50 protein-coding genes, 1 tRNA gene and 4 pseudogenes (1 of these 55 running past the window's edge) are annotated in these 56,936 nt (G+C 73.9%); 33 read left to right on the forward strand and 22 right to left on the reverse strand.

Features of this window, described 5'->3' with window-relative positions; genetic code table 11:
* The first annotated feature begins 59 nt into the window (after positions 1-59).
* The 3 genes from VE546_RS09930 to VE546_RS09940 all read left to right on the forward strand — a co-directional run bounded on the left by VE546_RS09930 (position 60) and on the right by VE546_RS09940 (position 2,148).
* Positions 60-133, forward strand: a tRNA-Ala gene (locus VE546_RS09930).
* A gap of 499 nt (positions 134-632) precedes the next feature.
* The gene (locus VE546_RS09935; RefSeq protein WP_324920772.1) at positions 633-1,472 is read left to right on the forward strand and encodes a DUF4397 domain-containing protein; all 840 of its coding nucleotides are present in this window, start codon (positions 633-635) and stop codon (positions 1,470-1,472) included.
* A gap of 4 nt (positions 1,473-1,476) precedes the next feature.
* On the forward strand, positions 1,477-2,148 hold the full coding sequence (locus tag VE546_RS09940) for a class F sortase (RefSeq protein WP_324920773.1): 672 nt from the start codon (positions 1,477-1,479) through the stop codon (positions 2,146-2,148).
* Positions 2,149-2,186: 38 nt separating this feature from the next.
* On the opposite strand, the gene VE546_RS09945 is transcribed toward VE546_RS09940, so the two are convergent.
* From VE546_RS09945 to VE546_RS09955, 3 genes are all read right to left on the reverse strand, one after another.
* On the reverse strand, positions 2,187-2,948 hold the full coding sequence (locus VE546_RS09945; protein ID WP_324920775.1) for a class I SAM-dependent methyltransferase: 762 nt from the start codon (positions 2,946-2,948) through the stop codon (positions 2,187-2,189).
* 77 nt (positions 2,949-3,025) lie between these two features.
* The gene (locus VE546_RS09950; protein WP_324920776.1) at positions 3,026-3,949 is read right to left on the reverse strand and encodes an arylamine N-acetyltransferase family protein; all 924 of its coding nucleotides are present in this window, start codon (positions 3,947-3,949) and stop codon (positions 3,026-3,028) included.
* Between the two features lie 117 nt (positions 3,950-4,066).
* Complete coding sequence (locus VE546_RS09955) at positions 4,067-4,546, reverse strand: GNAT family N-acetyltransferase (RefSeq protein ID WP_324920778.1); 480 nt, start codon at positions 4,544-4,546, stop codon at positions 4,067-4,069.
* A gap of 22 nt (positions 4,547-4,568) precedes the next feature.
* On the opposite strand from VE546_RS09955, the gene VE546_RS09960 reads away from it, so the two are divergent.
* Positions 4,569-5,366 (forward strand): exodeoxyribonuclease III, encoded by a 798-nt coding sequence (locus VE546_RS09960; RefSeq protein ID WP_324920779.1) that lies wholly within the window; start codon positions 4,569-4,571, stop codon positions 5,364-5,366.
* 17 nt (positions 5,367-5,383) lie between these two features.
* Here VE546_RS09960 and VE546_RS09965 read toward each other — a convergent pair whose 3' ends face one another.
* Together VE546_RS09965 and VE546_RS09970 are read right to left on the reverse strand one after the other, a co-directional pair.
* A complete protein-coding gene (locus tag VE546_RS09965; RefSeq protein WP_324920781.1) occupies positions 5,384-6,580 on the reverse strand; it encodes an FUSC family protein in 1,197 nt (398 codons plus the stop codon).
* A gap of 70 nt (positions 6,581-6,650) precedes the next feature.
* Entirely contained in the window at positions 6,651-7,523 is an 873-nt protein-coding gene (locus VE546_RS09970; protein ID WP_324920783.1) for a MerR family transcriptional regulator, read from the reverse strand.
* Between the two features lie 178 nt (positions 7,524-7,701).
* Between VE546_RS09970 and VE546_RS09975 the strand changes: the two genes are divergently transcribed.
* Genes VE546_RS09975 through VE546_RS09985 form a run of 3 tightly spaced genes read left to right on the forward strand, consistent with a single transcriptional unit; the run spans position 7,702 to position 11,129 of the window.
* Positions 7,702-9,243: an NAD(P)/FAD-dependent oxidoreductase gene (locus VE546_RS09975; RefSeq protein WP_324920785.1), complete on the forward strand. Its 1,542-nt coding sequence runs from the start codon at positions 7,702-7,704 to the stop codon at positions 9,241-9,243.
* Positions 9,240-10,241, forward strand: a complete 1,002-nt coding sequence (locus tag VE546_RS09980) for an alpha/beta hydrolase (RefSeq protein ID WP_324920786.1) — start codon at positions 9,240-9,242, stop codon at positions 10,239-10,241. Before VE546_RS09975 ends, VE546_RS09980 begins: the two co-directional genes overlap by 4 nt.
* Positions 10,242-11,129 (forward strand): SDR family oxidoreductase, encoded by an 888-nt coding sequence (locus tag VE546_RS09985; RefSeq protein ID WP_324920788.1) that lies wholly within the window; start codon positions 10,242-10,244, stop codon positions 11,127-11,129.
* Positions 11,130-11,237: 108 nt separating this feature from the next.
* On the opposite strand, the gene VE546_RS09990 is transcribed toward VE546_RS09985, so the two are convergent.
* Positions 11,238-11,447, reverse strand: a complete 210-nt coding sequence (locus tag VE546_RS09990; protein ID WP_324920789.1) for a hypothetical protein — start codon at positions 11,445-11,447, stop codon at positions 11,238-11,240.
* 86 nt (positions 11,448-11,533) lie between these two features.
* A complete protein-coding gene (locus VE546_RS09995) occupies positions 11,534-15,040 on the reverse strand; it encodes a S41 family peptidase (RefSeq protein ID WP_414720440.1) in 3,507 nt (1,168 codons plus the stop codon).
* Positions 15,041-15,247: 207 nt separating this feature from the next.
* Between VE546_RS09995 and VE546_RS10000 the strand changes: the two genes are divergently transcribed.
* Entirely contained in the window at positions 15,248-17,470 is a 2,223-nt protein-coding gene (locus VE546_RS10000; protein WP_324920792.1) for an MMPL family transporter, read from the forward strand.
* Positions 17,471-17,652: 182 nt separating this feature from the next.
* On the opposite strand, the gene VE546_RS10005 is transcribed toward VE546_RS10000, so the two are convergent.
* Positions 17,653-18,066 (reverse strand): SsgA family sporulation/cell division regulator, encoded by a 414-nt coding sequence (locus VE546_RS10005; protein WP_324920794.1) that lies wholly within the window; start codon positions 18,064-18,066, stop codon positions 17,653-17,655.
* 365 nt (positions 18,067-18,431) lie between these two features.
* Here VE546_RS10005 and VE546_RS10010 point away from each other — a divergent pair, with 365 nt between their 5' ends.
* From VE546_RS10010 to VE546_RS10035, 6 genes and pseudogenes are all read left to right on the forward strand, one after another.
* Positions 18,432-19,553, forward strand: coding sequence for an energy-coupling factor ABC transporter permease (locus tag VE546_RS10010; RefSeq protein WP_324920795.1), 1,122 nt, complete (start codon positions 18,432-18,434; stop codon positions 19,551-19,553).
* Position 19,554: 1 nt separating this feature from the next.
* The gene (gene cbiQ, locus VE546_RS10015; protein ID WP_324920796.1) at positions 19,555-20,316 is read left to right on the forward strand and encodes a cobalt ECF transporter T component CbiQ; all 762 of its coding nucleotides are present in this window, start codon (positions 19,555-19,557) and stop codon (positions 20,314-20,316) included.
* Positions 20,304-21,095, forward strand: a complete 792-nt coding sequence (locus tag VE546_RS10020) for an ABC transporter ATP-binding protein (RefSeq protein ID WP_324920798.1) — start codon at positions 20,304-20,306, stop codon at positions 21,093-21,095. The genes cbiQ and VE546_RS10020 overlap by 13 nt, the downstream gene beginning before the upstream one ends.
* A gap of 51 nt (positions 21,096-21,146) precedes the next feature.
* Entirely contained in the window at positions 21,147-22,325 is a 1,179-nt protein-coding gene (locus tag VE546_RS10025) for a serine hydrolase domain-containing protein (protein ID WP_324920799.1), read from the forward strand.
* Between the two features lie 21 nt (positions 22,326-22,346).
* Positions 22,347-23,180, forward strand: a complete 834-nt coding sequence (locus tag VE546_RS10030) for an SDR family NAD(P)-dependent oxidoreductase (protein WP_324920801.1) — start codon at positions 22,347-22,349, stop codon at positions 23,178-23,180.
* A gap of 11 nt (positions 23,181-23,191) precedes the next feature.
* Positions 23,192-23,440: pseudogene (locus VE546_RS10035) on the forward strand (lytic polysaccharide monooxygenase); the annotation flags it as partial.
* A gap of 100 nt (positions 23,441-23,540) precedes the next feature.
* Here the strand turns inward: VE546_RS10035 and VE546_RS10040 are convergent.
* From VE546_RS10040 to rsmI, 7 genes and pseudogenes are all read right to left on the reverse strand, one after another.
* On the reverse strand, positions 23,541-24,935 hold the full coding sequence (locus tag VE546_RS10040) for an acyltransferase (protein WP_324920803.1): 1,395 nt from the start codon (positions 24,933-24,935) through the stop codon (positions 23,541-23,543).
* A gap of 126 nt (positions 24,936-25,061) precedes the next feature.
* Complete coding sequence (locus VE546_RS10045; RefSeq protein WP_324920805.1) at positions 25,062-26,048, reverse strand: 4-(cytidine 5'-diphospho)-2-C-methyl-D-erythritol kinase; 987 nt, start codon at positions 26,046-26,048, stop codon at positions 25,062-25,064.
* Positions 26,045-26,932: a 16S rRNA (adenine(1518)-N(6)/adenine(1519)-N(6))-dimethyltransferase RsmA gene (rsmA, locus tag VE546_RS10050; RefSeq protein ID WP_324920807.1), complete on the reverse strand. Its 888-nt coding sequence runs from the start codon at positions 26,930-26,932 to the stop codon at positions 26,045-26,047. Before rsmA ends, VE546_RS10045 begins: the two co-directional genes overlap by 4 nt.
* Positions 26,929-28,416, reverse strand: coding sequence for a ubiquitin-like domain-containing protein (locus VE546_RS10055; RefSeq protein WP_324920809.1), 1,488 nt, complete (start codon positions 28,414-28,416; stop codon positions 26,929-26,931). The genes rsmA and VE546_RS10055 overlap by 4 nt, the downstream gene beginning before the upstream one ends.
* Before the next feature lie 125 nt (positions 28,417-28,541).
* Complete coding sequence (locus tag VE546_RS10060) at positions 28,542-29,372, reverse strand: TatD family hydrolase (protein WP_324920811.1); 831 nt, start codon at positions 29,370-29,372, stop codon at positions 28,542-28,544.
* Positions 29,373-29,455: 83 nt separating this feature from the next.
* Positions 29,456-29,719, reverse strand: a pseudogene (locus VE546_RS10065) (hypothetical protein); the annotation flags it as partial.
* A gap of 104 nt (positions 29,720-29,823) precedes the next feature.
* On the reverse strand, positions 29,824-30,675 hold the full coding sequence (rsmI, locus tag VE546_RS10070) for a 16S rRNA (cytidine(1402)-2'-O)-methyltransferase (protein ID WP_324920813.1): 852 nt from the start codon (positions 30,673-30,675) through the stop codon (positions 29,824-29,826).
* Between the two features lie 116 nt (positions 30,676-30,791).
* Between rsmI and VE546_RS10075 the strand changes: the two genes are divergently transcribed.
* A complete protein-coding gene (locus VE546_RS10075) occupies positions 30,792-32,564 on the forward strand; it encodes a dolichyl-phosphate-mannose--protein mannosyltransferase (RefSeq protein ID WP_324920815.1) in 1,773 nt (590 codons plus the stop codon).
* Between the two features lie 156 nt (positions 32,565-32,720).
* Here VE546_RS10075 and VE546_RS10080 read toward each other — a convergent pair whose 3' ends face one another.
* Positions 32,721-33,125 carry a hypothetical protein gene (locus VE546_RS10080; RefSeq protein WP_324920816.1) on the reverse strand — a complete coding sequence of 135 codons (405 nt, stop codon included), beginning with the start codon at positions 33,123-33,125 and terminating at the stop codon, positions 32,721-32,723.
* 372 nt (positions 33,126-33,497) lie between these two features.
* Positions 33,498-33,911 (reverse strand): hypothetical protein, encoded by a 414-nt coding sequence (locus tag VE546_RS10085; protein ID WP_324920818.1) that lies wholly within the window; start codon positions 33,909-33,911, stop codon positions 33,498-33,500.
* Between the two features lie 576 nt (positions 33,912-34,487).
* On the opposite strand from VE546_RS10085, the gene VE546_RS10090 reads away from it, so the two are divergent.
* The 11 genes and pseudogenes from VE546_RS10090 (at position 34,488) to VE546_RS10140 (ending at position 44,955) form a co-directional block, all read left to right on the forward strand.
* Positions 34,488-36,131, forward strand: coding sequence for a penicillin-binding transpeptidase domain-containing protein (locus VE546_RS10090; RefSeq protein ID WP_324920819.1), 1,644 nt, complete (start codon positions 34,488-34,490; stop codon positions 36,129-36,131).
* Between the two features lie 105 nt (positions 36,132-36,236).
* Entirely contained in the window at positions 36,237-36,752 is a 516-nt protein-coding gene (locus tag VE546_RS10095; RefSeq protein ID WP_324920821.1) for a YbaK/EbsC family protein, read from the forward strand.
* Positions 36,742-36,969, forward strand: a complete 228-nt coding sequence (locus VE546_RS10100) for a hypothetical protein (protein ID WP_324920822.1) — start codon at positions 36,742-36,744, stop codon at positions 36,967-36,969. Before VE546_RS10095 ends, VE546_RS10100 begins: the two co-directional genes overlap by 11 nt.
* Before the next feature lie 182 nt (positions 36,970-37,151).
* Positions 37,152-37,529: pseudogene (locus VE546_RS10105) on the forward strand (MerR family transcriptional regulator); the annotation flags it as partial.
* A gap of 49 nt (positions 37,530-37,578) precedes the next feature.
* On the forward strand, positions 37,579-37,923 hold the full coding sequence (trxA, locus tag VE546_RS10110) for a thioredoxin (protein ID WP_324920824.1): 345 nt from the start codon (positions 37,579-37,581) through the stop codon (positions 37,921-37,923).
* Positions 37,924-38,164: 241 nt separating this feature from the next.
* Positions 38,165-38,806, forward strand: coding sequence for a hypothetical protein (locus VE546_RS10115; protein WP_324920825.1), 642 nt, complete (start codon positions 38,165-38,167; stop codon positions 38,804-38,806).
* 142 nt (positions 38,807-38,948) lie between these two features.
* Entirely contained in the window at positions 38,949-40,775 is a 1,827-nt protein-coding gene (locus tag VE546_RS10120; protein WP_324920826.1) for an ABC-F family ATP-binding cassette domain-containing protein, read from the forward strand.
* A 291-nt stretch (positions 40,776-41,066) separates the two neighbouring features.
* On the forward strand, positions 41,067-42,812 hold the full coding sequence (locus tag VE546_RS10125) for a PQQ-binding-like beta-propeller repeat protein (RefSeq protein WP_324920828.1): 1,746 nt from the start codon (positions 41,067-41,069) through the stop codon (positions 42,810-42,812).
* Between the two features lie 260 nt (positions 42,813-43,072).
* A pseudogene (locus VE546_RS10130) lies at positions 43,073-43,503 on the forward strand (transposase family protein); the annotation flags it as partial.
* Positions 43,504-43,653: 150 nt separating this feature from the next.
* Positions 43,654-44,025 carry a hypothetical protein gene (locus VE546_RS10135; protein ID WP_324920830.1) on the forward strand — a complete coding sequence of 124 codons (372 nt, stop codon included), beginning with the start codon at positions 43,654-43,656 and terminating at the stop codon, positions 44,023-44,025.
* A gap of 198 nt (positions 44,026-44,223) precedes the next feature.
* Positions 44,224-44,955, forward strand: coding sequence for a response regulator transcription factor (locus VE546_RS10140; protein WP_324920831.1), 732 nt, complete (start codon positions 44,224-44,226; stop codon positions 44,953-44,955).
* A 59-nt stretch (positions 44,956-45,014) separates the two neighbouring features.
* Here the strand turns inward: VE546_RS10140 and VE546_RS10145 are convergent, their stop codons facing one another.
* Both VE546_RS10145 and VE546_RS10150 read right to left on the reverse strand, forming a co-directional pair.
* Positions 45,015-45,296 (reverse strand): hypothetical protein, encoded by a 282-nt coding sequence (locus tag VE546_RS10145; RefSeq protein ID WP_324920870.1) that lies wholly within the window; start codon positions 45,294-45,296, stop codon positions 45,015-45,017.
* A gap of 122 nt (positions 45,297-45,418) precedes the next feature.
* Entirely contained in the window at positions 45,419-47,089 is a 1,671-nt protein-coding gene (locus tag VE546_RS10150) for a sodium:solute symporter family protein (protein ID WP_324920832.1), read from the reverse strand.
* A gap of 118 nt (positions 47,090-47,207) precedes the next feature.
* Between VE546_RS10150 and galT the strand changes: the two genes are divergently transcribed.
* From galT to VE546_RS10170, 4 genes are all read left to right on the forward strand, one after another.
* Entirely contained in the window at positions 47,208-48,323 is a 1,116-nt protein-coding gene (galT, locus tag VE546_RS10155) for a galactose-1-phosphate uridylyltransferase (protein WP_324920833.1), read from the forward strand.
* Positions 48,320-49,318 carry a UDP-glucose 4-epimerase GalE gene (galE, locus tag VE546_RS10160; protein ID WP_324920835.1) on the forward strand — a complete coding sequence of 333 codons (999 nt, stop codon included), beginning with the start codon at positions 48,320-48,322 and terminating at the stop codon, positions 49,316-49,318. Before galT ends, galE begins: the two co-directional genes overlap by 4 nt.
* On the forward strand, positions 49,315-50,535 hold the full coding sequence (galK, locus tag VE546_RS10165) for a galactokinase (RefSeq protein WP_324920836.1): 1,221 nt from the start codon (positions 49,315-49,317) through the stop codon (positions 50,533-50,535). The genes galE and galK overlap by 4 nt, the downstream gene beginning before the upstream one ends.
* A 369-nt stretch (positions 50,536-50,904) precedes the next feature.
* Positions 50,905-51,642 (forward strand): response regulator transcription factor, encoded by a 738-nt coding sequence (locus tag VE546_RS10170; RefSeq protein ID WP_324920837.1) that lies wholly within the window; start codon positions 50,905-50,907, stop codon positions 51,640-51,642.
* A 46-nt stretch (positions 51,643-51,688) separates the two neighbouring features.
* Here the strand turns inward: VE546_RS10170 and VE546_RS10175 are convergent, their stop codons facing one another.
* Positions 51,689-52,186, reverse strand: coding sequence for a MarR family transcriptional regulator (locus VE546_RS10175; RefSeq protein WP_324920839.1), 498 nt, complete (start codon positions 52,184-52,186; stop codon positions 51,689-51,691).
* A 72-nt stretch (positions 52,187-52,258) separates the two neighbouring features.
* Between VE546_RS10175 and VE546_RS10180 the strand changes: the two genes are divergently transcribed.
* Together VE546_RS10180 and VE546_RS10185 are read left to right on the forward strand one after the other, a co-directional pair.
* The gene (locus VE546_RS10180) at positions 52,259-53,110 is read left to right on the forward strand and encodes a trans-aconitate 2-methyltransferase (protein ID WP_324920840.1); all 852 of its coding nucleotides are present in this window, start codon (positions 52,259-52,261) and stop codon (positions 53,108-53,110) included.
* A gap of 34 nt (positions 53,111-53,144) precedes the next feature.
* Positions 53,145-53,519, forward strand: coding sequence for a VOC family protein (locus tag VE546_RS10185; protein ID WP_324920842.1), 375 nt, complete (start codon positions 53,145-53,147; stop codon positions 53,517-53,519).
* Between the two features lie 27 nt (positions 53,520-53,546).
* Here the strand turns inward: VE546_RS10185 and VE546_RS10190 are convergent, their stop codons facing one another.
* A complete protein-coding gene (locus VE546_RS10190; RefSeq protein ID WP_324920843.1) occupies positions 53,547-54,218 on the reverse strand; it encodes a TetR/AcrR family transcriptional regulator in 672 nt (223 codons plus the stop codon).
* 7 nt (positions 54,219-54,225) lie between these two features.
* Entirely contained in the window at positions 54,226-55,239 is a 1,014-nt protein-coding gene (locus VE546_RS10195) for an acyl-CoA desaturase (RefSeq protein ID WP_324920845.1), read from the reverse strand.
* 305 nt (positions 55,240-55,544) lie between these two features.
* Here VE546_RS10195 and ppc point away from each other — a divergent pair, with 305 nt between their 5' ends.
* On the forward strand, positions 55,545-56,936 hold the 5' portion of the coding sequence (gene ppc, locus VE546_RS10200; RefSeq protein WP_324920872.1) for a phosphoenolpyruvate carboxylase. It continues 1,347 nt past the right edge of the window; the window shows 1,392 of its 2,739 coding nt (coding positions 1-1,392); its start codon is at positions 55,545-55,547; its stop codon lies off the right edge, out of view.

A 56,936-nucleotide genomic window follows, 5' to 3' on the forward strand; every position in this document is an offset into this window, starting at 1 on the left:
CAGCGCGGAACGGATTTCCGCGCGGGCCGGTGGGGATGCTAGGGTTTCACCCGTCGCAAGGGCCTGTAGCGCAGTCCGGTAGCGCACCTCGTTCGCATCGAGGGGGTCAGGGGTTCAAATCCCCTCAGGTCCACCGCACACGACGGCTCGCGGGTCACCCCGCGAGCCGTTCGCATGCTCCCGGTCCGACGGTCGCCGTCGGGCCGGGAGCATGGCGTTTCGGCCCCGCGCGGGCGGGGGTCGCCCCCGAGGGGTGCATGCCGCCCATGCGGATGCGGAGCCGTCCTGCTCCCGCCGGGCGTGGTCCCCCGTGCGCGGGGAGCGACAAGTGGCAAATCCCCCTATATGAACACATACTGGCGCAAGTGCCGCTCCGGGCGCATCGCCCGGGATGCGGGCGTCGCGCCGCCCCGTGGCGACCGGGGTGGACGCAGCGGGCCCTGACCAGGGAGCCCGCCCGAACCGGCACGCCCTCGCCGGTGACCGCGCGACAGCACGGCAGTCGTCGAACGCCGGAGAAGGGCCGGCGGAGAAGCGGAGAACGGTCGCGCGGTGCGGCCGGGAGGGCAGGCCGTCCGGAAGAGGGGTGAAGCCCCGCGTCCGAGCGGGGCCCCCACGAAGGGAGTTCCCCGATGAACTCACGCAGCAGGACCATCGTCACCGCCACCGCCGCCACCTGCGTCCTGGCCCTCGCGGTGGCCGCACCCGCCGCGGCGGGAGCCCCGGCACAGGACGGGGGCAAGGCGTCGGTGTCCGTCTTCCACGGCGTTCCCGGCCTCACCGTCGACGTGTACGCCAATGACAAGGAGTTGCTCCCCGACTTCGCACCCGGCACCCTGACCGCTCCCCAGGCCCTGGACCCGGGCACCTACGACATCGAGGTCTTCCCGGACGGTCAGGGGCCCGGCGGCGAACCCGCCATCCGCAAGAGCGTCCAGGTCCCGGCCGGGGCGAACGCCACGCTCGCCGCCCACCTCGACGCGCAGGGAAACCCCACGCTCACCGCGTTCGTCAACGACGTCTCCCGCGTCCCCGCAGGTCAGGCGCGGCTGACCGTCCGTCATGTGGCCGCGGCCCCCGCGGTGGACGTCCGCGCGAACGGCCAGGCCGTCTTCGAGGGCCTGGAGAACCCGAACGAGGACACGGCCGAGGTGCCCGCCGGCACGGTGAGCGCCGACGTCGTCCTGGCCGGGACCTCCACCGTGGCGATCGGTCCCGCCGACCTGAACCTCGCCGAGGGCACGACCAACATCGTCTACGCCTGGGGCAGTGCCGAGGACGAGAACCTCGCCCTGAAGGTGCAGACGATCCGCGGCACGCCCGCCGCCCCCGGCGGGGTGGACGCCGGCGGGAGCGGCGCGATGGCCGCGGACAACGAGTCCGCCACGGCCTGGCTCGCCTGGGGTACGGCGGGCGCCGTCGCGGTCGCCGGTCTGCTGGCGGCACGCCGCCGGTACTCCCGGAACGGCTGACGGCATGCGCGCCTCCGCACGGGGAGGCGCCCCCTCCGCGGTGGCCTCCGCGGTCGCCGCGTCCGTGGCCGCGGTCCTGGCGGCGTCGCTCGCCTGGACGCTGTGGTCCCCCGGGGCCGCCGCCCCTCCGGAGTTCGGCGACCGGCCGCGGGCCCAGGCGCCCGCGGCCGGGCCGCCGGACGGCCGGGGCTCCTCCTCCGTCCGGCGGGAGGGGCCGCCGGGCGCCACCGCGGAGCCGCTGCGCCTGCGCATCCCCCGCGTGTCCCTCGACGCCCGGATCGAGGCCGTCGGGGTCACGGACGACGGCATGGTGGAGGTCCCCGCCGACGCCGGTGAGGCGGGCTGGTACCGCCACGGCCCGCCGCCGGGCGCGCCGGCCGGCTCGGCGGTCCTCGTCGGCCACGTGGACTCCCGCACCGGCGACCTGGGCGCCTTCGCGAAGCTGTACCGGGTCCGCGCGGGCGACGCCGTCACCGTGGCGCGCGAGGGGGCGCCTCCCGCGCGGTACGAGGTGACGGCCCGTGAGGTGGTGGACAAGGAGGAGCTGCCTCCCGAGGTGTTCCGGCGTGCCGGACGGCCGGTCCTGACCCTGGTCACCTGCGCGCCCCCGTACGACCGCGCACGCGGCGGCTACCAGCGGAACCTGGTGGTGTACGCCGTTCCGGTGCGCGGGTGAGGGGCGCGGTCCAGGAGGCGGGGGTCGGGAGGCGCGGTTCAGGAGGCGGGGATCAACGTGAGGTAGGCCATGCCGAGGACGCCCCGGTAGTGCAGCCACGCGGCGCGGTGCCGGTCGGCGCGCTCGCGGGTTCCGGCCGCCAGGGGGTGGTCGCCGTGGGCCGCGAGCCACTCCTCCACGTCGGCCAGGTAGCCCGACTCGAACTCCTCCCACTCGTCCTCGCCCGCCGTCTCGATCCACTCGGGCCGGAACCCGGCGTCGACGGCGGCGCCGACGAGGCCCGCGAGGTCGTGGTGCTCGCCGGCGGAGGCCCCCGGCCACATGCCGGCGAGTTCGGCCGGGGTGGGGGTGCGCTGCCAGAAGCCCTCGCCGAACAGCACGCGCCCGCCGGGACCGACCAGCCGGCGGAGCTCCCGGAGGGCCTCGGCGACGTGCCCGGGCGGCTCGGCGTTGCCGAGCGCCTGCCCGGCGCCGAGGCACAGGACGAGGTCGGCGGGCCCGCGCGTGGTCCCCGTGGCGGACTCCTCGGCGAACTCCATCCGGTCGGCGAGCCCCCGGGCCCCGGCGGCGCGGCGGCCCCGGGCCAGGTCCTCGGCATTGAGGTCGAGCCCGACGCCCGTGGCGCCGGGCACGGCCGCGAGGACGCGGAGCGCCAGCTCGCCCCAGCCGCAGCCGATGTCCAGGACGGTGGCGGGGGCCGTACGGGCGAGCCGCCGGACGATGCGGGCGGCCCTGGCCTCGGAGAGGGGCCCGTGGAAGGTGAGCCGGGTGAGGCGGGGCGGCCGGTCCGTGTCGGTCATCCGGGAACGGTAGTCCCGCGGGCGGCGGCGGGGACACCGGATATCGGGTGCGGGCCGCCGGCGGCCCGCACCCCGCCTCACCCGGCGGGCACCCCGGCCGGCCCGCCGGGCGCGGGAAGGCGTTCCAGCGCCGCGACGAGCGCCGCGCCGTCGTCCGGGGGCAGCGTGATGCCGAAGACGTCCTCCAGCACCCCGGGCGTCTCGCGCGGCTCCAGCCGCCGCACCCGGCGCGAGCCGTCCGCGCGGGCGGTGGTCGCCAGCTCGGTGCCGACCAGGACGTGGCGGACGTCCGGGCCGGTGCGCTGGAAGATCGGGCGCCGGACGAACGGGGAGCGGGGGTGGGTGGAGACGTAGTGGTTGGCCACCGCCCAGTCCACGGCGTACTGCGGGTCCAGGGTGAAGGTGTGCAGGTCGAGCCAGCCGTCGCCGTCCTCGCGCCGCTCGCGGAGCACCCACTCCCCGGAGTCGAGGGTGGCGCCGAGGGGGACGGGGCGCCGCTCCAGCCGGAAGGTCCAGCCGCTGTCGGTGGTCCCGGCGCCGTCGGCCAGCTCGATCGGTTCCAGCGGGCCGGTGCCGAAGCCGACGTCGCAGAGCCACACCCGCCCGGTGTCCGCCGTCTCGGCGGTCTCCACCCGCAGCACGGCGTGGGTCGCGGGGCGGACGCGGTCCGAGCCCAGGCCGACCCGCGAGGACAGCCCGGTGACGCCGAAGCCCAGCCGTTCCAGGGCCGCGGCGAAGAGCCGGGCGTGCTCGAAGCAGTAGCCGCCGCCCGCCCGGCGCACGAGCCTGTCCTGGACGGCGGGCACGTCGATCGGGACCGGCTGTCCGAGGACGGCCCGCAGGTTCTCGAAGGGGATGGTCGTCACGTGCGCGCGGTGCAGGGCGCGCAGGGTCTCCGGGGTGGGGGAGCGGTCCCCGGTGTGGCCGATCCGGGCCAGATAGGCGTCCAGATCCAGCAGCTCACCGTCCCACCGACGGTCCGTGTGGCCGTTCCGTTCCATGGTCGTACGCCTTCCCGTTTCCGGTGGCCGGCCGACGGAAACGACGCTAGGACCTCAAGCGGGATTGAGGTCAAGGGGGACTGGGAGCGGCGGGCGCGGCGGGGCGCGGCCCGGGGATCAGCGCAGCGGCTTGGCGTAGCAGCGGCTGTTGGGCTCGTGGCGGTACACCCCGAACTTCTCGGCCGGCGCGTAGCCGCTCGACTCGTACAGCGCCATCGCCTCCGGCTGCATGGTGCCGGTCTCCAGCACCATCCGTATCCGGCCCGCCCGGCGCGCGTCGTCCTCCAGCAGGGCCAGGATGCGGCGGGCCAGGCCCTGGCCCCGGACCTCGCGGATCACGAACATCCGCTTCAGCTCGGCGTCGCCGTCGCGGTAGTTCTCCTCGTTCCTCTCCATCGCCCGCCAGCCGCCGGTGGCGACGGGGCGGTCCCGCTCGTCGTACGCCACGAGGAACAGGCCGTTCGGCGGCCGGAACATCTCCGGCGCCAGCGGGGTGACGTCGCCCTCCCCGCCGTACCGCTCGGCGTACTCCTGCTGCACCAGCTCGGTGAGCTTCACGGCGTCGGGGTGGTCGAAGGGGGTGGGCACGATGCGCATGTCCGCATCGTAGGGTGCCAGGGTGCTGACGATCTCGACGGTCAACGTGAACGGACTGCGGGCCGCGGCGAGGAAGGGCTACGCCGAGTGGCTGGCCTCGACCGACGCGGACGTGGTGTGCCTGCAGGAGGTGCGCGCCGAGCCGGAGCAGCTCCCGGCCGCGGTGCGCGAGCCGGAGGGCTGGCATGCGCTGTACGCCCCCGCGTCCGCCCGGGGGCGGGCGGGTGTGGCGGTGCTCACCCGGCGTGCGCCGGAGCGGGTGCAGGTGGGGTTCGGGGTGGCCGAGTTCGCGGACTCCGGCCGCTACCTGGAGGTCGACCTGCCGGGGCTGACCGTCGCCAGCCTCTACCTGCCCTCGGGCGAGGTCGGCACCGAGCGGCAGGAGGAGAAGGAGCGCTTCATGGCGGCCTTCCTGCCCTACCTCGCCTCCCTGCGCGAACGCGCGGCCGCCGGCGGTCGGGAGGTCCTGGTCTGCGGCGACTGGAACATCGCCCACCGGGAGGCGGACCTGAAGAACTGGCGGGCCAACCGGAAGAACTCCGGCTTCCTGCCCGAGGAGCGCGCCTGGCTGGACCGCGTCTTCGACGAGGCGGGCTACGCGGACGTCGTCCGCCGCCTGCACCCGGACCAGGAGGGGCCGTACACCTGGTGGTCCTACCGGGGCCGGGCCTTCGACAACGACGCGGGCTGGCGCATCGACTACCACGTGGCCACCGAACCGCTGGCGGCCCGCGCGGTGAAGGCGTACGTGGAGCGCGCGGCCGACCACGCCGGGCGGTGGAGCGACCACGCGCCCGTGACGGTCGTCTACGGGCCCTGACGGCGCCTGACCGGGCGTCAGTCGTCGGTCGGGTCGCCGTCCGGGAGGAGCGAGGCGGTGAGGCGGCGGGCCTCGGCCAGCAACTGGCCGAACACCGCCAGCTCCTCGGGGACGTCGCCGGTGTGCCGGGGGAGTTCGGCGCGGAGCCGGTCCTGGGTGGCGCGGGCCTCGCCGACGGCCTCGCGCAGCTCCGCGCGGGCCGCCTCGGGGTCGTCGCCGGTGACGGTGCGCCCGTAGGCGTCCAGGGCGGCGGCGACCTGGCGGAGGAAACCGGCGTACGGGCGGGTGACGCCGTGGCCGGGCCGGGGGAGTCCGTCGCCGTCGTCGGCGGACTCCAGCAGGGTGCGGGTCAGGCCGGTGAGGTGGTCGGCGATGTGCTCCAGGGTGGCCACGGACTCGTCGTACGCCGCGGCCCGCCGCGCCGTCTCGGCGCGGCGCCGGCGTTCGGGGTTCAGCCGCAGGCTCTCGTGGCTCCACTCGATCGCGGACCGCACGCCGCGGATCAGCCGCGGCAGGCGGCGGGCCCGGTCGTGCCAGGCGAGGATGCGGTCGTACGACCAGGGCCGGTCCAGGCCGTCGGCGATCTCGGCGACGATCTCCCGCGCCTCGCCGATCACGCCGTCCACCGCCTCGCGGGTGCTGCGCAGGTAGACGGGCGGCAGGACCAGCGCGTTGACGGCGATGCCGACGGCCGTGCCCAGCAGCGTCGCCAGGATGCGGGAGACGGTGGAGCCGAGCGTCGTCTCGCCCGGGATCAGGGTGAACAGGGCGGCGGTCGAGGCGTAGATGCCCTGGTCGCCGAAGCGCGGCCAGTTGCTCAGCAGGGTGGTGACGGGCAGGACGAGGACCATCATCAGCAGCGGGTGGCCCAGGGGGATGACCAGGGCCGCGGCGAGCACGGTGCCCACGGTGATCGCCAGGGTCTGGCGGAGCCCCTGCCGCACCGAGCGGTAGACGGTCGCCTGCACCAGGACCACGGCCACCCACGGCGCCATCAGGGCGAAGGCGTCGGGCAGCAGCCAGGAGGCGGCGAACCAGGCGACGACGGCGGCGAGCGCGGCCTTGAGGGACTGGACGGCCAGGTCGCGTTCCCGGCCCGGCCTCCGCCAGGCGCGGCGTGCGGCGCGGGTCATCCAGGCCGCCTCCGACCGTACGGCCCGTACGGGCGCGGCGATCCTCCGGGTCCGCGGCGGCGCGGATCGTATGTGTGGCATGCGGGTACCCCTGCCACGCGGGCGGCGGGTCATGCGTGGCGGGCCCGGCCGGGCGGCGGGTGCGGCGGGGTCAGGAGCCGGAGTCGTCGCCGAAGTCGCCGTTCCCGGGCCCGGGTGCGTCCTCCGGGCGCGGCCAGGACTCCAGTTCGGCGCGGATGCGGCGGTCCATGGCCAGGGCCAGTTCGGCGTCGGCGACCTGCTTGGACAGCGGGCGCAGCCGGTCCATGACCCCGGTGAGGCGCCGGAGTTCGGCGGGGGACAGCTCGCGGACGTCCGCGAACAGGTGGTCGCGGACGAGACGGGTGAACAGGTCGGCGATGGCGTCGGCGTGTTCGCGGACCACGCGCCCGGCTTCCAGCACCGCCGCCAGCGGTATCCCCTCGCGCACCAGCGCGGTGGAGGCGTCGAACAGCCGGCGGCTGACGTGGACCACCTCGTCGCCGTCGACGGCGACGTAGCCGAGCTCCAGGGCGGTGGCGAGGTTCTCGGAGGTGACCTCGCCGGGGAAGTGGGCGGCCAGTTCCTCGGCGGTGAGGCGGACGGGGGTCTCCTCCGACCAGGGCGAGACCAGGGTGCTCTCCAGGCCGAGCAGTTCGGCGGCGCCGCCCGCGTCCTGGCCCTTCTCGAAGGCGGCGATCAGGTCGGCGATGCCGCCGAGGGTGTGGCCGCGGGCCAGCAGGGCGGAGATCGTCCGCAGCCGGGCGAGGTGGTGCTCGTTGTACCAGGCGATGCGGCCCTCGCGGCGCGGCGGCGGGAGGAGTTTGCGCTCGCGGTAGAAGCGCAGGGTGCGCACGGTGATGCCCGCCGCCTCCGCGAGCTCGGCCGTGCGGTACTCGGCGGGCGCCCGGTCGCCGTCCCCGCCGGCGGTCCGGACGCCGCCGTCGTCCCCCGCCGTGCCGGCTGCCCGGTCCGCTGGTGCTGTGTCCGCTGCTGTGTCCGCCACACCCGGAAGCCTAAGCGGCACGGGCCGCGCCCCGGACGGCCGGGAAGGGGTGCAACCAGCGGTAACTTTCCCCGTCGCGCCCCCTACCCATGGGTACGGTCCTGCTCTACCCTCCCAATCATGCCAGTGATTACTGGCATGATTCGTGCCTGAACCAGAGCGGGAGTCGGGAGGCGGCATGGCCCAGCACGAACACGTACGGGTGGCGGTGATCGGATCGGGGTTCGGGGGACTGGGCGCCGCCGTACGGCTGCGCCGCGCGGGCATCACGGACTTCGTGGTCCTGGAGCGCCGCGACTCCGTGGGCGGCACCTGGCGGGACAACAGCTACCCGGGCTGCGCCTGCGACGTGCCCTCCCACCTGTACTCGTTCTCGTTCGCGCCCAACCCCGACTGGCCGCGGAACTTCTCCGGGCAGCGGCACATCCGCGCGTACCTGGAGCGGGTCGCCGACACCTTCGGGCTGCGCCCGCACCTCCGCCTCGGCTCCGAGGTGCTCCGGGCGCGCTGGGACGGCGAGGAGCTGCGCTGGGAGGTCGAGACCAGCGGCGGGACCCTGACCGCCGACATGCTCGTCTCGGCCACCGGCCCGCTCTCCGACCCGAAGATCCCCGACATCCCCGGCCTGGACGGCTTCCCGGGCAAGGTCTTCCACTCCGCGCGGTGGGACCACGACTACGACCTGCGCGGCAAGCGCGTCGCCGTGATCGGCACCGGGGCCTCCGCCATCCAGATCATCCCGGAGATCCAGCCGGTCGTCGGCAGGCTCACCGTCTTCCAGCGCACCCCGGCGTGGGTCATGCCGCGCATGGACCGGGAGATCACCGGGGTCGAGCGCTGGCTGCACGCCAAGGTGCCCCCCACCCGGGCCCTGCGCCGTCAGATGCTGTGGCTGGTCAGGGAGTTGCAGGTCGGCGCCTTCACCCGGCACCCCGCGCAACTGGGCCTGGTGGAGAAGCTCGCCAGGCACCACATGACCAAGGTCGTCAAGGACCCGGTGCTGCGCGCCAAGCTCACCCCCGACTACCGCATCGGCTGCAAGCGCATCCTGCTGTCCAACACCTACTACCCGGCCCTCGTCCGGCCCAATGTGGACGTCGTCGCCTCCGGCCTGCGCGAGGTGCGCGGCAGCACCCTGGTGGCCGCCGACGGCACCGAGGCCGAGGTGGACGCGGTGATCTTCGGCACCGGCTTCCACGTCACCGACATGCCGATCGCCCACCGGATCACGGGCGCGAACGGCACCACGCTGGCCGAGGCGTGGAAGGACGGGATGGAGGCCCTGCGCGGCTCCACGGCCGCGGGCTTCCCCAACTTCATGACGATCATCGGGCCCAACACCGGGCTCGGCAACAGCTCGATGATCCTGATCATCGAGGCCCAGCTCAACTACCTGGTCGACTACCTCCGGCAGCTCGACACGCTCAGCACCGCCACGGCCGGCCGGGCCGCCCTCGACGCCCGCCCGGAGGCGGTGCGCTCCTGGAACCGGCGCATCCAGGAGCGCATGCGGCGCACGGTGTGGACCACCGGCGGCTGCGACAGTTGGTACCTGGACGCGAACGGCCGCAACACCACCGTCTGGCCGGGCACGACCGGCGAGTTCCGCAGGGTGACCCGGCGGGTCGACCTCGCCGAGTACCAGGTGCTGCGCGCCCCGGCCCGTACGGCGGGGCGGCGGGCGGCGCGCGCGGCGGAGGCGGCGGAGGCGGCCCGGTGAGCCGGGCCCGCCCCGGGCGCCCGGCCCCCGGGCCGTACGCCCCGCCCGCCGCCCGCCGCGAACTGACCGTGACCTCCGCCGACGGCTCCCGGCTGCACGTCGAGGAGCACGGTCGCCAGGACGGGCCCACCGTCGTCCTGGTGCACGGCTGGACCTGCTCGACGGCCTTCTGGGCCCCCGTCGTCCGCCGCCTGGCGGGCGACCACCGGGTGATCGTCTACGACCAGCGCGGCCACGGCCGTTCGCCCGCCCCGGGGCCCGGCGGCTACAGCACCGGCGCCCTCGCCGACGACCTGTGCGCCGTCCTGGAGGCCGCCGGCTCCCGGGCGGTCGTCGCCGGGCACTCCATGGGCGGCATGACCGTGATGGCCGCCGCCGGACGGCCGCACCTGCGCGAGCGCGTCGCCGCCGCGCTGCTGTGCAGCACCGGCAGTTCCCGGCTGCTGCACGAGTCCACGGTGGTGCCGCTGCGGGCCGGGAGGCTGCGCCACCGCGTCCACCGGGCCGTCCTCGGCTCCAGCCTCCCCCTCGGTCCCGTGACGCCGCTGGGCCTGCGCGTCCTGCGCCACGGGACGATGGGGCCCGCCGCCACCCGGGAGCAGGTGGAGGCGTGCGCCCGCATCGTGCACGCCTGCCCGCGCAAGGTGCGCGCCGCCTGGGCGCGGGAGGTCCTGGCGGTGCTGGACCTGGACGCCCACCTCGCCGCGCTGGACCTGCCGGTCGCCGTCGTCGTCGGCGAGAAGGACCGGCTCACCCCGCCGGTGCACGCGCGGCGGCTGGCCGGGGCGCTGCCGCACTGCACCGGCCTCACCGAGCTGCCCGGAGTCGGCCACATGACGCCCGTCGAGGCGCCGGGGACCATCGCCGGCGCCGTGGCCGCGCTGGTGCGCGACCACCTGGCGGGCGGGGCGCGGCCCGGGGCACCGTCCGTCGAGTCGTCCGCCGGTCCGTCCGGCGAGTCGTCCGTCGAGCTGTCCGTCGAGAAGGAGATGTCGTAGATGGGACGCAGGAGCCTGCGGGGCCAGGTCGCGGTGGTGACGGGCGGCGCCCGGGGTGTGGGCGAACTGCTCGCCCGCAAGCTCGCGGCGCGCGGCGCGCGGATCGCGCTGGTCGGGCTGGAACCGGAGGAACTGGAGAAGGTCTGCGGGACGCTGCCGACGGACTGCGCCCACTGGCACGCCGACGTCACCGACCGCGCCGCGATGGCCCGGGTGGCGCGCGAGGTGAGGGAGCGCTTCGGCGCGGTGGACGTCGTCGTCGCCAACGCCGGGGTGGCCACCGGCGGCCCGTTCGCGGACTGTGACGAGACCTCCTGGCGGCGGGTGGTCGAGGTCAACCTGATCGGCAGCGCCACCACCGCCCGCGCCTTCCTGCCCGCGCTGATCGAGTCGCGCGGCTACCTGCTCCAGATCGCCTCGCTCGCCGCGATCACCCCGGCCCCGCTGATGACGGCGTACTGCGCTTCCAAGGCGGGCGTGGAGGCCTTCGCGCACAGCCTGCGCGCGGAGGTCGGCCACCAGGGCGTACGGGTGGGTGTCGGCTATCTGAGCTGGACGGACACCGACATGGTGCGCGGCGCCGACCAGGACGAGGTGCTGCGCGAGCTGCGCGGCCGGCTGCCCTGGCCGGCCGGCAGGACGTACCCGCTGGGCCCGGCCGTGGACCGGCTCGTCGCGGGGATCGAGCGCCGCTCGTTCCACGTCTACGGGCAGGGGTGGCTGCGCGGCATGCAGCCGGTCCGCGGTGTCCTGCCCGGGATCATCGGCCGGGTCGGGCAGCGCGAGATGCGGCGCTTCGCACCGCGCCTGGCCGCCGCGGGCGGCGTCCGCACCGGGCTGGTCGGCGCGGGGGGCGCGGCGGACGAGAAGGCGCGCGCCGAGGGCTGAGCGCGGGAGCGGGCGCGGAGGGCCGGACGCCGGGACACGGCACCGGGCCCGGAGGGCAGTGCCCTCCGGGCCCGGCGTGGGTGGTGTGGTTGTTCTCCGGACAGGGCTCTATGCGTCCGGCCGGTCCTCCTCGTCCCACTCCGGAGGACTGTCCTGGCGGGGGTGGACCTTCCAGTCCTCCTCCTCGCGGTCGCGGCCGGGCCGCCGGCGGGAACGGACGCCTCCCTCGCGGGAGCCGCCCGGCGCGTTCTCGCCGTGGTCGCGTGTGATTTCACTCTCGTCACTGAAGTCGTCCGCGTGCCTGTCCGACCTGCCCATGAGTACTCCCTGGGGTGTCGATGCGGTCGGTCCCCTTCAGCCTGGCACGGACCGGCGGTCCCCGCACATCGGACGGGGCGTGCGGGTCACGGCCGGGGCGGCAGCGGCGGGCGGCGGCGGTCCGGCACGTCGTCGTAGCCGGGCGGCTCGGCCGCCGGGTGCCGTTCCAGCAGGTCCAGCGCGGTGCGTACGGCCGTCTCCAGCATCGGGTGGCGTTCGGCGGCCCAGTCCCGCGGGGTCCGCAGGACCTCGATGTCGGGTTCCACGCCGTGGTTCTCCACGGACCACTTGTACTCGGCGAACCACGCCGCGTTCATCGGCACCGTGATGACCGTGCCGTCGCCGAGCCGGTGCCGTCCGGTCATCCCGACCACCCCGCCCCAGGTGCGGGTGCCGACCACCGGGCCGATCCCCAGCAGCCGGAACGCCGCGGTGATCATGTCGCCGTCGGAGGAGGTGGCCTCGTCGGCCAGGGCCACGACCGGGCCGCGCGGGGCGTTGGAGGCGTAGCTGACGGCCTGGGCGTCGCGCACCAGGTCCCAGCCGAGGACGGTCCGGGTCAGCGCCTCGACCACCAGCTCGCTGATGTGGCCGCCCGCGTTGCCGCGCACGTCCACGATCAGCGCGGGCCGGGACACCTCCATCCGCAGGTCGCGGTTGAACTGGGCCCAGCCCGAACCGCCCATGTCCGGGATGTGCAGGTAGCCGCACTTCCCCCGGCTCAGCTCCCGTACGACCGCCCGCCGCCGGCGCACCCAGTCCTGGTAGCGCAGCGGGCGCTCGTCGACGAGCGGCACGACGGCGACGCGGCGGGGGCGCTCCGGCCCGGAGCCGTCCCCGGAACCGCCGGTGTCCCGGGCGTCCTGGGTGAGGAAGGTCAGTTCGACGGTGGTGCCGCCCGCGGCGGCCAGCAGCGGCGACGGGCCGGCCACCGGGTCCACCGGGCGGCCGTCGACGTGGGTGAGCACCGCACCGTCGCGGATGCCGGAGCCGGCCAGCGGCGAACGGGCCCGGGAGTCGGAGGAGTCGCCGGGCAGGATGCGCTCCACCCGCCACCGGCCGTCCCCGTCGCGGACGAAGTCGGCGCCCAGCAGCCCGATCGGCCGCTGGTAGTGGGCCGGTCCCTCGTTGCGCCGGGCGGCCGTCACGTACGCGTGCGAGGTGCCCAGCTCGCCCACCGCCTCGCGGAGCAGGTCGGCGAACTCGTCCGGGGAGGCGACCCGCTCCACCAGCGGGCGGTACTGGTCGAGGACCGCGTCCCAGTCGACGCCGCACATGCCCGGCTCCCAGAAGTACGCCCGCATGATCCGCCCCGCCTCGTCGTACGCCTGCCGCCACTCCGCGCAGGGATCGACGTCGTGATGGATGCGGCGCAGGTCCAGGTGCGTGGTGGAGTCGCCGTCGGCGTGCTCGGTGGCCGGGACCGCCCGCAGGTCGCCGTCGTCGTTGACCACCAGCCGGGTGCCGTCGCCGCTGACCGCGAACCAGTCGAGGTCGCTGGTCAGCTCGGTCCGCTTGGCCTTGACCAGGTCGAAGTGCTCCAGCGTCGGACGGCCGGAGGTGTCGGCCGGGTTGGCGAAGGTCTCGCCGAGTGCCCCGGAGATCGGCCAGCGCAGCCAGACCAGTCCGCCGCCGCTGACCGGATGGAGGGAGGAGTACTTCGAGGCCGCCACGGGGAACGGCGTGACCCGGCTGCCCAGCCCCTCGGCCTCCACCAGCACCGTGCCCTCCTCCCCGCCGGAGGAGTCCGGGTCCAGCCCGCCGGCCGCCGGGCGGCCCTCGGGGGAGAGCGCGAAGGGCGAGGGCGTCGCCGAGGACAGCGGCACCAGGTACGGGCGGCAGCCCAGCGGGAAGGACAGGTCGCCGGTGTGCACGTCGTAGACCGGGTCGAAGCCGCGCCAGGAGAGGAAGGCGAGGTAGCGGCCGTCGCGGGTGAAGACGGGCTGCTCGTCCTCGAAGCGGCCGTCGGTGACGTCCAGGATCGTCCGGTCGGACAGGCGGGCGATCCTGATGTGGCTGAGCGCGCCGCCGGTGCCGGGATGGGCCCAGGCCAGCCACTGGGAGTCGGGGGAGAAGGCGAGGTGGCGCACCGGGCCGTTCTCGGACCGGACCAGCTCGGTGACCTCGGCGTCCATGGCACTCACGGCGTCCGCGGCGTCCCCGGTGCCTGAGCCGCCGCCGGTGTCCTGGGCGTCCTGGACGTCCCCGGTCTCCGGCGCGCGGTCGTCCGGCCCGCCGTCGGTGCTGTCGTCCGTGCCGCCGCCCGGTTCCGCGTCCGTCCCGCCGGTCCGCGCCTCCCCGGTGCCGGCGCCGGTGCCCACCAGCAGCAGCCGGCCGTCGTGCGAGGCGACGGCGAGCGTCCCGCCGTCCGGGGAGGCGGCCAGCTCGTGCACCCGCCCCAGCCGCCCGGCCGCCAGGCGCCGCGGGTCGCGGCCCCCGCTGACCCGCGGCAGGTGGGCGATCTCCACGGCGTCCTCGCCCTCGGCGTCGGTGACGTAGGCGATCTGCCCCGAGGAGCCGAGCATCTCCGGCAGCCGCACCCGTACGCCCGGGGTGTCGGCGATCACCCGCGCGGGACCGTCGCGGTGCGTGAGCCAGTACAGGCTGCCGCGCACGCCCACCGCGCTGGCCCGCCCGGTGGTGTCCACGGCCAGGGAGTTCACGTGGCCCGCGGCCGGCACCTGGTAGGAGCGGCGCCCGGCGCGCGGTCCGCCCAGCCGTACGGACAGGCGGCGCGGCCGTCCGTCGCGGGAGAAGTCGTCCACCAGCCACAGCTCGCCCGCGCACTGGTACACCACGCGTTCGCCGTCGGTGGAGGCGTGGCGGGCGTAGAAGTCGGCGTGGTCGGTGTGGCGGCGCAGGTCGCCGCCGTCGGGCAGGCAGGAGTAGAGGTTGCCGATCCCCTCGTGGTCGGAGAGGAACGCGATCCGGCCGCCGACGAACATCGGGCAGTCCAGGTGCCCGTACAGCTCCGGGATCAGGCGCTCGCCGTCCAGCCACAGCCGTCCCATCGCCCCGCCGCGGTAGCGCTTCCAGTCGGCGGGCTCGTGGAACGGCTTGCCGGTCAGCAGCAGCGTCCGCCGCTCGCCCGCCAGGTCGGCGACGGCGAGGTGCGCCACCGGACCCCAGGGCAGCCGGTCGCCGGGGCTGCCGTCGGTGGGCAGCCGGTGGGCCCAGGTGAGGTGGGACAGGGGCTGGCCGTGCGAGGCCACGGCCAGGATGTCCCCCTCGGGGGTCCAGCCGCAGACCTGGGTGTCGACGGCCCCCCAGTAGGTCAGCCGCCGCGACGGGCCGCCCTCTATGGGGACGAGGTAGACCTCCGGGTCCAGGCTGCGCCAGTTCGTGTACGCGATGTGGCGGCCGTCGGGGGAGAAGCGGGGGTGCCCGATCCGGGTGCGGTCCACGGTCAGCCGCCAGGCGCGCGGCGGGTCGGCGTCCCCGGGCGCTACGGGGGCGATCCACAGGTCGTCCTCGGCCGTGAAGCACAGCAGTTCGCCGTGGAGGTGCGGGAACCGGAGGTAGCCGCCCGAGGCGGTCGGCGGGGACGGTACGGACGGGCCTGAGGGCCCGGAGGATGCGGTCACCTCTCCCATGGTCGCCAGGTGATCCACCGGGGGCAACTCTTCCGGCCCACCCCGTGGGTTGAGTGCATCGGCAGTGACCTGGCTCTCACTTCCGGGGTGCGCTCATCCCGTCGAATGCGAGACGGCGTCTTATGGCATGGACTGTCAAATATTTCTGTCATCCCGCGTCCGTACGCCACCGGACGCCGTACCGAACTGAGACCGGAGGCCTCACCCGTGGCCACTTTCCTCTACAGACTCGGCCGGTTCTCCTTCCGGCGCCGCCGCATCGTCGCCCTGGTCTGGGTGGCGCTGCTGGTGGCCGCCGGGATCGCCGCGTCCACCGCCTCCAGCCCTCCCGACGACGACTTCGCCCTCCCCGGCACGGAGGCACAGAAGGCCTTCGACCTGATGGAGGAGCGCTTCCCCGCCGCCAACGCCGGCGGCGCCACCGCGCGCGTGGTCTTCCGCGCGCCGAGCGGCGAGAAGATCACCGCCACCGAGAACAAGGCGGCCGTGGAGAAGGTCGTCGGCGAGCTGAGCGGCCCGCAGACCGCCGCCGTCGCCAACCCCTTCACCGCCAAGACCATCAGCCGCAGCGGCACCATCGCCTACGCGAGCGTCCAGTACAAGGTGCCGGTCCAGGACATCACCGACGCCACCCGCGAGGACCTGGAGAAGGCCGCCGACCTGGGGCGGGACGCGGGCCTGACGGTCGAGATGGGCGGTGACGTCCTGTTCACCGAGCCCGACATGGGCCATGGCGAGATCATCGGCATAGCCGTCGCCGCGGTCGTGCTCCTGGTGACCTTCGGCTCGCTGGTCGCCGCCGGGTCGCCGCTGATCACCGCGCTGATGGGCGTCATGATCGGCGTGTCGTCGATCGCGGCGCTGGGCGCCACGCTGGGTCTGTCCGCCACCACCTCCACCCTGGCGACGATGATCGGCCTGGCGGTGGGCATCGACTACGCGCTGTTCATCGCCTCCCGCTACCGCGCCGAGCTGATCGAGGGCCGCGACCGCGAGGAGGCGGCCGGGCGGGCCGTGGGCACCGCCGGCTCGGCGGTGGTCTTCGCCGGACTCACCGTGGTCATCGCCCTCGCCGGGCTGGCGGTGGTCAACATCCCGATCCTGACCAAGATGGGCCTGGCCGCCGCCGCCACGGTCGTCATCGCCGTCCTGGTCGCCATCACCCTCGTCCCGGCGGCGCTCGGCTTCATCGGCAAGCGGATCTTCGGCCGCCGCGTCCGCAAGGCCAACCCGGAGACCGGGGTGCCGCACCCCGACGCCGGCGCCGCCGGCATGGGCGTCCGCTGGGCCCGGTTCGTGCTGCGCCGCCCGCTGGCGGTGCTGCTGGCCGCCGTCGTGGGGCTGGGCGTCGTCGCGCTCCCGGTCGCGGACATGAACCTGGGCCTGCCCGACGAGGGCAACCAGCCGACGAGCAGCACCCAGCGCCGGGCGTACGACCTGATGGCCGAGGGCTTCGGCCCCGGCTTCAACGGCCCGCTGCTGCTGATCCTGGACGCCCGCGGCAGCGACGACCCCCAGGCCGCCGCGAAGGCCGTCGGCGACTCCGTCGCCACGCTCGACGGGGTGGTCACGGTGGCCCCGGCGGCGTTCAACGAGGCCGGGGACACGGCGACCATCACGGTCGTCCCCGACTCGCGGCCCAGCAGCACCTCGACCGAGGCGCTGGTGGAGGACATCCGCGACCGGGCGGACGAGTACCGGAAGCAGACCGGTGCCGTGGTGCTCGTCTCCGGCGCGACCGCCATCAACATCGACTTCTCGCAGGTGATGGACGACGCGCTGGTGCCCTACCTGACGCTGGTCGTCGGCCTCGCCTTCGTCCTGCTGCTGATGGTCTTCCGCTCGGTGCTCGTCCCGCTGAAGGCGGCGCTCGGCTTCCTGCTGTCGGTCCTGGCGGCGCTGGGGGCGGTCGTGGCGGTCTTCCAGTGGGGCTGGCTGGCCGGGCTGATCGGCGTGGAGCAGACCGGGCCGATCATGAGCATGATGCCGATCTTCATGATCGGCGTCGTCTTCGGCCTCGCGATGGACTACGAGGTCTTCCTGGTCACCCGGATGCGCGAGGCCCACGTCCACGGCGAGAAGCCGGGCCAGACCATCGTCACCGGCTTCAAGCTGGGTGCGCGCGTGGTCACCGCGGCGGCGATCATCATGATCAGCGTCTTCGCGGGCTTCATCGGGGCGTCCGACTCGATGATCAAGATGATGGGCTTCGGCCTGGCCGTCGCGATCCTCTTCGACGCCTTCGTGGTGCGCATGGCCGTCGTCCCGGCCGTCCTGGCGCTCCTCGGCGAGCGGGCGTGGTGGCTGCCGCGCTGGCTGGACCGGGTGCTGCCGAACGTGGACGTGGAGGGCGAGAGGCTCCAGCGGCACCTCGGCGGTGGCACGCCCCCCGAGCAGGGGGAGCGGGACGCGGAGCTGAGCCGCGTCTGACGCGGACCGCGGTCCGCGGACGGGACCGGGCCGCCGGCCCCTCGGGGCGGGTGGTTCGGTCCCCGGCGTTTTCAGGTGTCTCCCGGTGTTCCCGGCGTCCTGCCGGCGTTTCGGTCCCCGGCGTTCCGGCGCGCGGCGTACGCCCGCGGCCCCTGCCGGGCCCGTGCGCCCGCGCCGGGCGGTCAGACGCCCCTGAGCAGGGCGGTCAGGCGGTTGTCGAGGTCCAGCTCCAGGTGCTCGGTGCCACCGGGCACCAGCTCGTACGTGCCGCGCAGGAAGCGCCGCAGGCCGCCGGTGCCGAACTCGATCACCGCCACCCCCTCCGGCGCGCGCAGCTCGACCACGGTCCGCTCCGTGCCGTCCGGCCGGATGTGCACGTCGCCGTGGCCCACCGCGGAGTGCAGGCCGTCCTCCAGCAGCTCGCGGGAGAACACCCAGGTGACCTCGTGCCCGTCGAGCGAGACGTCGGGTGGGAAGACGATCCGCACGGCGAAGGGGTCGTGCCGGTCGTAGCGCAGTGCGACGGGGATCTCCCGGGTGACCGAGGGAACGGTGACCAGCCGGGCCTGGACGGTGTGGTCGATGACTGCGGGCATGGTGGTGCTCCTTTTCGAGGGGGCCTGTTTTCCTACGACCCCGCCTGGACGTTTTCATGACAACGAATCGCGAACAATCCATGGGGAATCTGCGGCGGTTCTGTGAGGGTCCGGCATTCGTTCCGAGTGCCCCGGATGGGGTGAACACCGCCATCGGCCGGAAAACCGGACGGAAGACCGCCGTGCGGAGGGCCGGAGGTTCGGCGCACCGGCCGTGACGGGGCGCGGCGGACCGAGGCGGACGACCACGAGCGATGCGGGCGCTCTTGCAAAAGCATCGCAATAAGCCCCTACCATCGGGGGAGAACCGTCCCCGCGCCACCCCCCGGAAGCCGCAGCAGCCGTCCGTAGAAGCGGAGCCAGCCATGCATGTCCCCGACGGATTCCTCAACGCCCCGGTGTCGGTGGCCACCGGCGTCGTCGCCGCGGCCGCCGTCGCGGCCGGCCTGCGCGGCGCCCGCCGCGAACTGGCCGGCCCGGACGGGACGCCCGGCGGGGAGCGGACGGCACCACTGGCCGGCCTGGTGGCGGCCTTCGTCTTCGCCGTGCAGATGATCAATTTCCCGGTGGGGGCCGGCACCAGCGGCCACCTGATGGGCGGGGCGCTCGCGGCGGTGCTCGTCGGCCCGTACACGGGTGTGCTCTGCCTCTCGGTGGTCCTGCTGACGCAGGCCCTCCTCTTCGCCGACGGCGGCCTCACGGCGCTGGGCACCAACATCACGCTGCTGGGCGTGGTCACCGTCGTGACCGCCTACGCCGTCTTCCGCGGCCTGGTGCGCGTCCTGCCGCGCGGCCGGAGGGCGGTCACCACCGCCGCCTTCGCGGCCGCGCTGGTCTCCGTGCCGGCCGCGGCCGTCGTCTTCACCGGCCTGTACGCCCTCGGCGGCACCGCCGAGGTCTCCCTGGGCAAGGTCCTCACCGCGATGGTCGGCGTCCACGTCCTGATCGGCGTCGGCGAGGCGGTCATCACCGCCGCCACGGTCGGCGCGGTCGTCGCCGTCCGCCCGGACCTGGTGTACGCCGCCCGCGGCCTGGCCCGGCCCCTCGTGCTGCGCACCGCTCCGGGGGCCGCCCCCGAGCCCGCACCCGCCGCCCCCGTACCCGCCGCCGCGCGGCCCGTCTCCTCCACCCGGAAGGTCTGGGCGGGAGGACTGGCCGCCACCCTGCTGTGCGCCGGGGTCGTCAGCTTCTACGCCTCCTCCGCCCCCGACGGCCTGGAGAAGGTCGCCGGCGACCACGGCATCGCCGCGAAGGAGGAGGAGCACCGCCTCGCCGACTCGCCGCTCGCCGACTACGGCGTGGCGGACATCGCCGACGAGCGGCTGTCCGGCGGGCTCGCCGGGGTCATCGGCGTCGGGGCGACCCTGGCCGTCGGCTCCGGGGTGTTCGTGGCCGTCCGGCGGCGCCGGGCCGCCGATGCCGACACTGCTGCCGCCGACGCCGGGACCCGTACGGACACCGGGGCCCCGGCCGGGAGGACCACCTGAGATGGGCGCCGGACACGCCCACCGGCTCTACCGCCGCGGGGACTCGCCCGTCCACCGGCTCCCCGCGCACTGCAAGATCATCGCGGCCCTCGCCTTCGTCCTCGCCGTGGTCTCCACCCCGCGCGAGGCGGTGTGGGCCTTCGGGCTCTACGCGCTGCTGCTCGCCGCGGTCGCCGTCGCCGCCCGCGTCCCGCCCGGCCACCTGCTCGCCCGCATGCTGGTCGAGGTCCCCTTCGTCGCCTTCGCGGTCCTGCTGCCCTTCGTCGCGGAGGGGCCGCGCGTCCACGCGCTGGGGACGGAGCTCAGCGAGCCCGGACTGTGGGGCGCCTGGAACGTCCTGGCCAAGGGCACCCTCGGCGTCGCCGCCTCCGTGCTCCTGGCCTCCACCACCGAACTGCGCGACCTCCTCCTCGGCCTCCAGCGGCTGCGCATGCCGCCGCTGCTGGTGGAGATCGCGTCCTTCATGCTCCGCTACGCCGACGTGATCACCGACGAGATGCGCCGCATGCGCATCGCCCGCGCCTCGCGCGGCTTCACCGCGCGCGGCCCGCGGCAGTGGGGCGTGCTCGCCAAGTCCGCCGGGGCGCTGTTCATCCGCTCCTACGAGCGCGGCGAACGCGTGCACCTGGCCATGGTCAGCCGCGGCTACACCGGCTCGATGCCGGTCCTCGACGAGGCCGCCGCCACCCGCGCGCAGTGGTCGTCCGCCGCCGCCCTCCCGCTCGCCGCGCTCGCCGTCTGTCTGCTGGGATGGACCCTGTGACCCCTGCCGAACCCGCCACCGAGCCCGTGCCCCCCTCCCTGGAGGTCCGCGGCCTGGCCTACGCCTACCCCGACGGCCACCAGGCCCTGTACGGCGTGAACCTCACCGTGGCGCGCGGCGAGCGGGTCGCGCTGCTCGGACCCAACGGCGCGGGCAAGACCACCCTCGTCCTCCACCTCAACGGCATCCTCACCGCGGGCGCGGGCAGCGTCACCGTGGCCGGCCTGCCGGTGAACCGGGCCAACCTCGCCGAGATCCGCCGCCGCGTCGGCATCGTCTTCCAGGACCCCGACGACCAGCTCTTCATGCCCACCGTCCGCGAGGACGTCGCCTTCGGCCCCGCCTCCGCCGGACTGCGCGGCGCCGAACTGGAGGAGCGGGTGCGGGAAGCCCTCGCCCGGGTCGGGATGGAGGCGTACGCCGACCGCCCGCCGCACCACCTCTCCTTCGGCCAGCGGCGCCGCGTCGCGGTGGCGACCGTCCTGGCCATGCGGCCGGAGATCCTGGTCCTGGACGAGCCGTCCTCCAACCTCGACCCCGCCTCCCGCCGCGAACTGGCCGACGTCCTGCGCTCGTTGGACGTCACCGTCCTGATGGTCACCCACGACCTGCCGTACGCCCTGGAACTGTGCCCCCGCTCGGTCGTCCTCAGCGACGGCGTGATCGCCGCCGACGGCCCCACCCAGGACCTGCTGGGCGACGCGGAACTGATGCGCGCCCACCGCCTGGAGCTCCCCTTCGGTTTCGACCCCAGGTCCGTGACGCTGCCGCGCGCGTAGCACCATGGACGGTGCACGCATCGACCATCGACCGGCGGGAGCACGAGCACAGTGGTGGACGTCCAGGGCACGGTGGCGGACGGCTACGAGCCGGTCCGCGACGCCTTCCGCGCCAATCTCACCGAACGCGGCGACCGCGGCGCGGCGGTGGCCGTCTACCGGGACGGGCGCAAGGTCGTCGATCTGTGGGGCGGCCTCGCCGACCCCCACGGGCAGACCCCCTGGGCCGAGGACACCGCCCAGGTCGTGCGGTCGGTGACCAAGGGGCCGGCCGCCGCCGTGCTGCACCTGCTGCACCAGCGCGGACGGCTGGACCTGGACGCCCCGGTGGGCACGTACTGGCCGGAGTTCAAGGCGGCGGGCAAGGAGCGCGTACCGGTGCGCCACCTGCTCACCCACCGCGCCGGGCTGCCCGCCCTGGACACCCCCCTCACCCCCGGTCAGGCCCTCGACGGCACCTCCGGGCCGCGCGCCCTCGCCGCCCAGGCGCCCGCCTGGGAGCCGGGCACCGCGCACGGCTACCACGCGCAGACCTACGGCTGGCTGCTGGGCGAGCTGGTGCTGCGGGTCACCGGGCGCACCCTGGGCCGCTGGTTCGCCGAGGAGATAGCCCGGCCGTACGGCCTCGACCTGTGGATCGGGCTGCCCGCGGAGCAGGCCCACCGGGTGGGCCGGATCGCCGAGGTCCAGGCCCCGCCCGTGCCGCTCTCCCGCGGCCTGCGCGTCCGCCCCAAGCGGGAGGTCGCCGAGGCGTGGAGCGACCCGGGCTCCCTCACCCGCCGGGCCTTCGGCGCCGTCGAACCGCCGCCCGACGAGAACGACCCCGCCTACCTGGCCGCCGGGCTCCCCGGTTCCGGGGGCGTGGCCACCGCCCGTTCCCTGGCCCGCTTCTACGCGGCGCTGCTGGGCGACCTCGACGACGGCGCCCGCCGCCTGTACGCCCCCGCCACCCTCACCCAGGCCCGCACCGAGGAGTCGGCCGGGCCGGACCGGGTGCTGGTGGTGGGCACCCGCTTCGGGCTCGGCTACATGCTCCACGGACCCTCCTGCCCGATGCTCGGCCCGGGGTCCTTCGGCCACCCCGGGCGCGGCGGCTCCCTCGCCTTCGCCGATCCGGAGACGGGAGTGGCCTTCGCCTACGTCACCAACTCCCTCCAGAAGTCGGTCACCTCCGACCCCCGCGCCCAGGCCCTCGTACGCGCCCTGCGCCGGACGGTGACGGAAACCTGATCACGGCCCTACCCTGGCCCGATGCAGCGAGATGAGGGGCGTTCCGGGGAACGCCGCCCGGGGACGGGCCGGTTCGGGGAGTACGGGGTGCTGGTCACCGGCGCCGGACGCGGCATCGGCGCGGCGATCTGCCGCCGGCTGGCCGCCGAGGGGGCGCGGGTGCTCGTCACCGACGTCGACGGGGAGCGGGCCCGGCGGACGGCACAGGCCGTGCGGGAGGCCGGCGGCCGGGCCGAGGCCGCCGTCTGCGACGTGGGCGAACGGGCCTCGGTGGAGGCGGCCGTGGCGCTTGCCGTGGACCTCTTCGGCGGGCTGGACGTCCTGGTGAACAACGCCTACGCCCACCACCCGGACGTCCCGCTCTTCGAGGACTCGTCGGAGGAGGACTGGGCGCGCGACCTGGACATCACCCTCACCGGCGCCTTCCGCTGCGCCCGCGCCGCCCTGCCCCACCTCGCCGCCGCCCCCGATCGGCGCGGGGCGATCGTCAACATCGGCTCGGTCAACGGCGAGCGGGACTTCGGCGGCCACGCCTACAGCGCGGCCAAGGCGGGCCTCGCCTCCCTCACCCGCACCCTGGCCGGGCACGCCGCGCCCCGGGGGGTACGGGTCAACCTGGTCGCGCCGGGCACGGTCGCCACGTCCGTGTGGGAGGGGAAGGAGACCGCCCTGGAGCGCGCGGCCCGGGAGTATCCGCTGGGCCGGGTCGGCCGCCCCGACGACATCGCCGCGGCCGTCGCCTTCCTCGCCTCCGCCGACGCCTCCTGGATCACCGGCGTCACCCTGCCCGTGGACGGCGGCCTGCTGACCGGCAACCTCGCCCTGCGCCGCGCCCTGGGGGAGGCGGACGGCTGACGCCCGGCCACCAGGCCGGCCACGGCGCCGACTTCCTCCGCGTCTACGTCACCAAGCAGGGCTTCGACGCCACCCGCCAGGCGCTGCGCTGGAGCGACCTGGAGCTGGTGAAGACCACCGGCCGCTACGCCCCCGCCCAGAACATCTCGTTCGACGTCAGCGCCCCCGGTCGCAGCGGCCACCACATCGTCTTCACGATCCGGCAGGCCTCCCACATGGACCAGGCGTACTTCCTGTGCAGCGACGTGAACTTCCGCTGATCCGGCGGTAGTCACGCACCGGGCACCCGTCCCGCACACCGGCCCCGCCGGATGCCGGGCATCCGGCGGGGTCCCGCCGTTCCGGGGCGCACGGCCGGCGTCACCCCGCGCGGCGGCCGGCCCGCTCCACCAGCAGCCAGCCCGCCGCCGCCATGGCCACCGCCGCCGGGGCGGTGACGTGGACGACCACCAGCAGCGCGGTACGGCCCTCCAGCAGGCCGCCGAAGCCGACCGCCGACAGGCCCAGCACCCCCAGCAGGCACAGCGTGACGCCCAGCGCGGCGACCGGGGTGGCGGTCGGGGCGGGAGTGCGGGACGTGGTGGTATCCGGGGCGGGGGAGGGGCGCTCGAAGCGGCGGAAGGCCGCCACCAGCAGTGTGGTGAGGGCGCCCGCGGCGGCGACGCGGAGCGGGGCCTGGAGCCACCACGCGGCACCGGCCGGAGCGGGCAGGGGGACGTCGAGGGACAGCAGCAGCCCGTGGACGCCGAGCATCGCGGTGAGGTGCCACAGGAACGCCGTCATGGCCACCCCGTTCGCGGCGACCACCGCGCGCCACACCCGGGGCCGCTCCAGCAGCCGCGCTGCGGGCCCGCGCAGCAGCTCCACCGCGCCGACCAGCCACACCCCGTGGCAGAGCAGGGCCAGCGTGGGCGGGGCCATGTTGCTGACCGGCTCGTCCGGCATCCCCACCATCGACAGCGGATACGGCCCCAGCGCCACCAGCGCGGCGGCCGACGCCAGGCCGGCCGCGGCCAGCACCGCGGGTATGCGGGGGTCCGCCCGGAGGCGGCCGTCGGCGCGCAGGAAACCGAGCTGGTGGACCGCCAGCCACACGAAGGCGAAGTTGAGGAAGGCCACGTAGGGCACGCCGGCGGCGAAGCGCAGCAGGTCCACCATCGCCGCGGCCCAGGCGAGCGCGGCGAACACCCCCCAGCCGTACCGCTCGTGGAGGCGCAGCAGCGGCGGGGTGAGGGCCACCATCGCCAGGTAGATCCCGATGAACCACAGCGGCTGGGCCACCAGCCGGGCCGCCGTGTCCGTCAGCGGGCCGCCGGCGCCCAGGACCTGGACGGTGAGGGCGCCGGCGCCCCACACCGCGGTGAAGACCATGGCCGGACGGAGCAGCCGCTGGAGGCGGGCGCGCAGGAACGCCGGGTAGAGCGGTGCGCCCGGCGGTGTGCGGCGGAGCAGCGAGCGGTGGGACAGCGCGTGCGAGAAGCCGCCGACGAAGAAGAACACCGGCATGACCTGCAACAGCCAGGTGGCGGGCTGCAGGGCGGGCACGACGGCGAGCAGGTTGCCCACCTCGGCGCGGCCGTCCGGGCCGACGGTGACGGCGGCCATGAGCCAGTGGCCGAGCACCACCGTGCCGAGCGAGGCGACGCGCAGCAGATCGACGAAGCGGTCGCGGGTGGCGGGCGTGGCCGCGGCGAGCGCGCGGACACCGCCGGTTCCTCCGGTTCTCCCGGTTCTCGTGACTCCCCTGGTCTCCATGCGGGCAGCCTGGCGCGCACGGCCGTGCGCGCGGCACGGCGTTCGTACTCAAACCGCACGGACGCGGTCTGGGCCGCGGTACTCAGGCCCCCGCCCGGGACTCCCGGGACTCCGCGCGGGCCGCCGTCACACCTCCGCCCGCAGCACCGTCGCGCCCGGCGCCGGGCCGGTGGCCGTGTGGGCGGCCCGGCAGGTGCCCGAGGCGCGCAGGGCCACGGCGACGTCCGACGCCGCGGTGGCGTCCTCGGCCAGGAAGGCGCAGGTCGGGCCGGAACCGGAGACCAGGGCGGCCAGCGCGCCCGCCGCCATGCCCGCCGCCAGGGTGTCGTCCAGGGAGGGGAGCAGCGAGACGGCCGCGGACTGGAGGTCGTTGGACAGGTGGGCGGCCAGCAGGGAGGCGTCCCCGGCGCGCAGCGCGGCGAGCAGCGCGGGGGACGGCTCGGGCTCGGGCACGTCGCCGACGCCCGCGCCCGTCCCCCGGCACTCGCGCAGCCGGTCGCACTCGCGGTAGACGGCCGGGGTGGACAGCCCGCCCTCGGCCACGGCGAACACCCAGTGGAAGGTGCCGCCCACCTCCAGCGGCGTCAGCACCTCGCCGCGGCCCCGGCCCAGGGCCGCGCCGCCGACGAGGGAGAACGGCACGTCCGAGCCCAGCCCGGCGCAGATGTCCAGCAGTTCCTCGCGCGGGGTGCGGGTGCCCCAGAGCACGTCGCAGGCCAGCAGCGCGCCCGCCGCGTCCGCGCTGCCGCCCGCCATGCCGCCGGCCACGGGGATGTCCTTGTCTATGTGGACGTGGACGTCCGGCGAGATGCCGTGCCGCAGGGCGAGCGCGTCCACGGCGCGCAGGGCCAGGTTGGAGCGGTCCAGCGGCACCCGGTCGGTGTCGGGGCCCGAGCAGGTGACGCGCGGGCCCTCGGTCGGGGCCGTCGGGGTGACGGTGACGTGGTCGTACAGGCCCACGGCGAGGAAGACGTTCGCCAGGTCGTGGAAGCCGTCCGGCCGCAGCCCGCCCACCGCGAGCTGCACGTTGACCTTGGCGGGGACGCGTACGGTGACCGACGTCGTGGCGCCCGGGGCGTCCGTGCGCGCCGTGCTCGTGTCCGGGGTGCTCATGCGGTGGTGCCCTTCCGCTCCGCGATGGCCGCGAAGTCCTCGATCGTCAGTGACTCCCCCCGGGCCCGGGGCGGGATGCCGGCCGCCTCCAGCGCCGCCTCGGCCGCCGCGGCCGAACCCGCCCAGCCCGCCAGCGCGGCCCGCAGCGTCTTGCGGCGCTGGGCGAAGGCGGCGTCCACCACCGCGAAGACCTCCTCGCGGGTGGCGGTGGTGCGCGGCGGCTCCCGCCGCACCAGCGACACCAGCCCGGAGTCCACGTTGGGCGCCGGCCAGAACACGGTGCGCCCGATCGCCCCCGCCCGCTTCACCTCCGCGTACCAGGCGGTCTTCACCGACGGCACCCCGTACACCTTCGAGCCGGGCTCGGCCGCCAGCCGGTCGGCGACCTCGGACTGGACCATCACCAGGCCGCGCTCGACGGTCGGGAAGGTGGCCAGCATGTGCAGCAGGACGGGCACGGCGACGTTGTAGGGCAGGTTGGCGACCAGCGCGGTGGGCGCCGGGCCCGGCAGTTCGGTCACGCGCAGCGCGTCGCGGTGGACGAGCGCGAAGCGGTCGGCGCGCTCCGGCAGCCGCGCGGAGACGGTCGAGGGCAGCGCCGCCGCCAGCACGTCGTCGATCTCCACCGCCGTCACCCACGCCGCGCTCTGCAGCAGCGCCAGCGTCAGCGACCCCAGCCCCGGGCCGACTTCGACCACCACGTCGTCGGGACGCACCCGTGCGGTCCGCACGATCCGGCGGACGGTGTTGGCGTCGATGACGAAGTTCTGGCCGCGCTGCTTGGTGGGGCGCACGCCCAGCGCGGCGGCCAGCTCGCGGACGTCGGAGGGGCCCAGGAGGGGGTCGGGGGCCGGTGCGGGGGACGACTCGGGGGCGGTGCTCACCGGTGCAGTTTACGGCCGCACACCGGCCAGGGGCTCGTGCCCTTCTGCACGTAGAGCTTCTTCGCCCGGTAGGTCTGCTCGGCCGGAGGGGCGTCCTGCGGGCGGCCCCGGCCGCCGAGGCTCCGCCAGGTGCGGGCGTCGAACTGGTACAGCCCGCCGTGCGTCCCCGTGGGGTCCACCGCGTCGGGACGGCCGCCGGACTCACAGCGGGCCAGGGCGTCCCAGTCGAGGCCGTCGGCGCCCCGCACCGAGGGCGGCAGCGGCCTGGTGCCCACCCGGACGACCTGCGGCCGCGGCGCGCGCACCACCACGGTCCCCACGTGCCGGGGCCGCTGCCGCACGCCGTTGACCGTGCGCAGCTCGTAGGTGATCCGCCGCACCCCCGGCCGGCCCGCCTGGGCCACCACCTCCGTCCCCGTGAACAGGGTCGGGTCCGCGCGCCGCACGGTGGCGAACGGGATCGCCTCCTCGCGGACCTGCTCGGTGTCGGTGATGCGCAGGACCGTGACCGTCTGGCCGTCGTGCGGGAAGGACTCCAGGGGGACGGAGGCGGTGTCCTGGCCCCGCAGCTCGACGCCCGCCTCCGCAAGCGCCTCGCCCACGGTGGCGGCGTTGGTGCGGACGGTGCGCTCGCGCCCGTCGGCCAGGACGGTCACGCTCCGCTCGGACCGCACCGTCAGGGCCAGGCCGCCGCGGCCGATCCGCCGGTCGCCGGGCACCGACAGGTACGCACCCTCCGGGCGCACCCCGAGCCGGCGCAGCGCCTCCGCCACGGTGGGGGCGGTGGTCCACACGCGCTGGGGGCGGCCGTCCAGGGTGAGGGTGAGGGGACGGCCGTAGCGGACGGTGACCCGGTCGCCGTGGGCGAGCTCCTCGCCGGGCGCGGGGGAGACGGCGTCGTGCTCGCCGACCCGCACGCCCTCGTCGGCCAGCAGCTCGGCGACGTCGTCCGCGAAGGTGTGGAGGGTGCGCGGCCTGCCCTCCACCGTCAGCTTCACGGCCTTCTCACCGGCGACGAAGGCGGAGGTGCCGCCCGCCAGGCAGGCGACGACGAGCGCCTGGGGCAGCAGCCTGCGCAGGGCCTCGGGCCGCCGGGCGGCCCGCCGGCCGTGTGCGGCCCGCCGCGCGGCGGCCCGTCCCCCGGCGGTCCGGGGCGGCTCGGGCGCCCCGGTCGGATCGGCCGGATCGGCCGACTCCGCCGGATCGGGGTACACGGGGGACACGGGCGGCACGGGGGGTCCGAAGCGGCCCCGCGGCTCGGACGGGGGAGCCTGCGCGGGGATGCGGACGCCGTACGGGAGGTGCCCGCCGTACGCCTCCGGCGCGCCGTACGCGCCGTACGCCCCGTGGCTCTCGTACGAGGGGCGGTAGGTGTCGTACGGATCCCGCTCGTACCCCCGCGCCTGCCACGGCTCGGGCGGCGGGTACGCGCGGGGGTAGGCGGGTCCGTACCCGTACGGCCGGCTTTCCTGCGGATGGCTCACGGCGTAACTCCCAAGCGGTCCGGGTCGCGGCCCGGGACGCTAGCGGAGGGGGCGTCACTCTCCCAAGTCGTATGATGACCGTCCGTGTCCGCGGACGTGCCGGCGGGGCGTGCGCGCGGCGGCCGTCAGTAGCCGAAGGCGCGGGCCGTGTTGGCCGCGACGTGCTCCGCGAGCGCGTTCTCGGGCATCTGTTTGACCTCGGCCATGGCGCGCAGCGTGACCGGAATCAGGTACGGGGCGTTAGGCCGTCCGCGGTACGGCGCCGGGGCCAGGAAGGGCGCGTCGGTCTCCACCAGCAGCAGCTCGGGCGGCGCGGCGGCCAGGGCGTCGCGCAGCGGCTGGGCGTTCTTGAAGGTGACGTTCCCGGCGAACGACATGAAGTAGCCCTTGTCCGCGCACACCCGGGCCATCGCGGCGTCGCCGGAGAAGCAGTGGAAGACCGTCCGCTCGGGCGCGCCCTCCTCGTCCAGGATGCGCAGCACGTCCTCGTGGGCGTCGCGGTCGTGGATCACCAGCGCCTTGCCCAGCCGCTTGGCCAGCTCGATGTGGCGGCGGAAGGAGTACTGCTGGGCCTCCCGGCCCTCCTCGCCGGTCCGGTAGTGGTCCAGGCCCGTCTCGCCGACGGCCAGCACCTCCGGCCGGGCGGCCAGTTCGGCGATGCCGTCCAGGGCGGCGTCCAGGGCCTTCCGGCCCCCCTCGGCCTCCAGCCGCGGCGCCTCGTTGGGGTGGAGGGCGACCGCGGCCCACACGGCGTCGTGCTCGGCGGCCGCCTCGGCGGACCAGCGCGACCGCTCCAGGTCGCAGCCGACCTGGATCAGGGTCGTCACACCGACCTCGGCCGCCGCCGCGAGCGCCTCCTCGACGGTGGTGTCCTGCATGTCGATGTGGGTGTGCGAGTCGGCGACCGGCACGTCCAGGGGGACGGGCGGCGGCGCGGGCTTCGCGGACTTGTCCATGCCGGCGATCCTAGAACGCCCCGGCGCGCCGCCCGCGGGCCGCCCGCGCGGTCACCCGCGCGGCGGGGCGGTCACTCGTGCGGCCGGGCGTGCTCCGCCGAGGAGACCTGTCCCGCCCGCATGATCCGCACCACGCGCGTCTCGCAGTTCGGGCACGCCGGGTGCTTCAGCGGCGACGGGACGCGCCGGCCGTCGGCCGGGTCGTGGTAGGTGACGAACGGGCGGCCGTCGAGGTCGGTGTGGTGGCGGATGTCGTACGCCTGCTCCCAGCCGTACCCGCAGTGCATGCAGGCGAAGGAGTACTCCTCGCGGACGACCGTGTCCCCGGGGTTCGTGGAGTCCTTCATGGGAACCTCCTCCCGCTTTCCTACCAGTGGACTCCTCACCGGCCGGAAATGTCACGACCCCGTCGGCTCTTTTCGTCCCCGCCGTCCGTCCCCCGCTCCCCGCCTCACCCGGCGCCGGAGTTCTTCGCGGCGACCACGGCGTCGAACACCTCCCGCTTGGGCACCCCCGCCTCGCGCGCCACCGCCGCGATGGCCTCCTTGCGGCGCTCCCCGGCCGCCTCGCGCGCCGCGACCCGGCGCACCAGCTCCGCCGCGTCCACCTCCCGGCCGGAGGGGGCGGGGGCACCCTCGACGACGACGGTGATCTCCCCTCGCACGCCCTCCTCCGCCCAGGCGGCCAGCTCCTCCAGGGTGCCGCGCCGGACCTCCTCGTAGGTCTTGGTCAGCTCCCGGCACACCGCCGCCCGGCGCCCGGCGCCGAAGACCTCCGCCATGGCGGCGAGGGAGGCGGCCAGCCGGTGCGGCGCCTCGAAGTACACCAGCGTGCGGCGCTCCCCGGCCGTCTCGCGCAGCCGCGCCAGCCGCTCGCCCGCCTTGCGCGGCAGGAAGCCCTCGAAGCAGAAGCGGTCCACCGGCAGCCCCGACAGCGCCAGCGCGGTCAGCACGGCGGACGGCCCGGGCACGGCCGTGACCGTGATCCCGCGCTCGACGGCGGCGGCGACGAGCCGGTAGCCCGGGTCGGACACCGACGGCATCCCCGCGTCCGTGACCAGCAGCACCCGGGCGCCGCCCGACAGCGCCTCGGCCAGCTCGGGCGTCCGCGCGGCCTCGTTGCCCTCGAAGTACGACACCACCCGGCCGGAGGGCTGCACGCCCAGGGCCTGGGCCAGCCGCCGCAGCCGCCGGGTGTCCTCGGCGGCGACGATGTCGGCCCCCGCCAGTTCGGCCGCGAGCCGCGGCGGCGCGTCGGCGACGTCGCCGATGGGCGTTCCTGCCAGTACGAGTGTTCCGCTCACGCCGCCATCCTCCCAGCTCCGGGCCGCCCCGGTGGCCCCGCCCGCCCCCGTGCGGCGCCGGTGCGGCCCGGTGCGGCCGCCGGGACACGGCGTGGCCCGGAAGGGGGTTCCCTACGATGGCCCGCGTGACCAGTGACACCGCGACTCAGGCCCGGCACGGGGAGCCCGTCGGGGAGCAGCCCCCGTCATGGCGGGAACGACTGCGGCGCTACGGATACGTGGCACCCCGGCGGGCCGATGTGCGGGAGCGGCTCGTACCGCCCTACCCGCCACCCGGCCGGAGCCGGGTGTGGGGCCTGTTCGGGCTGGACGAGGACGACGCGCGGCGGCTGGGGCGCTGGGCGGGGTGGGGCGGCCCGCTCCTCGTCGCGCTGTTCGCAGGGCTCCTGCGGTTCTGGAACCTCGGCTCGCCGCACGCGGTGATATTCGACGAGACGTACTACGCCAAGGACGCCTGGTCGCTGTACAAGCTCGGCTACGAGGGCACCTGGCCCGACGGCGCCAACGACACGATCCTCCGCGACCCCGCCGCCGCCCCGCTCGGCGACGCCGCCTCGTACGTGGTGCACCCGCCCGCCGGGAAGTGGGTCATCGCCGCGGGCGAGGCGCTGTTCGGCCTGACGCCCTTCGGCTGGCGCTTCATGGTCGCGGTGCTCGGCACGCTGTCGGTGCTGATGCTCTGCCGCATCGGCCGCCGCCTGTTCCGCTCCACCGCCCTGGGCTGCCTGGCGGGTGCCCTGCTGGCGGTGGACGGGCTGCACCTGGTGATGAGCCGCACCGCGCTGCTCGACCTGGTGCTGATGTTCTTCGTGCTGGCGGCCTTCGGCTGCCTGCTGGCCGACCGGGACCGGGCCCGCGCCCGGCTCGCCGCGGCCCTGCCGCCGGACGGACGCCCCGACCCGGGCGTCGGCGACCGGCTGGCCCTGGGGTGGCGGCCCTGGCGGATCGCCGCCGGGGCCTGCCTGGGGCTGGCCTGCGCCACCAAGTGGAGCGGCCTGTACGTGCTGGCGGCCTTCGGCCTGCTGACCCTCCTGTGGGACGTCGCCTCCCGGCGCGCCGCCGGGGCGCGCCACCCCTACCGTTCGGCGCTGCGCCGCGACGCCGGCCCCGCCCTCCTCTCCCTGGTGCCGGTCGCCGGCGCCGTCTACCTCGTCTCCTGGGCGGGCTGGTTCGCGAGCCGGGACGGGTACTTCCGCACCTGGGCGGAGAACCGCCGGGGCCTGTCGCCGGAGGCGCTGCCCGTCCCGTTCACCGACTGGCGCGTCCCGCTGCCCCGGTTCGACATGACCTGGGTCCCGGCGCCGCTGCGCAGCCTGTGGCACTACGAGACCGAGGTCTACACGTTCCACGTCGGGCTGACCTCCGAGCACCCCTACCAGTCCCACCCCTGGAGCTGGCTGGTGGCCGCCCGCCCGGTGTCGTACTTCTACGAGTCCCCCGAGCGGGGCGAACACGGCTGCGCGGCGGACGGCGGCTGCGCACGCGAGGTGCTCGCGCTGGGCACCCCGCTGCTGTGGTGGGCGGCCTGCTTCGCGCTGCTGTACTGCCTGTACCGCTGGGCGCTGCGCCGCGACTGGCGCGCGGGCGCGGTCCTGTGCGGGGTGGCGGCCGGCTACCTGCCGTGGTTCCTGTACCAGGAGCGCACGATCTTCTACTTCTACGCGGTCGTCTTCGTGCCGTTCCTGTGCCTGGCGCTGACGATGGCGATCGGCGCCGTCCTCGGGCCGCCCGGCTCCCCGGAGCGGCGGCGGGCGGTGGGCGCCGTGGCCGCGGGCGTGCTCGTGCTGCTGATCGTCTGGAACTTCATCTACTTCTACCCGCTCTACACCGGAATCCAGATCCCCAAGGACGCCTGGCAGGCCCGCATGTGGCTGGACACCTGGGTCTAGGCCGTCCCCGCGGGCGCCGGTGCGCGGGGCGCCCGGCGGCCCGCCGCGCGGAGCCCGTGCGGGTGCCGGGGACGCGCGGAAAAGGGGGGCGCCGCCCGCCGGGGAATCCGGCGGGCGGCGCCTATGGAGGGTCCTGGACGATCCGACGCGCGGGCGTCAGTCCTTCTTGTCGTCCTTGTCCTTGTCCTCCTTGTGCTCCTTGTACTCCTTCTTGTACTCCTTCTCGCCCTCGTGCTTCTGGCCCTGCTTGGCGTCCTGCTCCTGGCCCTGACCCTGGCCCTGGCCCTGCGCCTGCTCCAGCTTGGGGGCGAAGATGAACTCGTGCTCCTTCTCGACCTTCGTCACCTTCTTGATGCGGACCTCTTCCTTGTAGTTCCGCGAGCAGTCGAGGTTGTTGATGTCGCTGCCCAGGATCGGGGCGTTCACGAGCTCCAGGTTCGGGCAGGGAAGGATCTGGGAGCTGTTCTCGAACTTCGCCTCACCGGCGTAGGCACCGGTGGCTCCACCCGCGAGAGCCATTGCGGCGGCGAACGAAACGAAGAGCGTCTTCTTCAGCTTCATGCGGTCTTGTCTCCTTGACGAGAGAAGGAAAGGTCCGAGATCCCCGGCCGCCGCCGAGCGGCCGAAGAATCGGTTTCCGGAGTACAGTCACCATGCGGCCGGTCCACCGGAAGGGCGGGAGTGACCCCCACGTCGGCGACATTAACCGACCGAATCCGCGAATGCGCGCTTTTACGTCACTGCGTGTCTCGCGAAAAGTCCGCGGCCGGCCCCGCCGACCGGCCGGTCACCTGCGGTTCTGTGATGACGCTGCGCCAAGCGGGTGTTGTTGTGCGGCGCTATTTGCCGGGCGTGCGGCAGAAAGGAGAAAGGCCGCCCCCCGGGGAGCCGGGGGGCGGCCTTTCGGACTGTGGAGGGTCGTGGCGCAGGACCTCAGTACTTGTCGTGGTCCTTGTCGTCCTTGTCCTCGTAGTCCTCGTCGTAGTCCTTGTCGTAGTCCTTGTCGTAGTTCTTGTAGCTCTTGTGGTCCCTGTCGTCGTCCTTGTGGTTCCTGTCGTCGTCCCTGTGGTTCCGGCCGTGGTCACGGTCGCGGTCACGGTCGCGGTCACGGTCGTGCTCGAACCTGTAGGACTCGTAGTGGTACTCCTCCTTGTAGTTGAAGGAGCAGTCCTGGTTGTTGACGTCGCTGCCCAGGAGCACCAGGTTCACGAGCTCCAGGTTGGCGCAGGGAAGGATCTGGCTGTTGGTCTGGAACTTGGGGCCGTCGCTGGCGTGGGAGACGCCGGCGCCACCGAGCAGCAGCGCTGCGGTGGAAATCGAGACGGCAACGGTCCGCTTCAGGTTCATGGGCGTGTACCTCCAATGTACGAAGCCGCTTCACGGGCTTGCGTTCGTAATGCTAGAACCCGCTTGCTCACTACACCGTAAACGCTGCCGCGCGCCGATGAATTGTTTTCTGCTCCATACGTGTATCGGGCCCGCACCGCTGGCGGCGGTGCGGGCCCGATCGGTAATTGCCGGAAGGAGGATCGGCCTTCTGCGTCATCGTGACAACGAGGGCCGGGGATCGGGGTTGCGCCGCCGGAAGAGTGAACCGCGACCCGTCCCCCGGGCGGCCCACGACCCGGGTCTCCCTTTCTTCTCCTTTATCTTCGGGAAATATTACTAATCATTCTTGCGGCGGAGGGAACCGGACGGGGAAACGGCCGCCTCCCGCCTTTTCCGGGCGGAACTCCCGGACCGCCGGCCCGGCGCGCGGACGGCCGCGTTCCGGACGCGTCCTCCATCCCATCGGCCCCGGAACGCCCCGTCGGTCCGCATACGGGCACCTGATCTGACTCCTGTCGCGGACGTGCTCTAGGGTTCCTCGCACGAGTCCCCGGCGGTGACTGGCCGGGGCAGGGGCGGAGGTTTCGGACACTCATGCGTGACGGACAGAAGGTGGCGGTGATCGGAGCGGCCCTCACCGTGCTGGTCGGAGCCGCCGGATTCGGGGCGTACACCCTGATCGGCGACACGTCCGACGGCGGTGACGGGCAGGACGTGGCCGTCGCGGAGGGCGGTGCGGACGGGGCGGTCGAGACCGGCCCGCCGTCGGCCGAGGAAGTCCGGGCGACGGCCGGGGAGTTCCTCACCGCCTGGCAGTCCGGGAAGACCGACGAGGCCGCCGCGCTGACGGACGACGAGGCCGCCGCGGCCAAGGCGCTCGTCTCCTTCCGCAAGGACGTCCGGGTGGCGCAGGCCCGCTTCGAGCAGGGCTCCGCCACGGGCGCCGACGTCCCCTTCACGGTGACGGCGCAGGTGGCGTACGACGGGCAGCAGCGCGCCGGCTGGACCTACCGGTCGAAGCTGACGGTCGTGCGGGACACCGCGACCGGCAAGCCCGTCGTCGACTGGAAGCCGTCCGTCCTGCACCCCGAACTCAAGGACGGCCAGAGCCTCCGGACCGCCGAGGCCGAGGCCCCGCCCATCAAGGCGCTGGACCGCAACGGCACCGAGCTGACCGCCGAGGCGCACCCCGAACTGGCCGCGATCCTGACCGACTTGCGCAAGCGGTACGGCGACAAGACCGACGGCAGGCCCGGCGTCGAGGCCCGGATCGTCGACGCCAGGGGCAAGGAGGTCAAGACGCTCAAGGAGTTCAGCAAGGGCACCCCCGGCGAGCTGCGGACGACGCTGGACGCGAAGGTGCAGAAGGCCGCCGTCCGGGCCATCGCGGGCAAGCCCAGGGCGTCGGTCGTCGCGCTGAAGGCCAGCACCGGTGAGATCCTGGCCGTCGCCAACACCCCGGCCGGCGGCTTCAACACCGCCCTCAAGGGCTCCCTCGCCCCCGGCTCCACGATGAAGATCGTGACCGCCTCGCTGCTCCTGGAGAAGGGCCTGGCCTCCAGCTCCAAGCAGCACCCCTGCCCGAAGTACTTCACCCACGGCGGCTGGAGGTTCCAGAACCTCGACAAGTTCGAGATCAAGGGCGGCACCTTCGCCCAGTCCTTCGCCGCCTCCTGCAACACCGCCTTCATCAGCCAGGCCGGGAAGCTGAAGGACGACGACCTCACCCGCCAGGCCCGCGACGTCTTCGGCATCGGACTGCCCTGGCAGGTCGGCACGGCCACCTTCGACGGATCGGTGCCCGTGCAGTCCGACGCGCAGATGGCCGCCTCGCTGATCGGTCAGGGCGGGGTCCGGGCGAACCCGCTGATCATGGCCTCGGTGTCGGCGACGGTGAAGAGCGGGACCTTCCACCAGCCCTACATCGTCTCGCCGGAGGTGGACGGCCGCGCCCTGGCCAAGGCCCCGCGCAGCCTCCCGGCGCCGATCTCCCAGGAACTGCGCTCCCTGATGCGGCTGACGGCCACCAGCGGCTCGGCGGCCGAGGCGATGGCCGGTACGACCGGGGACTTCGGCGCGAAGACCGGCTCGGCCGAGGTGGACGGCCAGGAGAAGCCCAACGCCTGGTTCACCGCCTACCGCAACGACATGGCCGCCGCGGCGGTCGTCCCGGCCTCCGGCCACGGCGGCAAGAACGCGGGCCCGGTCGTCCGCGCGGTCCTCAACTCCGCCGGCTGACCCGGCCGGCCGGGAACGGCCCCGGCCCGGCCCCGTCCCCGCTTCCGCACGGCCCGCGCGAAACCGTCTCGCGCGGGCCGTCCGCGTTCCGTTAGCGTCCCGCACATGAGCCGATCCACCACGCCCGATGCCGCAGCCCACCCGCGTTTCGCCGCCGCCCTCGCCGAACTGGGCCTGGACGGCGTCGAGATCCGCGCCTTCCCCGAGGCCACCCGCACCGCCGCCCAGGCGGCCGAGGCGGTCGGCTGCGGCCTCGCGGAGATCGTCAAGTCGCTGGTCTTCGAAGCGGACGGCGAGCCGGTGATGGTGCTGATGGACGGCGCGTCCCGGGTCGATGTGGAGCGTGTGCGGCGCGAGTTGGGCGCGGGGAAGGTCAGGCGCGCCGACGCCGCCACCGTACGCGCCGCCACCGGCTACGCCATCGGCGGCGTACCGCCCTTCGGACACGTCACGAAGCTGCGCGTGCTGGCCGACCGCGGACTGCTCGCCCACGACACGGTCTGGGCCGCCGCCGGCACCCCGCACACGGTCTTCCCGCTGGACCCGCGGTCCCTGATCGCCCACGCGGGCGCCACCGTCGTGGACGTGCGCGAGGAGGCACCCGGCGGGCGTGCGGCGTGACGCCGCCGGAGGCCGCGGCGGTCCCGGCCGCAGCGGTCCCCACGCGAGCCGGGACGCCGGCGCGCACACCGTCCGCGGCCGGCTCCCCGCCTTCGCCCTGATCGCCGCGGTGCTGCTCCCGCACATCGGCCACCAGGCGCTGCCGGGGTCGGCGTTCGCCTCGGCTGCTTCGGCCGGACCCACCCGGCGGCGCGGGACACCGCCCCGCTGGTGGTGACCGTGCCGCCGGCCGTCCTCGTCCACGAGCGGCCCGGTCCCCGGCAGACCGCGGGCGTGGCGCCGGCCTCGGCGGGCCCGGCCGGTGTGGCCCTGATGCCGCCCGGCGATCGACGGCGGACCACCGCGCGCCGGGAGACACGGCTGGCGTTGACGTCGGCGTCAGGGTCTAGCGTCGGGGACATGCGGATCGGGGAACTGGCGAAACGCGCGGGAACCACCACCCGTGCCCTGCGGTACTACGAGTCGCTGGGCCTGCTGCGGGCACGCCGCACCGCCAACGGCTACCGGGAGTACGACGAGGAGGACCTGCGACTGCTCCGGCAGATCCGCACCCTCCAGGACTTCGGCTTCGGCCTGGAGGACACCCGCCCGTTCGTGGAGTGCCTGCGGGCCGGACACCCGACGGGCGACGCGTGCCCCGCCTCCCTGGAGGCGTACCGCCGCAAGCTCGCCGAACTGGACGAGTGCATCGCCCGGTTGCGGACGGTGCGGGAGGAGATCGCCGCCCAGTTGCTGCGGGCGGAGAACGCGCCCGCCCCCGAACCGCGGTGCCAGATGGTGCCGTGCGACCCGCACGGACCGTACGGACCGGGAGAGGAGACGGAACATGACGCGGACGCGGGACCGGGCGGGGGAGTTGAGGGAGATCACGGACGCGACGTTCGCCGGGGAGGTGCTGGAGGCCGACGGGCCGGTGCTGGTGGAGTTCACCGCGACCTGGTGCCCGCCCTGCCGGATGATCGCCCCGGTGCTGGCGGAGATCGCCCGTGAGGAGGCCCACCGGCTCACGGTGGTCCAGCTTGACGTGGACACCAACCCGCGGACCACGGCGGCGTACGGGGTGCTCTCCATGCCCACGCTAATGGTCTTCCGGGCCGGTGAGCCGGTGAAGTCCCTGGTGGGCGCCCGTCCCAAGCGGCGGCTGCGCCAGGAGCTCGCCGACGTGCTGTGACGGCCGGGGCCGCGGCGGGCACCCCGCCCGCCGCGGCGGTTACCGCGGGTACCCGGCGAGCGCGCCGGAACCGCCGGCGCCCCCCGGCGGACAGGGGCGCGTGCCCGGCGGAGATCGCGGCGCGTGAACTCTCCGTGACGAAGCCCTCCCCGAAGCGGTCGCAGAGCGATACGGTACGGCCCCGAAACGTAAGACCGACGCCGCAGGACAAGGCGGCTTCGGAGGATAGGGGGACCCTCCCGTGCCCACTGACTACGCGTGCCAGGCGGCTGCCGAACAGGCCGCCCACGGTATTGCGCCCGTACGGGCGCTCCTGGCGCCCAGCAACCGGTCCGCGCCGCAGCAGCAGGAGGAGGTCTCGGTCGTCATCCGCTCGTTCCTGGGGTCCGACGCACCGGGCAGGCCGCCGGCGAACGACGACGTGTACGTCGAGCCCGTCGCCGCGCCCGTGGGCGCGGCGGTGCTGCTGTCCTTCCTCGACGGACTGCGGGCCGACCTGAGCGGCGCGCTGGTCGACTGGTACTCCGCGATCCCCGTCCACCTGCCGCAGACGCTCGGTGTGCCGGGCGCGGAGCCGTCGGGCCGGACGGCCGCCCGCCTGCCGAACGGCTGGCAGTCCCTGGCCGACCTGCAGGCCAACGCCCAGGACGTGCTGACCGTCCTGGCGAGCCGCCCCCGCAACGGGCAGATCGGTCCCGCCGAGTTGAACTGGCGGCTGGCACTGCTGGAGGACGTGTTCGCCGGGGCCCTGCGCCGGATGGGCATACCGGACGGGACGGCGGTGGAGTGCTCGGCGGAACTGGTGGGCGCCACCGGCTCGCTGTTCGGCCTCAACCGGCCCACGCCGCGTTCGGCCCCCGCCCAGCACACCCAGTCGTACTGAGGGCCCGGGGCTCCCGGGCGGCGCGGCCGGGGCGGGGCCGGGGTGGGCCCGGGCGCGTGCCCGCGGGCGGCGGCTAGGCTGAGGGGCTGACCAGCACACCAAGACCAGTCCGGCCCGGCGCGGGCCGGGCAGCGGGAGCCCCATGGCCACGAACCTCGTCAATCTGGAAGCCGTCGGCAAGGTGTACGGCACCCGTACGCTGCTCGACGGCGTCTCCCTCGGGGTCGGTGAGGGGGACCGGATCGGCGTCGTCGGGCGCAACGGCGACGGCAAGACCACCCTCGTCCGCATCCTGTCCAAGCTGGAGCCCGCCGACACCGGGCGGGTCACCCACGCGGGCGGGCTGCGGCTGGGCGTGCTCACCCAGCACGACTCGCTCGACCCGGCCGCCACCGTCCGGCACGAGGTCATCGGCGACATGGCCGACCACGAGTGGGCCGGGAACGCCCGCATCCGGGACATCCTCACCGGCCTGTTCGGCGGGCTGGACCTGCCCGGCTTCCCGCAGGGCCTGGACACCGTCATCGGGCCGCTGTCCGGCGGCGAGCGGCGGCGCATCGCGCTGGCCAAGCTGCTCATCGCCGAGCAGGACCTGATCGTGCTGGACGAGCCCACCAACCACCTCGACGTGGAGGGCATCGCCTGGCTGGCCGGGCACCTGCGGGCGCGGCGCTCGGCGCTGGTCTGCGTCACCCACGACCGCTGGTTCCTGGACCAGGTGTGCACGCGGATGTGGGACGTGCAGCGCGGCACGGTGTACGAGTACGAGGGCGGCTACAGCGACTACGTCTTCGCCCGCGCCGAGCGCGAGCGCATCGCCGCCACCGAGGAGGCCAAGCGGCAGAACCTGGTCCGCAAGGAGCTGGCCTGGCTGCGGCGCGGCGCCCCCGCCCGCACCAGCAAGCCGCGCTTCCGCATCGAGGCGGCCAACGCGCTGATCGCCGACGTGCCGCCGCCGCGCGACAGCGCGGAGCTGATGAGGTTCGCCAACTCGCGCCTGGGCAAGACCGTCTTCGAGCTGGAGGACGTGACGGTCCAGGCCGGCCCCAAGGTGCTGCTCAAGCACCTGACCTGGCAGCTCGGCCCCGGCGACCGGATCGGTCTGGTCGGCGTCAACGGCGCGGGCAAGACCTCGCTGCTGCGGGCGCTGGCCGCGGCGGCCGACAGCGGCGGCGAGGAGCAGCCCGCGGGCGGCCGGATCAGGGTCGGCAGGACGGTGCGGCTGGCGTACCTCTCCCAGGAGGTCGCCGAACTGGACCCCGACTGGCGCGTGCTGGAGGCCGTGGAGCGGGTGCGCTCGCGCGTCGACCTGGGCAAGGGGCGCGAGATGACGGCCTCGCAGCTCTGCGAGCGCTTCGGCTTCGGCAAGGAGAAGCAGTGGACGCCGGTCGGCGACCTGTCGGGCGGTGAGCGGCGGCGGCTGCAGATCCTGCGGCTGCTGATGGACGAGCCCAACGTGCTCTTCCTGGACGAGCCGACCAACGACCTGGACATCGAGACGCTGACCCAGCTCGAGGACCTGCTCGACGGCTGGCCCGGCTCGCTGGTCGTCATCTCCCACGACCGTTACTTCGTCGAGCGGACCACGGACCGGGTGTACGCGCTGCTGGGCGACGGCACCCTGCGGATGCTGCCGCGCGGGCTGGACGAGTACCTGGAGCGCCGCGAGCGGCAGCGGCAGGCCGCCACCGCCCCGGCCGCCGCCCCCGCCGCCCCGGCGGCGGGCGCGGACCGGTCCGCCAAACCGGCCAAGCCCGCGGCGCTCTCCCGGGCCGCCCAGAAGGAGTTGCAGCGCATCGAGCGCAGGCTGGAGCGGATCGAGGAGCGCCAGGCGGCCCTGCACGCCGAACTGGCCGAGCACGCCACCGACTTCGCGAGGGTCGCGGAACTGGACGCCGAACTGCGGGAGTTGGCGGGGGAGCGGGACGAGCTGGAGACGCGCTGGCTGGAACTGGCCGAGAACGGCTGACGGTTGACGGCTGACGGCTGACGGCGACCGGGGCGAACCGGCGGGGGCGGACGCGGCGGACGGCGGCGGCGATGACGGTAACGGCGGGATCGCGGACCGGTCTCACCTGATGGCTCCGGAGGGAACCGGCGGCGGTCCGGCGGAAGTCCGGTGGTAGAAAGAGCTTCGTTCCAACCGTCGGTGTCCATACGTCGAGAACAGTCGAGAAGTGGCGGACCAGTGTCCGATGCGCTCTGCCCCACGGGGGTCTGAGGGGCTGGGCAGCCGGTCCGCGCGTGAATGAGGAAATCCATGTCGCAGCCGCCTCCGCCACCCAACCAGCCGCCCCCGGGCGGCTTCGGCGCACCGCAGGAACCGTCGCCGTCGTACGGCTACCCGCAGCAGCCGGGCCAGCAGCCGGAACAACAGCCGGGCCAGCAGCCGCCGCAGGCCCCGCCTCCGCCGCCCAACCAGCCGCCGCAGGCTCCACCGCCCTCCTACGGCTACCCCCAGCAGCCCCCCGGCCAGCCGCCGCAGGCCCCGACGCCGTACGGCTACCCGCAGCAGCCGGGGCAGCCGTACGGGCAGCCGCCCGCCTACGGCCAGCCACCTGTCTACGGGCAGCCGCCCGCCTACGGCCAGTACGGGCAGTACCCCACCCACCCCATGCCCGGCGGCGGGATACAGCCGCCGGGCGGGTCCGGCAGGAAGGGCAGGGTCCTGGCCGTCGTCGCCGCGATCGTCGCGGTCGTGCTGATCGCCGGCGGCGGCATCTGGTTCCTGGCCTCGGGTGATGACGGGACCGAGGCCAAGGGCGACACCAAGGGCACCACGAACGGCGGCACCGACGGCGGGGACGGCAAGACAGGCGTGATCAATGCCGAACTCGCCTGGAAGGTCGAGCCGCCCAAGGTGGATAAGCAGGACATCCTCACGGACGTGCCCGGTACCTGGTTTGTCGGCAAGAACATCATCAAGACCACGACCACCTCCACCACGGCCTATGACATGAAGAGCGGCGAGGTGGCGTGGTCCATCGACATGCCCCGTCCGAAGAGCTGCAGCGCCGCCCATGAGATGTCGGGCGGCAAGACCGTGGTCCAGTACGGCCGACGTTGCGAGTTCGTCATGGGCATCGACCTGGCCACGGGCAAGGAGTTGTGGAAGAAGGAGCTGCCGTCGGAGCAAGGAACTTCCACGGAGTTCAACTACACGGAGATGGCGGTCAGCGGCGATATCGGCGCCGTCTCCTGGATCGGCAACGCGGTCGGCTACGACCTGGCCACCGGCAAGGAGCTGTGGCAGCAGGAGGAGGGCGCCGAGTGCCGGGACCGTGGTTACTCCGGTGGCGCTCAGCTCGTCGCCAAACTGGAGTGCGGGTTCGGCGGCCAGCAGAAGGTCCAGGGAGTGGGACCGGGCGGTAAGAAGGAGTGGGAGTGGAAGGCTCCCAACGGCATCAAGGTCCTCAAGGTCCTGTCCACTGATCCGGTGGTGCTCGGGGTCAACGCGGGTGGCGAGTCCAGCATCGACATCACCGACCTGATGCTCCTCTCGAACAGTGGCAAGCTTCAGCGCAAGATCTCCATCACCAAGGACCGGCACAACCTGGGGTGCCGGGGCATCACGCTCAGCGGTTGCCCCGGCACGGTGGTGGACGGCAACACCCTGTACATCGCCTCGCACCCCCACCAGGGCGACGCCGAGTACGGCCGGACCAACGAGATCATCGCCTTCGATCTCACCACGGGTAAGCCGAAGTGGTTGGGCGAGCCGACCGAGGAGGGCCTGATCGTCCCGGTCACTGTGGAAAACGGCTCGCTGATCGCCTATGAGCACCCCAGTTACGACAAGCCCGGCCAGGTCGTCACGCTGGACCCGGAAAACGGCAAGGCGTCCCCGCGGATGAAGATGTCGGCAGATGGTGTGAAGCAGGAGTACGAAATGGCTTCCGGAATTGACGTGTATCCGTACTGGAACGATGGCCATTTCTTTCTGGTGAGCCAGAAATTCTATGCCTCTGCCGGTCTGAGCAAAATGGCGATCGCGGCCTACCGTTGATGCCGCGCCAGTAAGTTCCGCTCTGTGTGCCGCCTTGACGTGCGCCCCCGCCTGGCCTCCGGCCGGTGGGGGCGCTCCTTGCAGAGCCAAGGGGCCTCAGTTGCGTTGGCCGATAACCCAGGTAGGGCAACTGCATGCGATTTCCGGTCGTTTTGCGGCAGTTTCCTTCTCTTCGAAGGGAGTCCCCTGGTATCAGGAGGCCCTGCCAACGGGCGAAACTCGATCGACTGGGGGTACCTCCCGGCCGAAGGCTGGGGGACATCGCCGCCGACCGGCCGTACTACTCGGGCAAACACAAGCGGCACGGCATGAACGTCAGGTCCTCGCCGACCCGGTGAGGAAGCTGATCTGGGCCTCCCCCGCCCTGCCCGGTGCGGTCCACGACATCCGCGCGGCCCGCACCCACGGCATCATCGATGCCCTGACCGAGACCGGCGCGGCCTGCTGGGCGGACAAGGCCCACCGAGGCGCCGGCCCCGCCGTCCGGGTGCCTTACTGGGGCCGCTGGGAGAACCTGTCGAGCGAGCAGCAGGCCCACAACCGCTCCCACGCCCGCATCCGCGCCCTGGACGAACAGGCCGTGGCCACCCTCAAGTCCTGGCGGCTGCTGCGCAAGCTCCGTTGCAGCACCACCCGCATCACCGACTTGGTCAAGGCCGTCCTCACCCTCCACCTCGCCACATCGGCCTGAGATTGGAAAACGCTCACTGTCCACCGGGCCGAGGCGGTATCGGATAGTTTGATCATGTAAATACGTCAAGGATCTCAAATTCCTGGAGTGGCAGTGAAGTTAGGTAGGACTGGGGCTGTTTTGGCCGCCGTCGGCGGAGCGATGGCGATGGTGTTCACCACCACTGGAACCGCCGCGGCTGCCGCCGCCGCGTACGAGAGCGAGGCCGTGCTTCCCGGAGCCCGCGGCGTGATCGACCTGCAGTACGTGAGCAGGACCAGCGCCAATCCGGTCGTCATCTACGTGAAGGACACGGCCGCCGACGGGCAGCATGCTCGTGCCAGGCTGGTCGCCTGGGGGCCGGGTGGCAGATACGAATGGTCCTGGCTCACGGCCTCCGGATACAACGAGAGCAACCAGAAGACGACTTACGCCACGCTGAGCAGCGGCATAGAGCGGGCGGCCGTCGAGGTGTGCCGCTTCGACGGGAGCGTGCTCAAGGTGTGTGACTACGGCGCCATGATGTACAACAACTACGGGTAAAGGGTTCGCCGGAGGGGCCGACCGCGCAGCGCGCGGTCGGCCCCTCCGGCGTTCCCTGTGCTCGTCCTCGCGCCATAAGGTACGGCGGTCCTGTGGCTCTGCTTCTGCGGCGGGAGGGGCGCGCCGCGGGGAGGGAGCGTGTACCTTGCCGGGTCAAGACCCGGTCCCGGGTCGGCGGGCGGAATGACAGGGGTGGGGATGACCGTGCGGCTCATGGTGGTCGATGACCACCGTCTGCACGCCGAGGCGCTCGCCTCGGCGCTGAAGTTACGCGGGCACCGGGTGCTCGCCGCCGCCGCGCCGGCCGCGGGCGCGGCCGAGCTGGTGATCAACAGGGTGCCGGAAGTGTGCCTGTGGGGGACGGCGGCGCCCGCGGAGCCGGGGGCGTTCGACCCGGTCACGCGGATCAAGCGCGAGAGGCCGCAGATCGCCGTCGTGGTGCTGGGGCCGGTGCCCAGCCCACGGGGGATCGCGGCGGCGTTCGCGGCGGGGGCGTCCGGCTACGTGCGGCACGACGAGCGGATCGAGGGCGTCGAGCGCGGGATGGTCCGGGCGCGCGCGGGGGAGGCGGCGGTGACCCCGCAACTGCTGCAGGGGGCGTTCGCGGAACTGCTCAATCCGACGGCCGAGCCGGACGACGAGGGGGCCCGGCTGCTCAAGCTGCTCACGCCGCGGGAGGTCGAGGTGCTGGTGCGGGTGGCGGAGGGGGAGGACACCCGGCTGATCGCGGTGGGCATGGGGATAGCGCCCAGCACGGCCCGTACGCACGTGCAGCGGGTGCTGATGAAGCTCGGCGTCGGCTCGCGGCTGGAGGCGGCGGCGCTGGCGGCCCGGACCGGGCTGCTGGACCGGGTGACCGGCCCGGCGTCCGGCTCCCCGTCCGGCCCGGGAGCCGTACGGGGGGCGGAGAGGAGACCGGGGGCGGGCTGAGGACCGGGTGGTGCCGGTCCTCAGCCCGCCCCCGGCCGCAGGGTCGGCGGAGGCCGGCGTCACTCCCCGGCCGGCGGACGCATCCGGGGGCCCTCGCCCGGTGCCGGCGGCGGGACCGTCGGGCTCAGTCGCAGCCAGAGCAGGAACAGCAGCCCCAGCGCGAGCATCGACAGACCGGTCCAGAGGTTGATGTTGATGTCCTGGGCCTTCCTCAGGTTCTCGTCGGAGACGAAGATCCCGGCGAGGGTGACCAGGACGCCGTAGACCACGAAGAGGAGGCCGATGACCCGGCGGACGTCGAACAGCCGGGCGGCGCTGGCCGAGCGCTCCTCCAGCTCCAGCTCCTCCTTCTGCCAGTCCGCGGGGGCGCCGCCGGGGGTGACGGGGCCGCGGGGACCGCCGGTGTCGTTCCTGCCGTTCGTCACGGGGGATCACATCCTTCGCTGTGCGGTGCGCGGGGCGCTCAGAAGGAGAACGGGATGTAGCAGAGGGCGGCCAGGACGAGCGCGCTCCAGCCCAGCAGCGCGGGCCTGCGGTACCAGGCCTCGTCGCCCTTGGCCGGCGGCTCCGCCAGGCCGGGGGACTGGGTGCCGTACACCAGGCCGGCGAGCTGCTCGACGGGCTTGGGCCTGGTGAGGGGGGTGAGGACGACCACCACGGCGGCGCCGACGACGAAGGCGACGATGGCCGAGACGAAGTTGGCGCCCTGGTCGGAGGGGATGTCGATGAGTCCGCCCTTGTAGACCCAGAAGTAGTTGACCATCGCCGCGACCGTGCCCGCCAGCAGCCCCCAGAAGCCGGCGGCGGAGGTCATCCGCTTCCAGAACATGCCGATGATGAAGACGGTGAACAGCGGCACGTTGAAGAAGGAGAACAGCGTCTGGAGGTAGTTCATGATGTTGCTGAACGTCGCCGCGATGAACGCCGTCCCCATGCCCAGCAGCACCCCGATCGCGGTGACCACGCGGGCGGTGGCCACGTAGTACGAGTCCGGGCGGTTCTTCACCAGGTAGGGCCGCCAGATGTCGTTGGTGAACACCGTGTTGAAGGCCGAGACGTTGGCGGCCATGCCGGCCATGAAGGCGGCGAGCAGACCGGTCACCGCGATGCCGAGCACGCCGTTGGGCAGCAGGTCCCGCATCAGCAGCGGGATCGCGTCGTTGTACTGCAGCCCGTCCTCCCGGCCGATGTCCGGCGCCACCACCAGCGCGACCAGGCCGGGGATGACGACGAGCGCCGGGATGAAGATCTTGGGGAAGGCGGCGATCAGCGGGGTGCGCTGGGAGGCGGAGAGGTTCTTGGCGGACAGGGCGCGCTGCACCTCGGCGAAGTTGGTGGTCCAGTAGCCGAAGCTCAGGGCGAAACCGAGGCCGAGCACGATGGTGAGCCAGTTGGCGCCCAGCGGGTTGTCCGAGCCGATGCCGGTGCCGCCCCAGGCGGACAGGAAGTTGTCGCCCCGGGAGGCGGTGAGCTTCTCGCTCAGCCCGCTCCAGCCGCCGACCCGCGTCAGGGCGACGACGGTCAGCGGGATCAGCCCGGCCAGGATCACGAAGAACTGCACGACCTCGTTGTAGATGGCCGAGGACAGGCCGCCCAGGGTGATGTAGAGCAGGACGAACAGGCCCGCGACGACGATGGACACCCACTGCGGCCAGCCCAGCAGCGCCTCCAGCACGATGGCCAGCGCGTAGAGGTTGACGCCCGCGATCAGCACGGAGGCGGCCGAGAAGAGGACGGCGCTCAGCAGGTGGGAGGAGGGTCCGAAGCGGTGCAGCAGGAACTCGGGGACCGAGCGCACCCGTGACCCGTAGTAGAAGGGCATCATCACCAGGCCGAGGAAGACCATGGCCGGGATGGCGCCCACCCAGTACCAGTGCACGGTGTAGACGCCGTACTGCGCACCGTTGGCCGCCATGCCCAGGATCTCCAGGGCGCCCAGGTTGGCCGCGATGAAGGCGAGACCGGTGACCCAGGCGGGCAGGGAACGGCCGGAGAGGAAGAAGTCGAGACTGGTCTTGATGCTGCGCCGGGCTGCGAACCCGACGCCCAGGACGACGACGAAGTAGATGGCGAGGATCGTGTAGTCCAGGGCGTTCGTGGGGAGCCGGAGATCCTGGGCCAACTGGTACGACATGAGCAGGTCGCCTCCATGGCGTGAGGGGGCCGGTGCGGCGGGGATACCCCTTGACGACTATGTTCACTCATGATTTTTTGTGTTTGATTATGTTGGGTCGCAGTATAGGAGCCACCAGGTGAAGAAGACCTCGGCCCGCCTCGCCGACGGCCGCGAGATCGTCTACTACGACACCCATGACGCCGCGGGGCGCGACGCGGTGGACAGGCGCCCCATCGAAGCCGTCGCCACCTCCTCGGAGATCCGCCACGATCCGCTGCTCGACGAGTGGATCGCCGTCACCGCGCACCGCCAGGCCCGTACGTACCACCCGCCACCGGACGAATGCCCACTCTGCCCGTCCCGGAACGGGCGTCTGACGGAGATTCCCGCCGAGGACTACGAGGTGGCGGTCTTCGAGAACCGCTTCCCCTCCCTGGTGGGCCCGCCGGGACCGGCGGACGCGGCGGACCCCGGCGGCCTCTTCCTGAACGCCCCGGGCGCCGGACGCTGCGAGGTGGTGTGCTTCACCTCCGACCACGACGCGTCCTTCGCCGACCTCACCGAGGAGCGGGCCGCCCTGGTCCTGGCCGCCTGGACCGACCGCACCGCCGAGCTGTCGGCGCGGCCCGGCGTCCGGCAGGTCTTCTGCTTCGAGAACCGGGGCCGCGAGATCGGCGTGACCCTCGGCCACCCCCACGGCCAGATCTACGCCTACCCCTTCGTCACCCCGCGCACCGAGCGGATGCTGCGCACGGTCGCCGCCCACCGGGAGCGCACGGGCCGCAACCTCTTCGACGACCTCCTCGCCGCCGAACGCGCCGACGGGCGGCGCGTCGTCCTCGACGGCGAGCACTGGACCGCCTTCGTGCCGCACGCCGCGCGCTGGCCGTACGAGGTGCACCTCCACCCCCGGCGGCGGGTGCCGGACCTGACGGAGCTGGACGACGCCGCCCGCGCCGAGTTCCCCGGGATCTACCTGGAGCTGCTGCGGCGCTTCGACCGGATCTTCGGACCCGGCGAGCCCCCCACGCCGTACATCTCGGGCTGGCACCAGGCGCCCCTGGGCCCGCGGGGTGGGGAGGACTGGGCCGAGCGGGGGGACTTCGCCCTGCACCTGGAACTTTTCACGATCCGCCGCACGTCCGGGAAGCTGAAATACCTGGCGGGTTCCGAGTCCGGCATGGGGGTCTTCGTCAACGACGTGCCGCCGGAGGCCGCGGCCGAACGACTGCGAGAGGTGGCAAGCGAGTGAGCGGCACGTATCTGGTGACCGGCGGTGCCGGTTACGTCGGGAGCGTCGTCGCGGCGCACCTGCTGGAGGCAGGGCACCGGGTGACCGTACTGGACGACCTGTCCACCGGCTTCCGGGAGGGCGTGCCCGAGGGCGCGAAGTTCATCGAGGGGCGCATCCAGGACGCCAAGCGCTGGCTGGACGGCTCCTACGACGCGGTGCTGCACTTCGCGGCCAGCTCGCAGGTGGGCGAGTCCGTCGTCCACCCCGAGAAGTACTGGAGCAACAACGTCGGCGGCACGATGGCGCTGCTGGAGGCGATGCGCGCGGCGGACGTCCGCACGCTGGTGTTCTCCTCCACGGCCGCCACCTACGGCGAGCCCGAGTCCCTCCCCATCCCCGAGGACGCCCCCACCGCGCCGACCAACCCCTACGGCGCCTCGAAGCTCGCCGTGGACCACATGATCGCCGGCGAGTGCGCGGCCCACGGGCTGGCCGCCGTCTCGCTGCGCTACTTCAACGTGGCGGGCGCGTACCGCAGCACGTACGGCACCCTCGGCGAGCGCCACCAGCCCGAGTCGCACCTCATCCCGCTGGTGCTCCAGGTCGCCCTGGGGCAGCGGGACTCCATCTCCGTCTACGGCGACGACTACCCGACGCCCGACGGCACCTGCGTGCGCGACTACATCCACGTCGCCGACCTGGCCGAGGCCCACCTGCTGGCCCTGGACGCGGCCAGGCCCGGCGAGCACCTGGTGTGCAACCTCGGCAACGGCCAGGGCTTCTCGGTCCGCGAGGTCATCCGGACGGTCCGCGAGGTCACCGGCCACCCCGTGCCCGAGGTGGTCGCGCCGCGCCGCGGCGGCGACCCGGCGTTCCTGGTCGCCTCGGCGGACCGGGCCAGGGAGAAGCTGGGCTGGCGGCCGAGCCGCACCGACCTGAAGGACATCGTCGCCGACGCCTGGGCCTTCGCCCGGGGGAAGGCACTGGAGAACACCCCGGGGAGCGGCGGATGAACGCCACGGCGGAGGCGGCCGTACGGCAGGCGGTCGAGGGCTTCCGCGCGGTCCACGGCGGCGAGCCCGCCGGAGTGTGGGCCGCGCCGGGCCGGGTCAACCTGATCGGCGAGCACACCGACTACAACGACGGCTTCGTGATGCCGCTCGCCCTGCCGCACACCACCCGCGTGGCGGCGGCCCGCCGCGACGACGGGGTGCTGAACGTGCACTCGGCCGACGTGCCCGGCGACACGGTCCGGCTGCACGTGGCGAAGCTGGCGCCGGGCGTCGTCGGCGGCGACGGCGGCGACGGCGGGACGGGCGGCTGGGCCGCGTACCCCGCCGGCGTGGTGTGGGCGCTGCGCGAGGCGGGCGTGTTCCCGGGGGAGTCGGGGAGGGCGGCCGGGGGCGCCGACCTGTACGTCCACAGCGACGTGCCGGCCGGCGCGGGCCTGTCCTCCTCCGCGGCCCTGGAGGTCGCCACGGCCGTGGCGCTGGACGGCCTGTACGGCCTGGGCCTGACCCCCGAGCGGACCGCCCTGCTCTGTCGCCGCGCCGAGAACGAGTTCGTCGGCGTCCCCAGCGGGATCATGGACCAGATGGCGTCGGCCTGCTGCACGGCCGGGCACGCGCTGTACCTGGACACCCGGGACCTGACCTGCCGCCAGGTCCCGTTCGACCTGGCGGCCGAGGGGCTGCGGCTGCTGGTGGTGGACACCCGGGTCCAGCACGCGCTGGGCGACGGCGAGTACGCCCGGCGCCGGGCGGGCTGCGAGGCCGCCGCGGCGGCCCTGGGCGTGCGCGCCCTGCGCGACGTGCCGTACGGGGAGCTGGACTCGGCGCTGGCCCGGCTGGCCGATCCGGCCCTGCGGCCCCTGGTGCGCCACGTGGTCACCGAGGACCAGCGGGTGCGGGAGGTCATCACCCGCCTCGACGCGGGCGAGACCCGTGCCATCGGCCCGGTCCTGACCGCCGGACACGCCTCGCTCCGCGACGACTTCGCCGTCTCCTGCCCGGAGTTGGACCTGGTGGTGGAGACGGCCGTCGCGGCGGGGGCGCTGGGCGCCCGGATGACGGGCGGCGGCTTCGGCGGCTCGGCGATCGTCCTGGTGGAGGAGGCCGGGGCGGAGGAGGTCGGGGCGGCGGTCACCGACGCGTTCGCCGCGGCGGGCCACCGGGCGCCGCGCCTGTTCGAGGCGGTGCCCTCGGAAGGGGCGCGGCGACTGGACCGGTGAGGCCCGCAGGCCGCGGGATCACCGGGACCAGCGGGGCCCGGAGCGCGGCCATCCGCGGGATGATCACATCACGGCGGAAACGATCACCTTCCGGCCCTTCCGATGGCGGGAACAGTGCCTGTGCTGTCGGCAGGCTTTGGGGAAACGGTCAGTTTTCCCCAATCCACTTCCCTTGTCGGACCCCCGCCGTACGCTGATGAGCAGCATCGGTGGGGGGCCGATGCCGTTTCAGGGGGCGAGGCACGCCGGATGCGACACCCGGCGCGGGATACCGGCGGGGCACGGCGGCGGCCGTGCGGGCGCACGGGGTCCCGTACCGGGCACCGCGTCCGGCACGGGTGGGTCCTTTCCGGCGACAGGGGGTGTGGCGTGCAACGTATCCGGGTTCTCGTGGTGGACGACCACCGCATATTCGCCGAGTCGCTCGCCGCGGCGCTCGCGGTGGAGCAGGACGTGGAGGTGGCCGCGGCGGGCAGCGGCCACGCGGCGCTGCGCGCCGTCGAGCGGGCCGCGGCCGACGGCCGCCGCTTCGACGTGCTGCTGATCGACGCCGATCTGGGCGGGGCCCCGGAGCCGGGGGAGACACCCTCCCCGGAGCCGGGGGAGGCAGCGGCCGGCGGGATGCCCCTGGTCTCGCGGATCCACGCCGCCCACCCCGCCACCCGTATGGTCGTGCTCGCCGAGTGCGACGATCCGCGCCGCGCGGCGGCCGCGCTCCAGGCGGGCGCCTCGGGGTGGGTCGCCAAGGACTGCTCGCTCTCCCGGCTGCTCCAGGTGGTCCGGGGGGTGCTGCGCGGGGAGACGCACGTGCCGCCCGCCCTGCTGACCGGGGTGCTGCGCGAGCTGACCGCCGCCCGCCGGCACCGCACCGAGAGCGAACGGCTGGTGGAGTCCCTGACCCCGCGCGAGCACGAGGTGCTGCGCTGCATGGTGGCCGGGCTGGGGCGCAAGGCGGTGGCCGAGCGCCTGTACCTCTCCCCGCACACGGTCCGCACCCACATGCAGAACGTGCTGGGCAAGCTCGGGGTGCACTCCACCCTGGCCGCGGTCGCGCTGGCCCGGCGGGCGGGGGTCGGCCCGGTGGACCTGGAGCACGTCACCACATAGCCGACCGTGTCAGGGACATGCCACAAAAGGCGGCGCGGGCGGACGGCTACCCGGGGGCGTTGTCGAACGGTGCGGTGAGCTGCCGCAGCAGTCCGGCCAGCTCACCGCGCTGGAGCGGCGAGAGCCGGGCGAGGATGGCCCGCTCCTGGTCCAGCAGTCCGGCCAGGGCGCGGTCGGCCCGGTCGCGTCCGGCGTCCGTCAGCCGGACCAGGACGCCGCGCCGGTCGCTGGGGTCGGGCAGGCGCTCCACGAGCCCCTTCTTCGCCAGCCGGTCGATGCGGTTGGTCATGGTCCCGGAGGTCACCAGGGTCTGGGTCAGCAACTGGCCGGGGGAGAGCTGGTACGGGGTGCCGGCGCGGCGCAGCGCGGTCAGCACGTCGAACTCCCAGGGCTCCAGCCCGTGCTCGGAGAAGGCGATGCGGCGGGCCCGGTCGAGATGGCGGGCGAGCCTGCTGACCCGGCTGAGCACCTCCAGGGGTTCCACATCGAGATCGGGGCGCTCGCGGCGCCATGCTGCCACCAGTCGGTCGACCTCGTCCTGCATGGGATCAGTGTAGTAGTTGTGTCGATGTGAAGTCTCTTGACATCGAGATAAGTCGTGGAGAAGGTTCTTCCCATGAGAGCCTCCCCCGACGCCGGCCTCCCCGCCTGGGACCCGGAACAGTACCGGTACCACGCCACCCCCCGCCTGCGCCCGCTCTACGACCTCCTCGCCCGGATCCCCGAACTGCCCTCCCCGCGGCCGCGCATCGCCGACCTGGGCTGCGGCCCCGGCGGCCCGTCCGTCCTGCTCGCCGAGCGCTGGCCCCGCGCGGTGATCACCGGCTACGACCTCTCCGAGGCCATGCTCTCCCAGGCCCGCGCCTACTCCGGCCCCACCACGGGCGGCGGGCACCTGGACTTCGTCCACGCCGACATCGCCACCTGGCGCCCCGAGCACCCCTACGACCTGATCATCTCCAACGCGGCTCTTCAATGGGTTCTCCCCGCCGAAGGCAAGGGACGGGTGGAGGGCCACACCGAGCGCTTCCCGGTGTGGACCGAGGCCCTGCGCCCCGGCGGCGTCCTCGCCTTCCAGGTCCCCGGCAACTTCGACGCCCCCAGCCACACCCTCCTCACCGAACTGCGCACCTCCCCGCGCTGGCGCGACCGCCTGGGCGACGGCGCCGGGCGGCGGTCCGTGGCCGAGCCGGTGGAGTACGCCCGCGTGCTGGCGGACCTCGGCTGCGAGATCGACGTCTGGGAGACCACCTACGTACACGTCCTCACCGGCGAGGACCCGGTGCTGGAGTGGGCCAAGGGCACCGCCCTGCTCCCGGTGCTCACCGCGCTCGACGACGACCCCGTCGCCCGCGAGGCCTTCCTCGCCGAATACCGCGACCTGCTGCGCGAGGCCTACCCGCCGGGCCCGCACGGCACCCTCTTCCCGTTCCGCCGGATCTTCGCCGTCGCCCGCAAGCCCGCTTGACGGCCGCCGGCCCGTCCGATGAAGGAGGACGACCGTGATGGAAGCCTTCGACCACGTCCTGCTCGCCGCCCCGCGCGGCTCCGAGGACGACCTGCGCGCCTACTACGGCGGAGTGCTCGGCATGACCGAGATCCCCAAGCCGCCCGGGCTCGCCGCCCGCGGCGGCTGCTGGTTCCAGGCCGGCGCGGTCCAGCTCCACCTCGGGATCGAGGAGGACTTCCGGCCCGCCCGCAAGGCGCACCCCGGCATCCGGGTGCGGGACATCGACGCCTTCGCCGCCCGCCTGGAATCCGCCGGGGCCGAGATCGTCTGGGACGACAGCCTCCCCGGCCGCCGCCGTTTCCACACGGCGGACCCGGTCGGCAACCGCCTGGAGTTCCTCGGACCCGAACCGGCCCCGGCCCCGTAGCGGGCGCCGGGGCCGGGCGGACGGCGGCTAGCTGCGCCGGTGGCCTATCAGACGCGGCTTCTGCTCCAGCCCGTCCAGGCCGTGCCAGGCCAGATTCACCAGGTGGGCGGCCACCTCGGGCTTGTTGGGCTTGCGGGCGTTCAGCCACCACTGGCCCGTCAGGGCCACCATGCCGACCAGCGCCTGGGCGTACAGGGGCGCCAGCTTCGGGTCGAAGCCGCGCGCCTTGAACTCCAGGCCCAGGATGTCCTCCACCTGGGTGGCGATGTCGCTGATCAGGGAGGCGAAGTTGCCCGTCGACTGGGCGACGGGCGAGTCGCGGACCAGGATGCGGAAGCCGTCGGTGTACTGCTCGATGTAGTCCAGCAGGGCGAACGCGGCCTGCTCCAGCAGTTCCCGCGGGTGGCCGCCGGTCAGCGCGCCCGTGACCATGTCGAGCAGCCGGCGCATCTCCCGGTCGACCACGACCGCGTACAGCCCCTCCTTGCCGCCGAAGTGCTCGTACACCACCGGTTTGGAGACCCCGGCCTTGGCCGCGATCTCCTCCACCGAGGTGCCCTCGAAACCACGCTCGGCGAAGAGCGCGCGACCGATGTCCAGCAGTTGCTCGCGGCGCTCCTTCCCCGTCATCCGCCGGCGCCTCCGCCGGGTGGAGGAGTTCGCGGCCCTGTCCTTGGTACTGCTGTCGTCGGTCGCCACACCTCCATCATGCCGCTTCGGCGGCCTCCCGCTGGCGGCGGGAGTTGATCCGCTTCTGCGACGGCCAGCGCACGTCGTACGCCCAGCCCGCCTTCTCGAACCAGCGGATCAGCCGCGCGCTGGAGTCGAGCTGGCCCTTGAGCACCCCGTGCCGGGCGCAGGTCGGATCGGCGTGGTGCAGGTTGTGCCAGGACTCGCCGCAGGAGAGGATCGCCAGCCACCACACGTTGCCCGAGCGGTCGCGCGACTTGAACGGCCGCTTGCCGACCGCGTGGCAGATGGAGTTGATCGACCAGGTGACGTGGTGCAGCAGCGCCACCCGCACCAGCGAACCCCAGAAGAAGGCGGTCAGCGCGCCCTGCCAGGACATCGTGACCAGCCCGCCCACCAGCGGCGGGAAGAGCAGGGAGACGGCCGTCCACAGCACGAACTGGCGGGAGATGCGGCGGATCACCGGATCCTTGATCAGATCCGGGGCGTACTTGTGCTGCGGCGTCTGCTCCTCGTCGAACATCCAGCCGATGTGGGCCCACCACAGGCCCTTGAGCAGGGCGGGAATGGTCTCGCCGTAGCGCCAGGGGGAGTGCGGGTCGCCCTCGGAGTCGGAGAACTTGTGGTGCTTGCGGTGGTCGGCGACCCACCGCACCAGCGGGCCCTCCACGGCCAGCGAGCCGGCGATGGCCAGGGCGATCCGCAGCGGCTTCCTGGCCTTGAACGAGCCGTGCGTGAAGTAGCGGTGGAAGCCGATGGTGATGCCGTGGCAGCCCAGGAAGTACATGCCGACCAGGAGCCCGAGGTCCAGCCAGCTCACCCCCCAGCCCCAGGCCAGCGGAATCGCGGCCACCAGGGCGATGAAGGGGACGGTGATGAACAGCAGCAGGGTGATCTGTTCGACGGAGCGCCGCTGCTCCCCGCCGAGCGTGGCGGAGGGCAGGGGCTCCCCGGAGGTCGCGGAGGCCTCCGGGGAGGGTTTCGCGGGGGTTTCGGAAGCGGTGTGAAGCATGTCCGGACTAGTGGCCATAGGTGACTCTCGTGTGAAGCTTGGGGACGGGGTTGCGGTACTTACGGTGCCGTAACCTACGGCATCGTAAGTATGGCAGTCCTGAGCCGGCGGACAAGAGGGCCGCATCGTGGACGGGATGATCCACGGAGGCCCGGAGCGGCCTATGCTGGTGGCCGTCGGACAGCGCGGTCCGTGACCTGCCAGAAGCATCGCCGCAAGGAGCCGCACCTGTGAGCAGTGCCGACACCTCCCCGAACACCGGTGGTACGAGTCCTGCCCCCGGCGGGGAGAATCCCGCGCCGGGCATTCCGGGTACCCCGAACATCCCGGCGGAATCCGGCAGCCCCGACCCGGGCGCCGGAATCAACAGCGCCCTGCGGGCCGACATCCGCCGCCTGGGCGACCTGCTGGGCGAGACCCTGGTCCGCCAGGAGGGCGCCGAGCTGCTGGAACTCGTCGAGCGCGTACGCGCCCTGACCAGGACCGACGGCGAGGCCGCCGCGGCCCTGCTCGGCCGGACCGACCTGGCGACGGCGACCAAGCTCGTACGGGCCTTCTCCACCTACTTCCACCTCGCCAACATCACCGAGCAGGTCCACCGCGGCCGCGAGCTGCGCGCCCGGCGGGCCGCCGAGGGCGGAAACCTCGCCCGCACGGCGGACATGCTCAAGGAGGCCGACCCCGAGCACCTGCGGGAGACCGCCGGGAACCTGGGCGTACGGCCCGTCTTCACCGCCCACCCCACCGAGGCCGCCCGCCGGTCGGTGCTCACCAAGCTCCGCAAGATCGCCGAGCTGCTGGAGAACACCGACCCCAACGAGCGGCGCCGCACCGACCTGCGGCTCGCCGAGAACATCGACCTGATCTGGCAGACCGACGAGCTGCGCGTGGTCCGCCCCGAACCGGCCGACGAGGCGCGCAACGCCATCTACTACCTCGACGAGCTGCACCGCGGCGCCGTCGGTGACGTCCTGGAGGACCTCGCCGCCGAACTGGAGCGCGCCGGGGCACCGCTGCCGCCCGCCACCCGCCCGCTCACCTTCGGCACCTGGATCGGCGGCGACCGCGACGGCAACCCCAACGTCACCCCCCAGGTGACCTGGGAGGTGCTGCTGCTCCAGCACGAGCACGGCATCAACGGCGCCCTGGAGCACATCGACGAGCTGCGCGCCGCCCTGTCCAACTCCATCCGCAACAGCGGCGCCACCCAGGAACTGCTGGACTCCCTCCAGCGCGACCTCGACCTCCTGCCCGAGATCAGCCCCCGCTACAAGCGGCTCAACGCCGAGGAGCCCTACCGGCTCAAGATCACCTGCATCCGGCAGAAGCTGCTCAACACCCGCAAGCGGCTGGCCGAGGACACCCCGCACGTCCCCGGCCGCGACTACCTGGGCACCGGCGAGCTGATCGAGGACCTCACCCTCGTCCAGACCTCCCTGCGCGAGCACCGCGGCTCCCTGGTCGCCGACGGCCACCTGGAGCGGGTGCTGCGCACCCTGGCCGCCTTCGGCCTCCAGCTCGCCACCATGGACGTGCGCGAGCACGCCGACGCCCACCACCACGCCCTGGGGCAGCTCTTCGACCGGCTCGGCGAGGAGTCCTGGCGCTACGCCGACATGCCGCGCGACTACCGGCGGCGCCTCCTGGCCAAGGAACTGCGCTCCCGCCGCCCGCTCGCGCCCCACCCGGCGCCGCTGGACGCCGCCGGCGCGAAG

Origin of the sequence: Streptomyces sp. (assembly GCF_035644915.1) — a bacterium.
Classification (GTDB): Bacteria; Actinomycetota; Actinomycetes; order Streptomycetales; family Streptomycetaceae; genus Streptomyces.

Bases quoted from the DNA above. Each gene is read 5' to 3' on its own strand.
- VE546_RS09935 (WP_324920772.1), top strand. From the start codon at position 633: ATGAACTCACGCAGCAGGACCATCGTCACCGCCACCGCCGCCACCTGC.
- VE546_RS09940 (WP_324920773.1), top strand. From the start codon at position 1,477: ATGCGCGCCTCCGCACGGGGAGGCGCCCCCTCCGCGGTGGCCTCCGCG.
- VE546_RS09945 (WP_324920775.1), bottom strand. From the start codon at position 2,948: ATGACCGACACGGACCGGCCGCCCCGCCTCACCCGGCTCACCTTCCAC.
- VE546_RS09950 (WP_324920776.1), bottom strand. From the start codon at position 3,949: ATGGAACGGAACGGCCACACGGACCGTCGGTGGGACGGTGAGCTGCTG.
- VE546_RS09955 (WP_324920778.1), bottom strand. From the start codon at position 4,546: ATGCGCATCGTGCCCACCCCCTTCGACCACCCCGACGCCGTGAAGCTC.
- VE546_RS09965 (WP_324920781.1), bottom strand. From the start codon at position 6,580: ATGCCACACATACGATCCGCGCCGCCGCGGACCCGGAGGATCGCCGCG.
- VE546_RS09975 (WP_324920785.1), top strand. From the start codon at position 7,702: ATGGCCCAGCACGAACACGTACGGGTGGCGGTGATCGGATCGGGGTTC.
- VE546_RS09985 (WP_324920788.1), top strand. From the start codon at position 10,242: ATGGGACGCAGGAGCCTGCGGGGCCAGGTCGCGGTGGTGACGGGCGGC.
- VE546_RS09990 (WP_324920789.1), bottom strand. From the start codon at position 11,447: ATGGGCAGGTCGGACAGGCACGCGGACGACTTCAGTGACGAGAGTGAA.
- VE546_RS09995 (WP_414720440.1), bottom strand. From the start codon at position 15,040: ATGGGAGAGGTGACCGCATCCTCCGGGCCCTCAGGCCCGTCCGTACCG.
- VE546_RS10005 (WP_324920794.1), bottom strand. From the start codon at position 18,066: ATGCCCGCAGTCATCGACCACACCGTCCAGGCCCGGCTGGTCACCGTT.
- VE546_RS10010 (WP_324920795.1), top strand. From the start codon at position 18,432: ATGCATGTCCCCGACGGATTCCTCAACGCCCCGGTGTCGGTGGCCACC.
- cbiQ (WP_324920796.1), top strand. From the start codon at position 19,555: ATGGGCGCCGGACACGCCCACCGGCTCTACCGCCGCGGGGACTCGCCC.
- VE546_RS10020 (WP_324920798.1), top strand. From the start codon at position 20,304: ATGGACCCTGTGACCCCTGCCGAACCCGCCACCGAGCCCGTGCCCCCC.
- VE546_RS10030 (WP_324920801.1), top strand. From the start codon at position 22,347: ATGCAGCGAGATGAGGGGCGTTCCGGGGAACGCCGCCCGGGGACGGGC.
- VE546_RS10040 (WP_324920803.1), bottom strand. From the start codon at position 24,935: ATGGAGACCAGGGGAGTCACGAGAACCGGGAGAACCGGAGGAACCGGC.
- VE546_RS10045 (WP_324920805.1), bottom strand. From the start codon at position 26,048: ATGAGCACCCCGGACACGAGCACGGCGCGCACGGACGCCCCGGGCGCC.
- VE546_RS10060 (WP_324920811.1), bottom strand. From the start codon at position 29,372: ATGGACAAGTCCGCGAAGCCCGCGCCGCCGCCCGTCCCCCTGGACGTG.
- VE546_RS10075 (WP_324920815.1), top strand. From the start codon at position 30,792: ATGGCCCGCGTGACCAGTGACACCGCGACTCAGGCCCGGCACGGGGAG.
- VE546_RS10080 (WP_324920816.1), bottom strand. From the start codon at position 33,125: ATGAAGCTGAAGAAGACGCTCTTCGTTTCGTTCGCCGCCGCAATGGCT.
- VE546_RS10085 (WP_324920818.1), bottom strand. From the start codon at position 33,911: ATGAACCTGAAGCGGACCGTTGCCGTCTCGATTTCCACCGCAGCGCTG.
- VE546_RS10090 (WP_324920819.1), top strand. From the start codon at position 34,488: ATGCGTGACGGACAGAAGGTGGCGGTGATCGGAGCGGCCCTCACCGTG.
- VE546_RS10095 (WP_324920821.1), top strand. From the start codon at position 36,237: ATGAGCCGATCCACCACGCCCGATGCCGCAGCCCACCCGCGTTTCGCC.
- trxA (WP_324920824.1), top strand. From the start codon at position 37,579: ATGACGCGGACGCGGGACCGGGCGGGGGAGTTGAGGGAGATCACGGAC.
- VE546_RS10120 (WP_324920826.1), top strand. From the start codon at position 38,949: ATGGCCACGAACCTCGTCAATCTGGAAGCCGTCGGCAAGGTGTACGGC.
- VE546_RS10125 (WP_324920828.1), top strand. From the start codon at position 41,067: ATGTCGCAGCCGCCTCCGCCACCCAACCAGCCGCCCCCGGGCGGCTTC.
- VE546_RS10140 (WP_324920831.1), top strand. From the start codon at position 44,224: ATGACCGTGCGGCTCATGGTGGTCGATGACCACCGTCTGCACGCCGAG.
- VE546_RS10150 (WP_324920832.1), bottom strand. From the start codon at position 47,089: ATGTCGTACCAGTTGGCCCAGGATCTCCGGCTCCCCACGAACGCCCTG.
- galK (WP_324920836.1), top strand. From the start codon at position 49,315: ATGAACGCCACGGCGGAGGCGGCCGTACGGCAGGCGGTCGAGGGCTTC.
- VE546_RS10175 (WP_324920839.1), bottom strand. From the start codon at position 52,186: ATGCAGGACGAGGTCGACCGACTGGTGGCAGCATGGCGCCGCGAGCGC.
- VE546_RS10180 (WP_324920840.1), top strand. From the start codon at position 52,259: ATGAGAGCCTCCCCCGACGCCGGCCTCCCCGCCTGGGACCCGGAACAG.
- VE546_RS10195 (WP_324920845.1), bottom strand. From the start codon at position 55,239: ATGGCCACTAGTCCGGACATGCTTCACACCGCTTCCGAAACCCCCGCG.